Source organism: Thermococcus sp. (genome assembly GCF_026988555.1).
Taxonomy (GTDB): domain Archaea; phylum Methanobacteriota_B; class Thermococci; order Thermococcales; family Thermococcaceae; genus Thermococcus.
In genome coordinates, this window is record NZ_JALSLB010000013.1 from 1 (window position 1) to 57,087 (window position 57,087).

At 52.7% G+C, this 57,087-nt stretch carries 54 protein-coding genes and 3 pseudogenes (1 of these 57 only partly in view); 28 read left to right on the forward strand and 29 right to left on the reverse strand.

The window, feature by feature from the left end:
• Positions 1-268, reverse strand: a pseudogene (locus MVK60_RS01110) (hypothetical protein); the annotation flags it as partial.
• Positions 269-429: 161 nt separating this feature from the next.
• Between MVK60_RS01110 and MVK60_RS01115 the strand changes: the two are divergent.
• Positions 430-1,158 carry a hypothetical protein gene (locus tag MVK60_RS01115; protein WP_297435591.1) on the forward strand — a complete coding sequence of 243 codons (729 nt, stop codon included), beginning with the start codon at positions 430-432 and terminating at the stop codon, positions 1,156-1,158.
• Between the two features lie 50 nt (positions 1,159-1,208).
• Here the strand turns inward: MVK60_RS01115 and MVK60_RS01120 are convergent, their stop codons facing one another.
• The 6 genes from MVK60_RS01120 to MVK60_RS01145 all read right to left on the reverse strand — a co-directional run bounded on the left by MVK60_RS01120 (position 1,209) and on the right by MVK60_RS01145 (position 5,379).
• The gene (locus tag MVK60_RS01120) at positions 1,209-1,751 is read right to left on the reverse strand and encodes a CPBP family intramembrane glutamic endopeptidase (protein ID WP_297435593.1); all 543 of its coding nucleotides are present in this window, start codon (positions 1,749-1,751) and stop codon (positions 1,209-1,211) included.
• Positions 1,748-2,038, reverse strand: coding sequence for a transcriptional regulator (locus MVK60_RS01125; RefSeq protein ID WP_297435595.1), 291 nt, complete (start codon positions 2,036-2,038; stop codon positions 1,748-1,750). Before MVK60_RS01125 ends, MVK60_RS01120 begins: the two co-directional genes overlap by 4 nt.
• 1 nt (position 2,039) lies before the next feature.
• Entirely contained in the window at positions 2,040-2,621 is a 582-nt protein-coding gene (locus tag MVK60_RS01130) for a hypothetical protein (RefSeq protein WP_297435597.1), read from the reverse strand.
• A 63-nt stretch (positions 2,622-2,684) separates the two neighbouring features.
• Positions 2,685-2,882, reverse strand: a complete 198-nt coding sequence (locus tag MVK60_RS01135) for a TIGR04140 family protein (RefSeq protein WP_297435599.1) — start codon at positions 2,880-2,882, stop codon at positions 2,685-2,687.
• Positions 2,883-2,914: 32 nt separating this feature from the next.
• Entirely contained in the window at positions 2,915-4,306 is a 1,392-nt protein-coding gene (locus MVK60_RS01140; protein WP_297435601.1) for an ATP-binding protein, read from the reverse strand.
• Between the two features lie 101 nt (positions 4,307-4,407).
• Positions 4,408-5,379, reverse strand: a complete 972-nt coding sequence (locus tag MVK60_RS01145) for a TIGR00269 family protein (protein ID WP_297435603.1) — start codon at positions 5,377-5,379, stop codon at positions 4,408-4,410.
• A 67-nt stretch (positions 5,380-5,446) separates the two neighbouring features.
• Here MVK60_RS01145 and MVK60_RS01150 point away from each other — a divergent pair, with 67 nt between their 5' ends.
• Positions 5,447-6,184 carry a hypothetical protein gene (locus MVK60_RS01150; RefSeq protein WP_297435605.1) on the forward strand — a complete coding sequence of 246 codons (738 nt, stop codon included), beginning with the start codon at positions 5,447-5,449 and terminating at the stop codon, positions 6,182-6,184.
• Positions 6,185-6,215: 31 nt separating this feature from the next.
• Here MVK60_RS01150 and MVK60_RS01155 read toward each other — a convergent pair whose 3' ends face one another.
• The 4 genes from MVK60_RS01155 to MVK60_RS01170 are packed head-to-tail and all read right to left on the reverse strand — an operon-like array spanning position 6,216 to position 10,159.
• Positions 6,216-7,349, reverse strand: a complete 1,134-nt coding sequence (locus MVK60_RS01155; RefSeq protein WP_297435714.1) for a site-2 protease family protein — start codon at positions 7,347-7,349, stop codon at positions 6,216-6,218.
• Positions 7,350-7,398: 49 nt separating this feature from the next.
• Positions 7,399-8,286: a glycosyltransferase gene (locus MVK60_RS01160; RefSeq protein WP_297435607.1), complete on the reverse strand. Its 888-nt coding sequence runs from the start codon at positions 8,284-8,286 to the stop codon at positions 7,399-7,401.
• Positions 8,283-8,972, reverse strand: coding sequence for a 2-C-methyl-D-erythritol 4-phosphate cytidylyltransferase (locus MVK60_RS01165; RefSeq protein WP_297435609.1), 690 nt, complete (start codon positions 8,970-8,972; stop codon positions 8,283-8,285). The genes MVK60_RS01160 and MVK60_RS01165 overlap by 4 nt, the downstream gene beginning before the upstream one ends.
• 2 nt (positions 8,973-8,974) lie before the next feature.
• Positions 8,975-10,159 carry a CDP-glycerol glycerophosphotransferase family protein gene (locus tag MVK60_RS01170; protein ID WP_297435611.1) on the reverse strand — a complete coding sequence of 395 codons (1,185 nt, stop codon included), beginning with the start codon at positions 10,157-10,159 and terminating at the stop codon, positions 8,975-8,977.
• A 60-nt stretch (positions 10,160-10,219) separates the two neighbouring features.
• On the opposite strand from MVK60_RS01170, the gene MVK60_RS01175 reads away from it, so the two are divergent.
• A complete protein-coding gene (locus MVK60_RS01175; RefSeq protein WP_297435613.1) occupies positions 10,220-11,179 on the forward strand; it encodes a glycosyltransferase family A protein in 960 nt (319 codons plus the stop codon).
• A 7-nt stretch (positions 11,180-11,186) separates the two neighbouring features.
• Positions 11,187-12,248, forward strand: a complete 1,062-nt coding sequence (locus MVK60_RS01180) for a glycosyltransferase family 4 protein (protein WP_297435615.1) — start codon at positions 11,187-11,189, stop codon at positions 12,246-12,248.
• On the opposite strand, the gene MVK60_RS01185 is transcribed toward MVK60_RS01180, so the two are convergent.
• A complete protein-coding gene (locus tag MVK60_RS01185) occupies positions 12,215-13,000 on the reverse strand; it encodes a glycosyltransferase (protein ID WP_297435617.1) in 786 nt (261 codons plus the stop codon). The two genes, MVK60_RS01180 and MVK60_RS01185, sit on opposite strands and share 34 nt — an antisense overlap.
• Before the next feature lie 574 nt (positions 13,001-13,574).
• Positions 13,575-14,813 (reverse strand): flippase, encoded by a 1,239-nt coding sequence (locus tag MVK60_RS01190; RefSeq protein WP_297435619.1) that lies wholly within the window; start codon positions 14,811-14,813, stop codon positions 13,575-13,577.
• A gap of 136 nt (positions 14,814-14,949) precedes the next feature.
• On the opposite strand from MVK60_RS01190, the gene MVK60_RS01195 reads away from it, so the two are divergent.
• Both MVK60_RS01195 and MVK60_RS01200 read left to right on the forward strand, forming a co-directional pair.
• Positions 14,950-15,546, forward strand: coding sequence for a TasA family protein (locus MVK60_RS01195; RefSeq protein ID WP_297435623.1), 597 nt, complete (start codon positions 14,950-14,952; stop codon positions 15,544-15,546).
• A gap of 295 nt (positions 15,547-15,841) precedes the next feature.
• Positions 15,842-16,702: a cation diffusion facilitator family transporter gene (locus MVK60_RS01200; RefSeq protein WP_297435626.1), complete on the forward strand. Its 861-nt coding sequence runs from the start codon at positions 15,842-15,844 to the stop codon at positions 16,700-16,702.
• Here MVK60_RS01200 and mfnA read toward each other — a convergent pair.
• From mfnA to MVK60_RS01215, 3 genes are read right to left on the reverse strand one after another with little or no spacing between them, the layout of a single operon-like run.
• Positions 16,683-17,840, reverse strand: coding sequence for a tyrosine decarboxylase MfnA (mfnA, locus tag MVK60_RS01205; protein ID WP_297435628.1), 1,158 nt, complete (start codon positions 17,838-17,840; stop codon positions 16,683-16,685). The two genes, MVK60_RS01200 and mfnA, sit on opposite strands and share 20 nt — an antisense overlap.
• Before the next feature lie 36 nt (positions 17,841-17,876).
• Positions 17,877-19,052 carry a cation:proton antiporter gene (locus tag MVK60_RS01210; protein WP_297435630.1) on the reverse strand — a complete coding sequence of 392 codons (1,176 nt, stop codon included), beginning with the start codon at positions 19,050-19,052 and terminating at the stop codon, positions 17,877-17,879.
• A gap of 1 nt (position 19,053) precedes the next feature.
• Positions 19,054-19,302: a DUF131 domain-containing protein gene (locus MVK60_RS01215; RefSeq protein WP_297435632.1), complete on the reverse strand. Its 249-nt coding sequence runs from the start codon at positions 19,300-19,302 to the stop codon at positions 19,054-19,056.
• Between the two features lie 86 nt (positions 19,303-19,388).
• Between MVK60_RS01215 and MVK60_RS01220 the strand changes: the two genes are divergently transcribed.
• Positions 19,389-20,081, forward strand: coding sequence for an HAD family hydrolase (locus tag MVK60_RS01220; protein ID WP_297435634.1), 693 nt, complete (start codon positions 19,389-19,391; stop codon positions 20,079-20,081).
• Complete coding sequence (locus MVK60_RS01225) at positions 20,059-20,685, forward strand: diacylglycerol/polyprenol kinase family protein (protein ID WP_297435636.1); 627 nt, start codon at positions 20,059-20,061, stop codon at positions 20,683-20,685. The genes MVK60_RS01220 and MVK60_RS01225 overlap by 23 nt, the downstream gene beginning before the upstream one ends.
• A gap of 37 nt (positions 20,686-20,722) precedes the next feature.
• Here the strand turns inward: MVK60_RS01225 and MVK60_RS01230 are convergent, their stop codons facing one another.
• The gene (locus MVK60_RS01230) at positions 20,723-23,527 is read right to left on the reverse strand and encodes a CARDB domain-containing protein (protein ID WP_297435639.1); all 2,805 of its coding nucleotides are present in this window, start codon (positions 23,525-23,527) and stop codon (positions 20,723-20,725) included.
• A gap of 109 nt (positions 23,528-23,636) precedes the next feature.
• Here MVK60_RS01230 and MVK60_RS01235 point away from each other — a divergent pair, with 109 nt between their 5' ends.
• Positions 23,637-25,598 (forward strand): alpha-amylase/4-alpha-glucanotransferase domain-containing protein, encoded by a 1,962-nt coding sequence (locus MVK60_RS01235; protein WP_297435641.1) that lies wholly within the window; start codon positions 23,637-23,639, stop codon positions 25,596-25,598.
• Between the two features lie 29 nt (positions 25,599-25,627).
• On the opposite strand, the gene MVK60_RS01240 is transcribed toward MVK60_RS01235, so the two are convergent.
• The 3 genes from MVK60_RS01240 to MVK60_RS01250 form a co-directional block, all read right to left on the reverse strand.
• Complete coding sequence (locus MVK60_RS01240) at positions 25,628-26,191, reverse strand: DUF257 family protein (RefSeq protein ID WP_297435643.1); 564 nt, start codon at positions 26,189-26,191, stop codon at positions 25,628-25,630.
• Between the two features lie 191 nt (positions 26,192-26,382).
• Positions 26,383-28,620: a 6-pyruvoyl-tetrahydropterin synthase-related protein gene (locus MVK60_RS01245; protein WP_297435645.1), complete on the reverse strand. Its 2,238-nt coding sequence runs from the start codon at positions 28,618-28,620 to the stop codon at positions 26,383-26,385.
• Positions 28,617-29,039, reverse strand: coding sequence for a hypothetical protein (locus tag MVK60_RS01250; protein WP_297435648.1), 423 nt, complete (start codon positions 29,037-29,039; stop codon positions 28,617-28,619). Before MVK60_RS01250 ends, MVK60_RS01245 begins: the two co-directional genes overlap by 4 nt.
• A 43-nt stretch (positions 29,040-29,082) precedes the next feature.
• On the opposite strand from MVK60_RS01250, the gene MVK60_RS01255 reads away from it, so the two are divergent.
• Complete coding sequence (locus MVK60_RS01255) at positions 29,083-30,423, forward strand: glycosyltransferase (protein ID WP_297435650.1); 1,341 nt, start codon at positions 29,083-29,085, stop codon at positions 30,421-30,423.
• On the opposite strand, the gene MVK60_RS01260 is transcribed toward MVK60_RS01255, so the two are convergent.
• From MVK60_RS01260 to MVK60_RS01270, 3 genes are all read right to left on the reverse strand, one after another.
• Positions 30,416-30,910: a hypothetical protein gene (locus tag MVK60_RS01260; protein ID WP_297435653.1), complete on the reverse strand. Its 495-nt coding sequence runs from the start codon at positions 30,908-30,910 to the stop codon at positions 30,416-30,418. The two genes, MVK60_RS01255 and MVK60_RS01260, sit on opposite strands and share 8 nt — an antisense overlap.
• Positions 30,907-31,821 carry a TIGR00269 family protein gene (locus MVK60_RS01265; RefSeq protein WP_297435716.1) on the reverse strand — a complete coding sequence of 305 codons (915 nt, stop codon included), beginning with the start codon at positions 31,819-31,821 and terminating at the stop codon, positions 30,907-30,909. The genes MVK60_RS01260 and MVK60_RS01265 overlap by 4 nt, the downstream gene beginning before the upstream one ends.
• Before the next feature lie 178 nt (positions 31,822-31,999).
• Positions 32,000-33,475: an NAD(P)/FAD-dependent oxidoreductase gene (locus MVK60_RS01270; RefSeq protein WP_297435655.1), complete on the reverse strand. Its 1,476-nt coding sequence runs from the start codon at positions 33,473-33,475 to the stop codon at positions 32,000-32,002.
• A gap of 184 nt (positions 33,476-33,659) precedes the next feature.
• On the opposite strand from MVK60_RS01270, the gene MVK60_RS01275 reads away from it, so the two are divergent.
• The 4 genes from MVK60_RS01275 to hisS all read left to right on the forward strand — a co-directional run bounded on the left by MVK60_RS01275 (position 33,660) and on the right by hisS (position 37,446).
• Positions 33,660-34,202, forward strand: a complete 543-nt coding sequence (locus tag MVK60_RS01275; RefSeq protein WP_297435657.1) for a CBS domain-containing protein — start codon at positions 33,660-33,662, stop codon at positions 34,200-34,202.
• A gap of 27 nt (positions 34,203-34,229) precedes the next feature.
• Positions 34,230-35,372 (forward strand): cation:proton antiporter, encoded by a 1,143-nt coding sequence (locus tag MVK60_RS01280; protein WP_297435718.1) that lies wholly within the window; start codon positions 34,230-34,232, stop codon positions 35,370-35,372.
• Positions 35,373-35,445: 73 nt separating this feature from the next.
• Positions 35,446-36,060, forward strand: a complete 615-nt coding sequence (locus MVK60_RS01285) for a MarC family protein (RefSeq protein WP_297435659.1) — start codon at positions 35,446-35,448, stop codon at positions 36,058-36,060.
• 72 nt (positions 36,061-36,132) lie between these two features.
• Complete coding sequence (hisS, locus tag MVK60_RS01290; RefSeq protein ID WP_297435662.1) at positions 36,133-37,446, forward strand: histidine--tRNA ligase; 1,314 nt, start codon at positions 36,133-36,135, stop codon at positions 37,444-37,446.
• A 285-nt stretch (positions 37,447-37,731) separates the two neighbouring features.
• Here hisS and MVK60_RS01295 read toward each other — a convergent pair whose 3' ends face one another.
• The 3 genes and pseudogenes from MVK60_RS01295 to MVK60_RS01305 form a co-directional block, all read right to left on the reverse strand.
• Positions 37,732-38,286 carry a hypothetical protein gene (locus MVK60_RS01295; RefSeq protein WP_297435664.1) on the reverse strand — a complete coding sequence of 185 codons (555 nt, stop codon included), beginning with the start codon at positions 38,284-38,286 and terminating at the stop codon, positions 37,732-37,734.
• 92 nt (positions 38,287-38,378) lie between these two features.
• Positions 38,379-39,761, reverse strand: a complete 1,383-nt coding sequence (locus tag MVK60_RS01300) for an acetyl ornithine aminotransferase family protein (RefSeq protein ID WP_297435720.1) — start codon at positions 39,759-39,761, stop codon at positions 38,379-38,381.
• A gap of 39 nt (positions 39,762-39,800) precedes the next feature.
• Positions 39,801-41,333, reverse strand: a pseudogene (locus MVK60_RS01305) (alanine/glycine:cation symporter family protein).
• 268 nt (positions 41,334-41,601) lie between these two features.
• Between MVK60_RS01305 and MVK60_RS01310 the strand changes: the two are divergent.
• Genes MVK60_RS01310 through MVK60_RS01320 form a run of 3 tightly spaced genes read left to right on the forward strand, consistent with a single transcriptional unit; the run spans position 41,602 to position 45,083 of the window.
• Complete coding sequence (locus MVK60_RS01310) at positions 41,602-41,898, forward strand: hypothetical protein (RefSeq protein WP_297435666.1); 297 nt, start codon at positions 41,602-41,604, stop codon at positions 41,896-41,898.
• A gap of 54 nt (positions 41,899-41,952) precedes the next feature.
• Positions 41,953-44,682 (forward strand): alanine--tRNA ligase, encoded by a 2,730-nt coding sequence (alaS, locus tag MVK60_RS01315; protein WP_297435668.1) that lies wholly within the window; start codon positions 41,953-41,955, stop codon positions 44,680-44,682.
• A 35-nt stretch (positions 44,683-44,717) separates the two neighbouring features.
• The gene (locus MVK60_RS01320) at positions 44,718-45,083 is read left to right on the forward strand and encodes a hypothetical protein (RefSeq protein WP_297435670.1); all 366 of its coding nucleotides are present in this window, start codon (positions 44,718-44,720) and stop codon (positions 45,081-45,083) included.
• On the opposite strand, the gene MVK60_RS01325 is transcribed toward MVK60_RS01320, so the two are convergent.
• Positions 45,058-45,810, reverse strand: coding sequence for a Nif3-like dinuclear metal center hexameric protein (locus tag MVK60_RS01325; protein WP_297435673.1), 753 nt, complete (start codon positions 45,808-45,810; stop codon positions 45,058-45,060). The genes MVK60_RS01320 and MVK60_RS01325 overlap by 26 nt on opposite strands.
• Positions 45,811-45,909: 99 nt before the next feature.
• On the opposite strand from MVK60_RS01325, the pseudogene MVK60_RS01330 reads away from it, so the two are divergent.
• From MVK60_RS01330 to MVK60_RS01340, 3 genes and pseudogenes are all read left to right on the forward strand, one after another.
• A pseudogene (locus MVK60_RS01330) lies at positions 45,910-47,684 on the forward strand (tRNA uridine(34) 5-carboxymethylaminomethyl modification radical SAM/GNAT enzyme Elp3).
• 9 nt (positions 47,685-47,693) lie between these two features.
• Positions 47,694-48,209 carry a YkgJ family cysteine cluster protein gene (locus tag MVK60_RS01335; protein WP_297435675.1) on the forward strand — a complete coding sequence of 172 codons (516 nt, stop codon included), beginning with the start codon at positions 47,694-47,696 and terminating at the stop codon, positions 48,207-48,209.
• 30 nt (positions 48,210-48,239) lie between these two features.
• The gene (locus MVK60_RS01340; protein ID WP_297435677.1) at positions 48,240-48,746 is read left to right on the forward strand and encodes a hypothetical protein; all 507 of its coding nucleotides are present in this window, start codon (positions 48,240-48,242) and stop codon (positions 48,744-48,746) included.
• A gap of 43 nt (positions 48,747-48,789) precedes the next feature.
• Here the strand turns inward: MVK60_RS01340 and speD are convergent, their stop codons facing one another.
• Together speD and MVK60_RS01350 are read right to left on the reverse strand one after the other, a co-directional pair.
• Positions 48,790-49,206, reverse strand: a complete 417-nt coding sequence (gene speD, locus MVK60_RS01345; RefSeq protein ID WP_297435722.1) for an adenosylmethionine decarboxylase — start codon at positions 49,204-49,206, stop codon at positions 48,790-48,792.
• 28 nt (positions 49,207-49,234) lie between these two features.
• On the reverse strand, positions 49,235-49,453 hold the full coding sequence (locus tag MVK60_RS01350) for a hypothetical protein (protein ID WP_297435679.1): 219 nt from the start codon (positions 49,451-49,453) through the stop codon (positions 49,235-49,237).
• Between the two features lie 76 nt (positions 49,454-49,529).
• Here MVK60_RS01350 and MVK60_RS01355 point away from each other — a divergent pair, with 76 nt between their 5' ends.
• From MVK60_RS01355 to MVK60_RS01390, 8 genes are all read left to right on the forward strand, one after another.
• The gene (locus MVK60_RS01355; RefSeq protein ID WP_297435681.1) at positions 49,530-50,450 is read left to right on the forward strand and encodes a protein translocase subunit SecF; all 921 of its coding nucleotides are present in this window, start codon (positions 49,530-49,532) and stop codon (positions 50,448-50,450) included.
• The gene (locus tag MVK60_RS01360; RefSeq protein WP_297435683.1) at positions 50,447-51,994 is read left to right on the forward strand and encodes a preprotein translocase subunit SecD; all 1,548 of its coding nucleotides are present in this window, start codon (positions 50,447-50,449) and stop codon (positions 51,992-51,994) included. The genes MVK60_RS01355 and MVK60_RS01360 overlap by 4 nt, the downstream gene beginning before the upstream one ends.
• Positions 51,994-52,689, forward strand: coding sequence for a TrkA family potassium uptake protein (locus MVK60_RS01365; RefSeq protein ID WP_297435685.1), 696 nt, complete (start codon positions 51,994-51,996; stop codon positions 52,687-52,689). The genes MVK60_RS01360 and MVK60_RS01365 overlap by 1 nt, the downstream gene beginning before the upstream one ends.
• Before the next feature lie 146 nt (positions 52,690-52,835).
• Positions 52,836-53,147, forward strand: a complete 312-nt coding sequence (locus tag MVK60_RS01370; protein WP_297435686.1) for a V-type ATP synthase subunit H — start codon at positions 52,836-52,838, stop codon at positions 53,145-53,147.
• Position 53,148: 1 nt separating this feature from the next.
• A complete protein-coding gene (locus MVK60_RS01375; protein WP_297435688.1) occupies positions 53,149-55,152 on the forward strand; it encodes a V-type ATP synthase subunit I in 2,004 nt (667 codons plus the stop codon).
• Positions 55,153-55,167: 15 nt separating this feature from the next.
• Complete coding sequence (locus MVK60_RS01380; RefSeq protein ID WP_297071077.1) at positions 55,168-55,653, forward strand: V-type ATP synthase subunit K; 486 nt, start codon at positions 55,168-55,170, stop codon at positions 55,651-55,653.
• Between the two features lie 37 nt (positions 55,654-55,690).
• Complete coding sequence (locus tag MVK60_RS01385; RefSeq protein ID WP_297435690.1) at positions 55,691-56,302, forward strand: V-type ATP synthase subunit E; 612 nt, start codon at positions 55,691-55,693, stop codon at positions 56,300-56,302.
• 5 nt (positions 56,303-56,307) lie between these two features.
• Positions 56,308-57,087, forward strand: the 5' portion of a protein-coding gene (locus tag MVK60_RS01390) for a V-type ATP synthase subunit C (protein ID WP_297435692.1). Its footprint extends 321 nt past the window's final position; only the first 780 of its 1,101 coding nucleotides appear in the window; its start codon is at positions 56,308-56,310; its stop codon lies beyond the right edge, outside the window.

The window sequence follows — 57,087 nt, forward strand, 5'->3', positions numbered from 1 at the left end:
GGGAGTTGGGGTAGAACGTCGAGTAAAGCCCTTTGAGCCGGTTCCAGATCTTAATAGTTAAAGGAACCGCTAAAACTATCGCAACCATCCAGTACCCAAGTGAGACGGGTCCCCTCAGCGTGACCAAACCGTTCAACAGGTAATAAAACGCCATGACAGAGAGCCAGAGCGCGAAGTTCATCGCACTGTACATTTTCTCGGCAGCTATCAACTTGCCTTCCACCCTCTCAAGGACGTCTTTAAGTTCCTTCACATCCTCCATACCCATCACCGTTCCAATTTGGGGGGCTCCCCTATTTATGTGGTTGAGTTTCTCTGGATTTCAGAGCAAAACCGCAACCTTCTCCTGGAATTTAACCATTGGGTATCCAAATCACCTGGGATAAAGTTAAATATCATTGGATATATTAGGATTTCTGGTGAGGAACTGTGGAAGTTCTGACAACGGGTATTCCTACTCTCGATGATGCCATCGGTGGAGGTCTGCTGGAGGACAGCAACCTCCTGATAATCTACGATACGTACTCCTATGGATGGACCCTGGCCTTTGAAGTGCTCCGGAATCGGATGAAGCTGGGGGACTTCGGTGTTGTACTGGACTCCGTGATGCCCCTCTCCCACCTCAAGATGGAGCTTAACGCCATCAACTTCGATGTTGAAAAGGAGGGTAAGGAGGGAAATCTGGCCATCATGGATGTGTTCTCCTCTTTCTATGGAATAACCTACCCCGGTCTGGATTTCGTTTATACCGATACCAGCATAGACTCCTCCACATTCCTTCCAAAGTACACCGGTATGTACAGGCGCATTTTAAGCGAGAGGATACTGGATAGGAGGCCCATAGGAATCGATTCTACCATAGACGGCCTCGCGTTCCTCCTGGGAGAAGAAGCCTTCGTGAGGGTCTTCCAGAACATAATCGCCCTCAAGGAGAAAGCCCGGGTAACGGAGAATAGGAAGAGGCCCCTCAACATACTCCTGCTGAACAGGGGGAGGGCCTCCGAGAGTCTGATGGCGTGGATCTCTCTGTACAGCCAGTACGTCATAGAGTTCTCCTCGTCGAGTTTGGGTGTGGAGAGGATGTTCATACGAAAGTCCCCGCTTCCAGATTTTGCCCCGAAGGTGCTAATGGGTCATCCTCTTCTCTCCTGCTTTTAAGACGGTCAATCCTGCGAGATTCGCCGAGGAGTGCAAAACGAAAGCCGGGATTATGCCCCAAGGGCGAAGAGGTATCCGGCGACGGAGCCAAGGATGAAGGCTCCGGCTGTTACAACGACTCTTTTCCGTTCGCTTTTCCCGTAGGCTGCCCAGTGAGGGAGCGCGAATAACATGGCCGAGAAGATTATCGCATCCCAAAAGTGGCCGTAACTCAGGAGGTATCCTTCAACTAAAGCCCTGGTGAGTGCTTCTTCGCCCAGCGGGGCGAGGAGGAGCAGGAGGAGGAGTCTTTCCATCCCTCCTGGCATGAACTCCTCCATTGGGACTGAAGGGCTTCCCTCGAGCAGGTTTATCACGAAAGAGGCCCCAAAGCCGAGGATGAACGCGGGGGGATATATTCGGTGTTCCAGACGAATCCAAACCTTTCCGATCCTCCGAGGAGCTCCCATAACGGCGAACGACAGGGGAAACATCGTTAGCTGCATCACAAAGCCCGCTTTTTTCGGGCTCCCCCTGGAGGTGAGGGATGCTATGATGGAAGAGGGCACGAAAATTAACAGCCATAGGAGCAAGGCAACGGCGAACTCAATCATTCAATGACCCCCCGAAGGATCTCCAAAACCTTCCCCAGCTCTTCAACACCCGCATCCGTTATCTCGATAAACTTCCTCGGCCTTCTGCCGAAGCCGTAGTAGGTTCTCACGATTCCGGCCTCTTCAAGCGCTTTGAGATGGAACTCAAGGTTTCCGGCGGTGAGCTTTAGAGCCTTTCTCAGACTGGTGAATGTCGCTTTCTCCCTTGACAGGAGGTAGAGGGCTATTGCCAGCCTCGTCGGATTGCCGAGTGGCGACTTCGAAAGCTTGGCCAGTTCATCGAGCATCTCACTCCCTCATCGCTTTTCTCAGGCTACAGTATGCAGCAAACCCAAAAGCCACCGAAAGGACGAGTGTGGTGTAAGCTCCCTTTGTTATGGGAACCATCCGGTATGGAATGCTGGAGAGCAGTATTACGGCTCCAACCATGGCGTTTTCCTGCCATCTCTCTTTGAACAGGACTCCCAGGACGGCGAGAGCTGTCATCCCGGCTCCTATCGACAAGAGAGGCATGAGCCATTGGTCCTTGACATTCAGCCCGATGGCGAGTATAGCGATGGGCCAGACGATTAGCTGCGCGAGGAGGTATTTTACCTTCACTCCCCTTTTTCTTCCCAGGGCGGTTTCTATTCTGATCACATTCCTCAACGCTCTGCTCTCTTCCACAACAAAGAGCAGTATCCCAGCGGCGGAGAGGAGAACCAAACCTGAGCCCACAGACATTCCGGTATAGGCTGAAACGACGGATGAAACCACGTATATCACGGGAAAAGCAACCGCCCAGTAGAGGTAGACGATTGAGCGGTAGGCTTTCCTCGCGAAGTTGAGCTGTTTTTCAACCGCCTTTAACGCTTCACTCAGCTCCTCCATGTTCCCACCCAAGAAAAGTTGGGGTCAAAGCTTAAATACCCGGCTGGAAGTTTGTTTTCCAGACTAACCCCCGGCCCTTGCTAGTCTAAGTTTTTCCATGAAGCGCTCGATTTCCTCTGGAGAGCCTTCAATTAAGACCCTGCCAAGGGGTATGCCGTTCCTCTCAACTTTTCCGAGGAGGGTCAGTCTCACGTTAGCCCCGCTCTTCTCGCTGATTTCTTCGAGCTCGTTGAGGGAAATCGGCGTTTCAACAATCCTCAAGGAGGAACCTCCAGAGTGTTCAAAAGAAGATGTTAGAGCATCAGTAAAAGGAGCTCCCTCGGCAGGAACCATACTTCGCCCTTCTTTTTCAAAGGACCATTGTGTACCACAACACCGCAGGTTAATCCCGTCTTCTTCATGGTCTTGACAACCTGACGGACGCTCTTTCTCCCCCAACCGACCTCAACCACAACTCCTGTAGTGTGCCCCTTCAGGATAAAGTCCGCACCGCCTTTTTGGGCATCGTAGTGAAGCCCCAATTTCTTTTCCTTGGCAAGCAGGTGAAGATAAAGCGCTACGGCATCCTCAAGAAGCATGCCGAGTGTTTTTGAATCCCTTTCAAAGAGTCCAAACTCGTAAAGCACTGCACTCCTGAGCATTGGTGCCAGAAACTTATACTTCGGAGTCTTTCGAGCGACTTTGCCCAAAGAACCGTAGGCCCTTACCGGGAAGATGACTTCGAGGTCCTCAAGCTTCTCAATCATCTTTTCTACAGTCGCCTTGGCAAGCCCCAAAGTTGAGCTCAAGTCATCGTATGCTAAGCTTTCGCCGGAGGCGAGAAGAAGTAACAGACCAAGAACCTTTTCCCGTGTCGTCTCAGAAAGCCCTTCTCTCACTAAATCAACTTCAACAATCTTTCTCAGTATCTCATAAGCATCTTCAAGCGGATTCCCGGAAGTTAGGTAAATGGGTAGCGAGCCTTGAATGAGGTAATCCTCAACGTCTCTTTCAGTGAACTTTAGCAGTACTCCCCCAAGCTTCTCCTGGATTCCGGAGAAATCACAATTGAGAAATGCGCGCTTTAGAGCCATACTAAGCTCCCCGGGAATTCTTATCCCCTTTTTCAGAAGCAGGTACTCGGTGAAGGTAAGAGGTGGCACCCTGAGCTTCTTGGCCCTTCTCATCAAGTCGGGGTCAAGCTTAAGGGGGAGTGAGGAAGATCCGGTAACCACAATCATGAGATTGCTCGCGGAGTCATGGAGGTCTTTCACCGTAGTCCCAAAGTTCTCATCATAATGGGCTTCGTCGATGAACAGGAAGGTTGGCTGGCTGAGCTCTTCGATTCTTTCGCCGAGGAGACGCTCGTAGGCCTGAAGGAAGTCGTTCAGACTTATCCCCAACGGACGAAGCTTGTCGAGGGAGACGTAAACGAGTCTCTCCCTTGGGATTTGGGGGAGAAGTTTGAAATACATCTGGGCAAGCATGGTGGTCTTTCCAACACCACGAAGACCGTAAAGAACCAAAAGTTTGTTCTCCCGGATTTTAAGGAATAACTCGACTTCCTCTTTAAGGTCCGTGAGGGGTTTCCTCTCAGGTCTTTTTTCTCCAGTTGGGGTAAATACATACTTTCTAAGCCTTGCCTCAGCCGTGTCAATGGTTCTTCTCACAATGCTTTCCACGAGTCTTTCCTCCACAGCCCTCACCCAAGCGTAGTCTATTACAATGGGATAAAAAGCTATCGTTTTATACTATCTATTTGATATTAAATACAAGGGGAGCTGGGCTTTATTTCTCTAAACCTTTGTCACCCAACCCTGAAAGTCAGCCCTTTCTCCCTGGCCTTCCTCTCCACCTGAAGTCTAAAGGCACATGCCTTGCATATCTCCCCCGTCGTCGGCTGGCCGCATATCTTACAGCGGTTCAGCTCACTCGTCTTTTTGGTGTAGGTCTTGGCTATCAGCGGGAAGAGCTTGTCGTAGCTCCTGAGAATCTGGTATTTGGTGCCGGGGTGTTTTTCTTCCATCTCGTTGAGCCAGTCACGGATTTCGGCACGGAACGCCTCAACGGCATAGGGGCACTCACTCAGGTCAACCTCTATGTTGTTCAGAACCGCGTAGAGAACTATCTCCTTCTCGGGAATCTCACGGAGGGGCTTTATCCTGGGGACAAGCTCCGGATGAATTTCCTCGTAGTATGGACCCGTCCTGCCCAGTCGGGCTATGTCCCCGCGGAGGATGTTCATTATGAACATCTGGACCTCGTCATCTAAGTTGTGGCCCACCGCTAACTTGTCCGCTCCGACGTCTTTAGCCGCGTAGTTCAGAAGCCACCGCCTCCAGACGCCGCAGTAGGAGCAGGCACCCACTCTTTCCCCCTTCTCGAAGCTCCCCATTATCTTGACGGTCTCATCCAGCGTGAAGCCGATGTATTCCTTGAAGGAGTAGATACGATGCTCTATTCCGAGTTTTTTCGCGTTCTTCCTTGCTATCTCAACGCTGGGAGGCCTGTAACCGGCTATGCCTTCGTCTATCGTTATAGCAACCAGCTCGAAGGGGAACTTCTCGCGGAGCTTCGCCAGGAGGTGCATCAGAACTACGCTGTCCTTTCCCCCGGAGACCCCGATGGCTATCCTCTCGCCTCTCTTGATTAGACGGTACTTCTTCACGGTCTCCTTGAACTTCTTCTCGACCATCTCGTTGAAGTGCTTCCTGCAGTAGTACCTCCCCGTGTAACGTGCATGGTAGACCGCCGGCCTCCCGCAAACAGAACACTCCATGGGCTCACCGAGTGAATGGAAGGGGCACCCTTTAAAAAGGTTGGTTCCTACCGGGCCCGGTGAGAGCATGAACGTTGTTATAAAAACGGGTATTAAGAATCTTGACGAGATGCTGGGAGGAGGGATGCTGGACGACAGCGTGGTCCTTATCATCTACGACACCTACTCATTGGGCTGGTCCCTCGCGATTGAGCTCTTCAAGAGTTTCCTTGGGAGGGACTGCTTCGGTGTCGTCACGAGCTACTCCCTTCCCCTGAGCATGCTTGAGAAATACGCGGATATGCTGGGTTTTGATATTGAGGGGCAGGGGGAGATGAGCAACCTTGTGGTTCTGGACATCTTCGGCGCGGTTAACGGCATACCCCCAACCCGGCCGTTCGTTCGGTCTCCGGGGAGTGTTGACTCCAGCACGTTCCTCCCTAAGGTTTCCGCGCTTTACTATGAAATCCTCCGCGATGCAGGCAACAGAAAGCCTATTGGGCTCACGGTGGCACTGGACGGCTTTGCGACCATGTTTGGGGAGGACTCCGCTATGAAGCTGTTCCAGAGGAACATCGCGATGAAGGAGATGGCCAGGGCATCGGAGGACAGACCGAGGCCGATAAATCTTATGCTCCTAAATAAGGATCGTGTTTCCAAGAGGTTCCTCTCCTGGATATCCCACTACTCGGAGCACATAATCGAATTCGAACCAACGGACGTCCCGGGGAGGGAGAACCTTCTCGTTCGGAAGTCGCTGCTCCCAGATTTTGAACCGGGGATAGCGGAGTTCATGTTCTCTAGGGGAAAGGTGAAGGTGGTGTAGGAACGGCCACCCCCTGAAGGGTGACATGGGGTCACCTTATCAGGTTTACGAGGGCGGGCCAGAGATTCAGGGCCAGCAGTGCCAGTCCGGTTCCTATCGTGAAGTACCTGAGGGGATTTGCCACGCTCTTCGGCAGGTACTCCTTCAGCACGTCGTCCAGCATCCTGCCCCCGTCCAGTGGAACCAGCGGGAAGAGGTTCATGAGCCCTATCCCGAGGTTCAGCACGTATATCCAGTACAGCGTGAAGAAGAGCGGCAGGACTATCCCCTTATGGCCGACCCTGGAGACGACGTTCTGTGCCGGGTATATCCCTATGTAACCCCTCTGAGGATCCTGAGGATGAGCTCCCAGCTTCAGTCTGACGTTGAGCTTCTCTCCGTTTCTTAGGACCGTGAGCGTGAGCTCCTGTCCTGGCTTTGTTTTGTTCATGAACTTTATGAACTGGGTCAGGTCGTTTATGCTCTGACCATCCATTGCCACTATGACGTCACCCTTGTGAAGAACACCGTAGGCCGGCCCGTTTTCCAAGACCCCTGAGACGGCTATTCCAGCCGGCTGAAGGAGTGGGCTCACGGCCAGATTGATTATCATCAGTGTTATGAGTGCGGTTACTACGTTCGCCATTGATCCGGCGCCATAAACGCGCAGACGGGTTCTCAGGCGTGCCTTCTGGAGTTCCTCCTCGTCGGGTTCCACGAAGGCGCCGGGTATGACCGCAAGCAGGACGAGACCTACGGACTTGAGCGGCAAACCGTCAGCCCTCGCAACCACCCCGTGGCTCAACTCGTGGACCACCATGACAACTATGAGGGCGATGAGTCCGTACCAGAGCGGGATGGTCACCCCCGGGATCACCAACTGCACACCCTGGGCGGCCCCTCTCGTCCTCAGCGCCGACATCGCCGTTCTGAAAAGCATGTAGAATACGTAGCTCATCCCTCCAAACCCCACCACTATGCCGATGTCCCCGTAGACCTTCCAGAGTTTCCTGGCCTTCTGCGCCGTTCCATCAATGAAGCCGAGGAGCCGTTTGGTACGCCACATAGCGATGAACATGTCTACGTTTATGCCCTCTTCCCTCTCTTCCCTCCTTCCGAAGAGGACGTAAAGAACGCTCCAAAATATGATAATACCCGCTATGACTGTGATCAGTGTAATGCTCATACCCTGCACCGGATGTTTTTATCCTCGGGGGGTTTAAAAAGTAATCGGGTTACAGCCTTCCCAGGAACTTCATGATATAAATCTTGGTTCTAACATCCGCCATTGATATTATAATGTCATGAAGATTGCTTTTCATAAGCGGGTTCAGGGAGAATGCTCTCAGTATGTTTTGAATACCTGACTTTTTTTTTCCCCCAAACATCTCTAGGAGTCCTATCTGAAGGAGGTGGTAGCTCAGTATCCGGGGGTCATGGTTTATCTCTGCATGTGACTCTATCATCCTATACCTACCATCTAAATATCTTCCGAAGGAGAACTGGCCGGAGTGTATGGAGTAGTCAACTAGGGGTTCACCTATAGTGCCGAAAAGGCATGTTCTCGACATTCTCAGCCACATGTCCCAGTCCTCGCAGGTTATGAAATCTTCCCGAAAAGTGCCGGATCTCTTAAAACACTCCCGTCTGACCATTATCGTGGACGTCCCTGTAATGTTGTCCTTGAGTAGGTAAGGGTAAACATATCCACTGGCAATGGGCCGTTTTGAACCCAGAACTTTTTTATTCCTCAGATAATAGTAGTTAAAAGCTGTGTAAACAAGGCCGTACTTCCTCCCTAGATTCTGGAAGAGTTCAATCTGTGCCTCCAGTTTTGGGGCTTTCCATGCATCATCATCGTCAAGAAAAGCTATTAACTCTCCACGTGCCTTCTTAACACCAAGATTTCTTGCGTTGGCTATACCCCTTCCCTTCTGAGGTATGTAACGGAGTCTGCCATCCCCGTAAGAGCGCACAAGCTCCTTAGTCGAGTCATTCTTAGCACCGTCTATCACTAAAATCTCAAACTCGTCAAACGTTTGGTTTAAAACGCTCTTTATAGCCCGTCTGAGCAGGACGTCCCGGTTGTAGGTGGGTACAATCACTGATACTCTGGGCCTCACCCTCTCTCCTCCAGGATCCTTATCAAAGCCTTTGCTATTTTCACATCCTCTCTGAACGTTATCTTCAGGTTGAAGCAGTTGCAGTGCAGTGCGTGGACGTCAAAACCGGCCTTAATCGCGAGAAGGATGTCATGTGGAATTTCGTTCAGGTAGCCCCCACTGACGGCCGTTTCAAGGGTTTCCTTTAGGGCTCTATATCTATACCCCGTGGGGGATTCGCCCATAACGTACTTGGAGCGATCGTGTATCTCATACACCCTTCCGTTTTTCAGTTCTATTAGGTTCCCCGTTATTGGATTAACAGTAGTTACAACGTTTTTCCTCTCTAATAGCTTTTCCATCCTTTCGAAAACCCAGGGGGGTGTGAACGGACGAACGGCATCATGAACGATAACCTTCCTTTCACCCTCCGATATCTTCAGGAAACCCCTATACATGGATTCATTCCGTGTTGTTCCACCTTCGGTTACTGTAGAGATCTTTGGAAAACTCTCCATAAGCTTTTTTCCCGTTTTCATAAATCCTGGATTTGATACCAGAACGATGTTATCTATAGAATCGACTTCTGAGACGTTTTCCAGAGTATACTCAATAATCATTTTCTCCTCTATCTTGAAATACTGCTTTGGTAACCCCAAATTAGCTCTTTTTCCTATACCTCCCGCCAGTAGGATTAGAGTTGTCATTTCTATTCACCCTTTATCAGGTGCCGGTAAACCCTTTCCGATGAATGAGGATCAGCCCCAACTTCGTACAGGAGGCTCTTAACTGTTTTCCTCCATTCCATGTCCTTGGTGGGCTCCTCCAGATAGGCTTTAAGAGACTGAATCAGTTCGTCTATCGTTTCTGATTTCTTTCCAGGGGCGAAGAAGTTGTATGGAAGGAGAAAGCCACTTTTTCTCTCCAGTTCTTTTCTATCGGGCAGGTAGAATACGATTGGTCTCTCGGTTAAAATATAATCCTCGAAGATACTTGAGTAGTCGGTTATTAGCATATCAAAGGCCCCCATTATGTCGTTTATTGTTAGCAGTCTCTCCTGGAGAGGTTGGTCCCCAAGGAGGATCATGTTTTTCGTATTGACGATTGAATCTGCTATGGCTTTGCTCACGAGCTTGTGGGGTTTGATTACCAGAAGGAGGTTTTCCCTCCCGAGGAAATTGGTAAGCTTCTTGGAGAGTAGGGTTCTTACGACGTTTACACTCGCCCTATGATCTTTTAAATAGCTCGTATACCTGTAAGTGGGCGCGTAAAGAATTAGCCTATCAAAGGATTCAATGTCCAGACCAAGGATATCGGAGAGAAGGTCCCTTGATTTTTTGAGATTTGCAAACAGGCCATCGTTTCGTGGCTGTCCGAGAAGTTTGAACTTCCGGGGGTTTACCATGAACTGCCTTACAAAAGCTCCAACTACGAGCTCGGAGGTCGTTACAAAATAGCTTGTCCACCTGTCCATGTAGAGATAGAGATCCTTAACCCCAATGGGATGTTCATAACCGGTCTTTTTTCCGGGTAAGCCATGCCAGAGCTGGATTACCTTCTGGCCAGAGTGGGGTGTTACTGGCAGTACATCACTTGTAACGACGAATCTTGCCCTTATTAGTTCGTTCGGACCTTTTGCCGAGAACAGCGAGACGGTCCTTGCATCGTATTCCTTTGTAAGTTTTTCGAGTCCTGGGGGGTTATCATCTTTTAGAAGCCAGACAAGATCGTAGCCATAGTTTTGTGAGGCTATAAACCTGAAGAGGGCCAGGGAATTGTCAGAAATGTCTGGAGTCGAGTAGAAGACTATCTTTGATTCGTCTTTAGGGAGATGGTTTACAATGGAGAGGATCTTTGAGGCTATAAGCTGTTTTTTGAGCTTGTTCATGTTCATCACTAAAATGCTATGGAATAAACTTTTAAGGGTTTTTAGATTTCTATTAGCGGGATCAGCATGGTTAAGGTTTCGGTTATTGTACCGGTGTATAATACAAGAAACTATATCCATAGGCTACTTGCTTCCCTTGAAAGTCAGACTTACAGGAATTTCGAGGCTATTTTTGTAGATGATTCATCCGATGATACATATGAGATTTTGAAAAAATTTGAAAACACTTATCCTGATCAGGTTCATGTTGAAAAAGGCATCAAAAAAGGTCCAGGAATTGCACGTAATATTGGTCTTGAAATAGCTTCTGGTAGGTACGTGGCATTTATTGATTCGGACGATTGGTGGAGTGAAAATTTTTTGGAACGTACTATGGAACATATGAGAGCCCACGATGGAGTTTACACTGGCTATTGTGATGTCCTTGAGAGTGGAAAAAAGGTCTATATCAAACCGAAAGTAGTGGGTCACGCTGACTGGAAACCTGTTTTGGAAATGAAAGTTAGGTTTGGCATAGGGAACACCCTAATGAAAAGCTCCCTAATTGAGAATTATGGTATAAGGTTTCCCGATGGGATTGGGGTCAGTGAGGATTCCTACTTTCTCTTGGCTTACCTCTCCGTCATAAAAAGGCCTCTATTTGGATTAGAAGAGTGTATGTTCTACCATCTTGCTCGAACGTCCTCACTCTCTCGAACCTCCTTCAGTCTTCAAGAGGGAATCGATAAAATTGATCAGACCATTGAGAGCTATAGAAGATTAAGGGAGTTCGTTTTTCAGAACTCCCCCTGTCCTGAGGAATTTTGGAAGTTTATTGAGAGTGGACATTTACCAAGGTCTATTCTAACATACATAACATCAGTTTCGGATTCCATTGGGAGAAAATATGGCAGAAAACTAATTAGGCAGTATTGGGGATACATTAAAAAGTTTAGACCAGCTCGTAGTTACATGTCCATGCTTACTTTGTTGTGGTTAGTTGATCCTTTTGTTCCTGTCAGGTTATTATTGAAAAAAATTTGGTGAGAGTACTATGAAGGTTCTCGTTCACAATATAAATCAAGGAGGGGGCGTTACTGTTGTTATGGAGAAAGTTTGCAGCGTTCTTCAGGAACTCAAAAAAGAATTTGACTTTGAGGTTTGGTGCTCCATAAGAGGGCATCAAAGGATATCCACTTTTGAGTGTTGTGATAAAGTCATGACGTACCGATATTCCTCAAGACTTGACAGGCTATTTGGGTATAGCTACACTTTTTTAAAAAACGTGCTCCTAAAGAAAAAGATTGAGAAAGATTTTGATTTGGTTTTCACTCATACCCCTTTATGGGTAAACTCAAATGTAATCTACATTGATGGAAGAGATTGGGATAAATTTTATAAACAACACCTAAACATTTTTGGGAAAATTATCCAATATCTACCTCAAAGATATGTAAAAATGTCTGTTAGAAATTCAACTATTTTCTTGTTAAACTCGGCTGCAAGAGAATTTTACGTGAGAAACTTCCCCCGTTCAATTTATGGGAATCCAAATGGGATCGATTGGAGTAACTGGATAAACAGAGAAAAGCAGTTTGATTTTATATACGTTGGAAGATTTAGTTATGAAAAGAACCCCGAAATAGTATTCAAGGCCTTTTTGGGCACCAAATACTGTGGAATAATGATCGGGGAAGATAAAAATACCCTTATTAGGAATATAATAGTTAAGAAATTTATGCCCCGAAAAATGGTCTTTGAATACATTTCTCAATCAAAAATTGGTATTTTGCCATCAAGACATGAAGTTTTTCCTATTACTATTCTCGAATACCTTTCATTTGGTTTACCTGTTATTGTTAGTGATTCGATAGATTCAGAAATAGTGGAATATTGCATAACGTTCAAGTGTTGTGACGAAGCTGATTTATATAATACTTTTGAACATGTCTATGAAAACTATGAATACTATGTAAAAAAATATAGAAAAATACGAAAAATAGTACTAGAGAAGTACGATTGGGATAAGATACTTGAAGGAAACATAAGAAAAGCTCTTTTATCTTATATAGTTAGCCAATCTCACAAGGATGTTCCCAGGCGAATACAAATGTGACTCTGGGCATAATTTGTAAATCCAATATCTCCATAGTGGTAGTATATTTGACTGTACCATAGTAATCTTAGGGTGTTTTTAATTTGTGCATTTTTATTCATTTTAGGGAACCATTTATTCATAAATTTTGTTAATCCGTAAAATACCTTTTTATAATCACTTGACAGAGTGGGTCCAGAGTATATGGATACAATGCTGTTAACACCACGAACTATATATTGTTCTGAAATTCTTAACCAATAGTCCCAGTCTTCACCGATATAGAGACTCTCGTCAAATCCTCCGATAGATTCGAAAACCTCTTTTCGTATGATGACAGTTGAAGTTCCTATGAAATTATCCCTCAACAGGTTTTCAAAAACGTTGCCTTCTATTATTTTCGGCGGGATTATCTTTCCATTGCCCATATGTTTGTACTTCCCATAAACAAGCCCAACATCGGGAGATTTCTTGAAAATCTTTAATTGTTCTTCAAGTTTATTTGGCAACCACACATCATCGTCGTCCAAGAATGCGATATACTTTCCTCCGGAAATTTTCATTCCAGTGTTTCTGGCTGTGCTGACGCCTTTCCTAGCTTCGTAGACTTCATTTATTCTGGGGTCTTCTAGGTCAAGTTTTGTTTCTTTATAATTCTTTACAATGATTATCTCAAAATCTTGGAAAGTCTGATTTAAAACACTAAGAATAGCACGCTTTAACAGGTGTTCCCTTCCCAGAAGTGTTGGGATTATTACTGAAACCATGGCCATAGTTTTCCCACCATTACTCAATTTTTAAATTAGACATTTAAAAATATGGTATCTGCTATCCATCTTGCTCTTTTTAGTTGTATCTCTTGATAATACTTTATATTCTTTTCTAGGATCCTGATATTTCTTGAGTTTCTCAAAATCTTCTTTTCTGATTGTGGGTGCGCAGACACCAAAATAACTTTGAATACAATTGAAAATAGTTGAGGTCAGATATCCATATAACCTATTTCTACAGACAGTTTCCCAAAATATTGATAATTTTCTATTATATCTCAAATCAAACGGTGCATTGTTAAAAAAACTCGGGTTACGAACCCCAACCCCCCACAATATAAATTTTCTTCTCTCTGAAATGCTCCATCTGTTAGCTTCTCGTGAGAACCATAGGGGCAATACTGTTCCTCCTCCAAAAAAGAAATGTTGGTACACTTCTTGATATTACACTCATAATATGGAACAAATCATACGTTAGCATCAATGTATCCAAACAGACTTTTTACACTTAAATATATTAGATCGTCACCAATGTTTTCTTTGTTTATATATCCATGGTATCGTATGATCATAATTATCATCCCCTCCTTTTATCTGATTCATGCCAAACGGCTAATGTTAATATTCCCTGACTCACCACCGTCGCCACCGCCGCACCGGTGGCCCCGTAGTGGAGTATGAGAATGTAGTTAAGGACTACGTTGAGCAGGGCCGTAAAGCCGGTTATCTTGGTAAAGGTAAGCTCCCTTCCTGTGGCGTTCATGTAGCTCCCGAAGAGCGAGTTCAGGAACATGAAGGGGATTGCAAAGGCCAGAATCCTGAGCACGGGGACGCTCTCCTTGAACTTCTCTCCGAATACGAAGAAGATTCCGAGCTTTGCGAAAAGGTAGTATCCTGCAGTGCCGGCAAGGCCAAGTAGGAGTAAAACCTGAAGGCTCTTCTTGAACAGAACCTCGAGGGTTTTTTGATCCTCCCTGTGCAGCCTCGCCATCGAGGGCATGGTTGTGCTCACAACTATGTTCGGAATAAATAGCGAAACCTCAATTAGCGTATAAGCCGCCCTGTAAATGCCTGTTTCGTAGTCCCCCCTGAGAAGGTTCAGCATGACCATGTCCGTGCGGTAGTAGATGAGCGTGAAGAGCCCGATGAGCCAGAAGGGGTAGGACTTCCTGAGCAGTTCTCCCCAAACCGAAGGCCTGAACTTTACTTCGAGCTTCCCGGGGATGAATTTGCGCCCCCACCTTATCCTGAGAAGTTCCCTTATTGTGTACCCGACCAGAAGAACCGCCACGAACGGGGAGAGCTCTTTGAAATACCACAGGGCCCCCCCACCAACGAAGAAGGCCCAGAACCTCTCGACGGTTCTCGCTATGGCCTCGTACTTGGTGACCTCGTGGCCGTACATTATCCGAACGAACAGATAGGATATCCATGTTAGCATCGCCTCTCCGCCGGTCAGGATAATGAGAAACTTCATCCATTCCGGTTTGGGGAGGAAAAGGGTTATCCCTCCGATTATGAGAAAGTTCACCAATGCAAGCAATATCTTGAAGCCTAGGACGTCTGGGAGCAGTTCTTTAAGTTTGCCCTTGTCCCTTGCTATTTCCCTCATGAGGTAAAATCCAACGCCGAGGTCAGAGAAAACGCCCAGAAGGCCAACGTAGTAGAAGATGAATGAGTACTGGCCGAGCCCGTCCGGGCCGAGGGTCCTGCTCAGGAGGACGATTATGCCGTATGCAAAGAGCTTGGAGACTACCTCTGCCCCGAACAGCCAGCCGGCGTTTTTGATTAGTTTAAACTTCAGGCTCTCCGTCATCGGTGATTTTACGGGTTGAGGGCTTAAAAACACTGTGGGTTTTTTATCGTCCGGGTTATTTTTAACAACTATTTAACGGAAAACCTTATAAACCTGGAAGTTGTTTCTTCTGTGAGTACTTTATGGGGTGGTGTCAATGAAACGTGCTATGGTTGTTGGAATCCTGGCGGTCCTGATCTTTGCCGCCGGCGCCAAGTTTGGAGTTTCGTACTTCAGCGACGTGGCAAAATCGAGCGGAAATGAGATATCGACCGGGGACTTTGACGTGGGGATAAGCCGCGATGGTAGCAGGTACTACGACGACTACCGGCTCTTCTCCTTTGACAATATGAAGCCAGGTGAGAGCAGGACCTTCACGTTCTACATTAAAAACCGGGGAGACTATCCGATATCGTCCATCGAACTGCTCTTCAACGTTACTGACCTGGAACGGGGCAAGATGAGTAAAGCTGAGGCTTTGGTCGATAACACACCCGACGTGGGCGAGCTCAGCAGATACCTGATTGTTAAGGATTTCAGGGTCTCCGCCGGGGACGGTGACATTGTCCTGAACCGCTACATCGGTAAATCTCTGAGGGAGATTAACTCCACCCCTCTTGACATATTCAACGGTTCACTCCCCGAGAACGGCGTGCTCAGGGTCTCCGTCACGGTTCAGCTCTCGCCCTCGGCCGGTAACGACTGCCTGACAGACGTCTCCAACGTCGACATGATCATCACCGCAAGGCAGTGATGCAAAAGTCCTTAAGGCCTCCAGCCAACTTAACCCCGCGATGATGATTGATGGGCGACCCGAGGGATGAGGAAGGTAAGGTGATCGCTGAGCATACATTTTTAACGTTCCCTTCCCACTTTTCTTGGGATGATGATTTCAGCCTTGCCTGAGGCTCGTGATGATGGAGTGACGGACTGACCGCTCACTTTTTTATTATCCTAGACATGATTAGAAAACCTAATAAAGTTAGAGCATGGAGACAGAGGGGAATGCTTAAATATTCTGTGCATAAGCACAAAATTGGGGTGATACCGTGGACGAGGTGTACAGACCGATATGGCTCAGTATAATTGGCAACATCCTTCTGGCCCTTATGAAGCTGGCAGTGGGTTTTCTGTACTCCAGTATAGCCCTCATCTCGGATGGGGTTCACTCGCTGAGTGACGTTCTCACGAGCGTTATCGGCTATTTTGGGATAAGGATCTCGTCGAAGCCGGCGGACGAAAACCATCCCTTCGGTCACTCGCGTTTTGAACCGCTGGTGGCCTTCCTCATTGCGGAGGCCCTTCTGGTGGTCGCCTACGAGATCGGCCGGGACGCCTTTTTTCGGGTTCACCACGAGGTCCCCCTTGTGGTGAACGGCCTCATGCTCGGCGTCACCGTCGTGTCCATCCTGACCAAGGAGGGTATGTTCCGCTATTCGGCTCACGTGGGGGGAAAGCTCAACAACCAGATCCTGATCGCAGATGCGTACCACCACAGGAGTGACGCCCTGAGTAGCGTCGCGGTCCTTATCGGGCTGGTCGCCCAGAGGCTGGGATTTCCGTACGGCGATTCCCTTGCCGGCTTCCTTGTCGCGCTGATGCTCGCCAAGATCGCCCTTGACATGATCCTGGAGAACGTGGGCTACCTGACCGGTAGGGCCCCGCCCACCGAGGTATGCGAAAGGATAAAGAATACCGCGCTGGCAGTTTCGGGGGTCGTGGGGGTTCACGATCTGAGGGCTCACTACGTCGGAAACAGGCTCCACGTTGAGCTCCACGTGGAGGTCTCACCGGAGCTGAGTCTGAAAGAAGCGCACGACATCGGTGAGGAAGTCCGGGAGAGGCTGGAGGCCCTTTCAGAGGTGGAAGCGGCTTTTGTGCACGTTGACATCAGAGGCGTGACGAAGTGATATCCTCAAGATCCTCCAAGAACTCCTCCAGGTGCTCCCTCCTCACATGGGGCATCATGACGATTCTGATGTAGCCACGATGGGCGCTTATACCCCATCCGCGCTTTTTGAGCTCTTCCTCGACCTTCTCCAGGTTCCGGGTTCCGAAGGATACTATGTTCAGAACGGGCTCGCGAATCAAATAAACATCGGGAATTTTCTTCAGCTCATCCGCGAACCACCTGCTCAGCTTCATGGTCCTCCTCACGACCTCCCTGTAACCGCTGAAACCGAGGTGTTTCATCATGGCCCACACGGCGAGGGCGTTTGCACCGGGTCTAGTTCCGGTTATGGTGGCCTGCCATACCTTGCCGCCCGCCAGGTAAGGTGCCGGTACGCTTATCGCTTCGACGAACCTCTTCTCCCGGAAGATTATCCCTCCCGCGGGGATGGGGACCATACCCATCTTGTGGGGATCTATGGTCACGCTCTTGACGCCCTTGAGCCTGAAGTCAAACTCAGGGAGCTCGTAGCCCAAAGCCTTTGCAAAGGGTATGACGAACCCGCCGAAGGCCGCATCCACGTGAAGTGGCAGCCCGTAGTCCAGGGCCAAGTCACTCAGGGCGGGGATGTCGTCAACAACACCGAGGCCGGTCGTCCCGGCTATCCCGACGATTCCGATGGTGTTTCCGGTGATCTTGTCCTCGATGTCCCTCACGTCCACGGAGTAGTCCTTTCTGAGCTTTGCCCACACGAGTTTAACCCCCAGCATCTCCCCCGCCTTCAGAAACGAGAAGTGGGCACTCTTTGGAAGAATCAGCTCCGGCTCTTCCACGCCCGCCAGGTTGCGGAAGGCCCTGACCGCCAGGATGTTCGCCTCGGTTCCGCCCGAGACGATGTTCCCGTACCCTTTATCCAGCCCAAGAAGGTTTGAGAGCATCTCAACGGCCTCCCCCTCGACGGTTTGGCTTCCAACGTGGAGGCCCGGGTCACCCAGATTCCTGTCCAGATACTCCCACAAGACCTTCCGGGCGAGGAGGTGGGGGTATGTGCACATAGACCCCAGGATCTTCCCGGAGTTAAAGGTTAGATCCAGGGCCGTCTTCTTCCTGAGCTCGTTTAGAACTTCCTCCTCCTCCATGCCTTCGTTGGGAAACATCCTCTCACCAGCCGGTTCATGTTTGGTCCTTTGAATTTAAGCTTTTGCCCACCTGAGGTACCTCTTGAAGAACAGGGGTGTCGTCAGCGCGGTGAGCATCGATACGGCCACTACGCTCGCGAAGAGGGCCTGGTCGATTATACCAGCGCTCAGTCCCAACGTCAGTATGGCCATATCCAGGCTTCCACGCCCCCCCATGCCTATTCCGATCGCCGTTGCATCCTTCCAGCTCATGCCGGAGAGCTTGGCGCCGAGACCGCAGCCGAACAGCTTTCCGAGGACCGCGCCCGTGTAGAGCGTCAGGATCAGAAGAAGCTTTATATCCCTCCTGGGGGGGTTGAACATCAGCCCCACGTAGATGAAGAACAGGGGGATAAAGAACTCGGTGAGAACCACCTGGAGGTCCTCTATCAGCTCGTTGAGCTTTATTCTGGTCACAACCATGGGGTCCTTCCTCTCGCGGAGGCGGCTTATTGTCAGACCGGCTAGGTAAGCCCCGATTATCTGGTTAAGGCCCACCTGCTCGGCCGCTATTGCCAGGGTGAACGTGAGGATGAGGGTGAAGGTGAAGAAGACGTTGAGGTTCCTCACCACGGAGTAGAACCAGCGGGAGCGCTTGAAAACGTACTCCGACAGCATCAGGGTCACCGTGATGAAGAGGGCTATCTTGACCGTCAGCGATCCAAGGGTGAGAACCGTAAGGCCGCCCCGCGTCATGCCGGTTATTATACCGATGAGGTACACCGCGATGATGTCGTCCACGAACGCCGCACCTATGAGTATGGAGGAGACCTCCCTCTTCGTCCTTTCCTTCAGCAGCACTCCACTTGTGACCTCTATCGCCGTATTGCCAATGGTCGCCCCGACGAAGACCGCCGCCGCCAGACCGTTTCCGAAGAAATCCACAGTGAGGAACCCGAAGACGAAGGAGAAGGCCACCCCAAGGGCCGCGACAACTATCGCCTTTTTGGTGTTCTGGGCTATCGCCGAGAAGTTGCTGGTGAGCCCCATGTAGAGCATCATCATTATGAGGCCGAAGCCGGCCAGAACCTTGAGTTCTTCACTTGGCTGGACGATCCCGAGGATAAAGGGACCCAGGAGGATTCCCGTGAGGACGTGGGCTATTATGGGATGCACCTCGATCTTCTCGAACGCCCACTCGGTGCTTTTTGCCACGACGAGAAGTATGGCGAGGGCCATCAGGTAGTACACCTCATCCCCTCCTCGCCAGTAGGATGCCCGCGATCCACAGAACCATCAGGAGCACCGCCAGGATCATCGCCAGCGTTGCCCCGCGCCCCGTCCCGAAGACTATGGGCACTGGGCCGATCATTATCACTCCCCCGCCTTCGACGTCGCTTTCTCCACCTGATGCGCTGAGCAGGATTCCAATGAATACCATCAGGAAACCGAGCAATATCATTCCCATGCCGAGCCCTATGAGGAGTATCCCCTTCTCCATACGATAAGGAGTTCTCCCCCTCCTTTTAAAGCTTAACCCGGCCCGGCGACCCAAAGGATTAAAACCGTCCCCTCCCAGTGATTAACATGCTGGTCCTGATAGACCTCGACGACACCCTTTGCAACACCTGGGAGGCCGGAAAGTACACGATACTCAGGCTGATCCCGCACCTGCTCAGAAAACGGAAGTTCAGGGCTTTTCTGTACATACTGAGCGCCCGCTACCGTGAGCTTGAGCAGTCGCGGGAGCTCCACATGATGGACCTTGATAAGATCCTTGAAAGGCTCATGGAGAAGGTCTACGGCAGGGTGTCCGGGGAGGAGCTCGAGGACATCACGAATCTCGTGGACAGGGTTTTCTTCTCCAACCTCCATCTGTTCCCCGATGCGTTGCTCTTCCTGGAGAGGCTCAAGCGTATGGGTGCCAGGCTGGTTTTGATAACGGACTCCTCAACGTACTGGCAGAGGAAGAAGCTCGAGTACCTTGGGATAAAGGACTACTTCGACGCGCTCATAATCAGCGGGGAGACGGGTCACAGCAAGCTCGAACCCCATAACTTCAGACTGGCGCTTGAGAGGTTCCCCAGGGAAAGACGGGTCTACGTGGTGGGCGACAGGGACGATACCGACATGAGGAGAGGGAAGGAGATCGGGGCGGTTACCATACTCGTTAACAGGGGGTACTTCAGTGGCAGGAGACCGAAGTACGCTGATTACGTTGTGAAAAACCTTCTGGAAGCGCTGGAGGTGATGGAACGTGACGATAAAGGTGGAGCTTAAGCGCAAGGCCCTTCACATGATGGGTCTACTGGTTCCGCTCTCCTACCTGCTCTTTGGGACGGACCTCACGCTGGCGCTCATAGGTTTTACGTTCTTCTCTTTCGTCGCCCTTGAGCCCTTCAGGATAATAGAATCCTTCAGGGACAAAATAAAGCGTAGACTCCGCCTCTATGTAAAACCCGATGTCATGGAGAGCGTTGAGCGAATTGAGAGGTTCGCGGACGAGATAGCCCGCGAGCACGAGCATCACCGTGTTGCGGCCCATATATACTTCGCGGCTGCCACCTTCATAAACCTCTACTTCTTCCCGCCGGCTATCGCGATGGGTGCGGTGACCGTCGCCACCCTGGGAGATGCAATGGCGGCAATCGTCGGCAAATCCGTAGGCAGGCACCGCTTCAGCAACGGCAAAAGCCTCGAAGGGAGTCTCGCCTACTTCATCTCGGGTGTCGCCATATTATGGCCCCTCCTGGGCCTTCCCCTTGCTGTCGTGGGTTCCCTCGCTGGTATGGTTGCGGAGTTCTACAACTTCCCGCCGGATGATAACTTCTCCAATCAGCTTACGGTCTCACTGGCCCTCTACATGGTGTCGACCATTATCTGATGCAGAAAAGGGGACTTGAAAAAGAAAGGAGAAGTTTTCAGGAGATCACAACCTTGGCGAAGTTGCTCACGGTATCGGCGTCCGTCCACTCGTCGCCGGGGGCCTTGTCGTGGACACATGGATCATCCGGGAGTATGTCGACCGCCGAGTCCCCGGTGCCCTGTCCCGTTATGTAGGCCGTGATGTAGAGCTCCTTCGGCTTCCCTCCCAGCGCCTTCCATGGAATGGCTATCTCCAGGGTCTGGAGACCGTTGCTGGCCCCTCCGGTGTAGGCGTAGAAGCCGACCCACTTGAGATCCTGGTACACCCATCCGGTTCCGTTCCACAGGGCGAGCTGTGCGGTGGTTATGTTGTTGGTCCCCTTGCTCCCAAAGAACTCCCCGTTCCAGAAGAAGTACAGCTGTGCGTCGATTCCCCGCTTGAAGCTCATCTTCTTGCCCCAGCTGTCCTGGGGTCCGGTGTACCCTCCGGGTTTGTAGTCGAGCGAAATTCCGTAGGCCACCCTCCAGGATGCTTTGTTGCTCGTTGTGATGGCTATGTACAGGAACTGGCTGTCGTAGTCAACGTAGAGGGCCTTGAGGTTTGCACCCTTCTGTCCGAAGCCCGTGGTGTCCTCGGCGACTGGCTTTACGTTCCAGTCACTCAAATTGCCGTCTATCTTCTTCGTTAGGTTCTTGGCCAGTTCCTCCATCTCCAGCTGCTTCTGGAGCTCCCCGCTCTGGGCCGTTGCGAGCATTCCTTTCAGCTCCTTAACGACCTCCCTGAGTCCGGTGTATGCCCTGTATATCTCGAGCGATGCTCCAAACGCGTAGTTCGGCATGTCTATCGTGGTTCTACCCTCATCGTAGAGCTTGAGCAGTTCAGCAACTTGGGACTGGGCTTTATCCAGCCTCTCCTTCATGTTCTCGGTCAGGGGCATGTTCGAGAGCTCCTTCATGAGGTTCGTGTAGCTGGCGTAGCTCCTCTGGAAGTCCCTGATCCCGTAAAACTTGTTTATCATGACGAAGGTGTTCTGGTACGCTATGAGTCGCTGGACCTTCACGTTGACCAACGATGCTCCCTCTATAACGTTGTTCATGGTTATGTGGATGTAATAGTCGGGGACGTTGTCACTGAGCTCCATAGCCGTTGTTGGTTCTGTGGTTATCAGGTCAACTATATCGCTAATGTCGTCGTTCGCGAAGGGGTTGCCGAAGTTCCAGACCGCGTCACCGTAGCTAAATCCGGTGGCCACCTGGAAGTTGAAGCCCTTTGCCCCTCCGAAAACGCTCACTGGTATTCTGACCTCAATAGTGTTCTTGTTAAGGTTGATGCCCACGAGGGCGCCGCTCACGTTCATGATGTTCCCGTCCGGATCGACGAAGTAGAGCAGGGACCTCTTGGTGTTGCCCGCTGAAGTGATCGCCTCCCTCTGGCCGACGTACTGGTCGCTGCACAGGTTGATAACCATCTGGATGTCCCACTGGATGACGCTGTTCGTGTCCATCTCCCCTGCAAACCAGTTGGCTCCTCCCTTCTTATAGTCTATGGGGACAGCTATGAAAGTGGCCCCGTTGTCGCCTATTTTTATGTTGCTCATGTTGGCGAACTCGAAGAGGAAGTAGACGTACCTGTCGTCCTTGGTTACCCCGACCTCGGTGAGGTCAGCGTGGGAGGAAGTCCCGCCTGGAAGGTACTGATCTTTATCGTGTCTCTGGTCACCAACGGCGTCCGTCCAGAGCGCGATTCCGTTCTCAACCTTGAGGGTGTTGGGGTTTCCCGGAGTTATGTCCCAGTCACTGGGGTTGCCGTCCACGTCTATGTTACCAACCCAGATGACGCTGACGTTCATGGAGAACTCGTTGTTGTTCTCGTTGGCCTCAGGGATGAGGTTGTACGGGTCAACAACGGCCTTGATGACGTGGATTCCCGTCGTGTTGGGTGTCCAGTTGAAGGTGAACCACTTGCTCCCTCCCGCGGTCAGGTTCGTTGTCCAGTTGGTGTACGTCTGGTTGTCAATGTACACAACGACCTCTGCACCGCTGACTGCCAGGGAGCCCTCATTTTTGACGGTTACGTTGAACGTGCCCGTCCTGTGCAGTCCCACCGCTCCCGGACCGCTTAGGGTTACGGTGAGGTCGGGCATTAGGAACCACTCGGCGGCTAGCATGTTTGTGAAGGTGTCGGTGTCGCTCCATTCGTTTCCGATGTTGGAGTAGTCTATTGCCGGGTCGACGGGGAGGCTGTCGACTGCACTCCCGCTACCCCCCGTAACCCACGCCATCACCGCGAACTTGGGGTGCTTTCCTCCAAGGGCGCTCCATGGGATAGCTATCTCAAGGGTTCGCAGCCCCGTGGAGGTGTTTCCTGTGTATGCAAAGGTTCCTCCGACACCGTTTATACTGTTGTAGTTCCATCCGCTTCCGGTCCATGAGTTGAAGTTGTCCGTTCCCATTCCGGAACTCCCGCTCCACCAGAAGTAGATTTCGTAATCGGGGGCGTACCCATTTCCAAACCCTATATTCCTTCCCCATGAGTCCGAGGGATTGCTTCCACCGGTGTAGCCCTTCCCACTCCCTGGATCCACGTCTATTGCAAAGCCATACGCGACGTCCCAGCTTGCGGTGTTGTTGGTTTTGAGTGCGATGTAAAGGTAGTTATCGTCCCATGAGACGTACAGCTTGTCCAGGTTAGCACCGGCGAGCCCATTGTTCCGTCCAACAGCAACTAAATCAGAACTTGTCCAGTCATTGAGACTTCCATCTACGATTTTCTGCCCATACGCGGCACCAACGAGCCTCGTGGCTGGGACAAGGCTTAACAAGACTAAAAACACGGTCAAAAATGCTATTCCCTTCCGCATTTTATTCACCCCAGGTGATACCTGTTCACCATTGATGATACCTGTGCATAAAATATTTATATATCTTTTCCAATATCACTCACAGTGATAACAACGTGGAGGGGAAGGAATGCTGAATTTTGTGTTTGGTATCCACAACCATCAACCCCTGGGGAACTTCGGATGGGTCTTTGAGAGCGCTTATGAGAGGTCATACAACCCTTTTATGGAAACCCTTGAGATGTACCCCAACATGAAGGCCGCGGTTCACTACTCAGGCCCCCTTCTTGAGTGGATAGCGGAGAACAGGCCCGAGCACATAGACCTACTCCGCTCCCTCGTGGGGAAGGGACAGCTTGAGGTGGTCGTCGCCGGCTTTTACGAGCCGGTTCTGGCGGCCATCCCAAAGGAGGACAGGATAGCGCAGATAAACCTCCTGAAGGAATTTGCAAAGAAGCTGGGTTACGACGCGAGGGGGGTGTGGCTAACCGAGAGGGTGTGGCAGCCAGAGCTCGTCAAAAGCCTCCGTGCTGCCGGGATAGATTACGTTATCGTCGATGACTATCACTTCATGAGTGCTGGCCTGAGCAAGGAGGAACTCTATTGGCCGTACTACACGGAGGATGGCGGCGAGGTGATATCGGTCTTCCCCATAGACGAAAAGCTCCGCTACCTAATCCCGTTCAGACCCGTTGAGAAAACGGTTGAGTACCTCCACTCCCTAGACAACGGTGATGAGGGTAAGCTCGTCGTGTTCCACGACGACGGTGAAAAGTTCGGCGTCTGGCCCGGAACCTACGAGTGGGTTCACGAAAAAGGCTGGCTGAGGGAGTTCTTTGACAGGATTTCAAGTGATGAGAGGATTAATCTGACGCTTTATTCCGAGTACCTCTCCCGCTTTAGGCCGCGCGGTCTTGTCTATCTTCCGATAGCCTCGTACTTCGAGATGAGTGAGTGGTCCCTCCCGGCAAAGCAGGCAAAGCTCTTCGTGGAGTTCGTTGAGAGGCTTAAGGATGGAAACAAGTTCGAGCGCTACCGCGTCTTCGTCCGCGGCGGCATCTGGAAGAACTTCTTCTTCAAGTACCCGGAGAGCAACTACATGCACAAGAGGATGCTCATGGTGAGCAAACTCGTTCGAGAGAACCCTGAGGCGAGGGGGTTCATCTTAAAGGCCCAGTGCAACGATGCCTACTGGCATGGCGTCTTCGGAGGGGTTTACCTCCCGCACCTTAGGAGGGCTGTGTGGGAGAACATCATAAAAGCCAATTCCAGAGTTTCCACTGGAAGCTTCATTAGGGACGTAGACTTCGACGGCCGCGACGAGGTGTTCATCGAGGACGAGAGCTTCTACGCCGTTTTTAAGCCCTCCTACGGTGGTGCACTCTTCGAGCTCAGCTCTAAGAAAAAGGCCGTCAACTACAACGACGTGCTCGCGAGGCGCTGGGAGCACTACTACGAGATTCCCGGGGCCGCGACACCGGAAGAGGGAGGAGGGGAAGGCATGGCAAGCATACACGAGGTCGGGAAACGGATTCCTGAGGAGATACGGCGCGAGCTCGCCTACGATGACCACCTGAGGGCCATCCTTCAGGACCACTTCCTTGACCCGGAGACGACCCTTGACGAGTACCGCCTCAACAGGCACATCGAGCTTGGGGACTTCGTGACGGGTGCCTACGACTACGGCCTTTTTGAGGGTGGCGTCACACTTGAGAGGGACGGAATCGTCTCCGGAAGGCCGGCGAGGGTGGAGAAGACCTTCCACCTGACGGAGAATGGTTTCGTCGTTGACTACGCTGTGAGGAGCGAGTCGGTGGCCCTCTTCGGAGTCGAGCTCAATCTTGCCGTCCACAGCGTCATGGAGGAGCCGGGGGAGTTCGAGGCTGGGGAGTTCGAGGTGAACGACCCCTACGGCATCGGAAGGGCGGCGGTGGAGCTCGACAAAAAGGCGAGGGTGTGGAAGTACCCGATAAAGACCCTCAGCCAGAGCGAAGCCGGCTGGGACTTCATCCAGCAGGGGGTCAGTTACACCGTCCTGTTCCCCGTTGAGGGCGAGTTGAGGTTCAGGCTGAGGTTTGGGGAGCTCCAGTAAGTCCCCCCAGCTCAGCGTTCTCCTCTTTTTCAGACCCTTATAAGAACGTCCTCAAGCTCCCGGTTCAGGGACTTCACTATGTGGAACTCGGTCAGCTTCCCGGACTTTGACGTCCTGATGACGGTCGTCGCTATGTCCTCCAGGAGTTTGATGATGAACTCCTTACTCGGCGGGAGGATGTTTTTCTTCAGCAGGTAGATCCCGAGTCTGTTTGGTTTTCCAACGTAGCCAGCCAGCTGGTCCACTATCAGCTGAACCCCGCGGGGAGATATGTCCGATACAACGAAGAGCTTCTCCATACCCACGACAACCACCAAGATCTTCTGGTTGGGGTTGCTTATTATCGGTGCGTACACCTCCTTGAATTTTCTTGACAGTATTGTGGGCTCGGAGATCTCCCCTATGTGGGCCAGCACGTTCCCCCTCTTCTTTACCCCCCCGATCTTTATGACATCAACGCTGTTTAACAGTGAAGGATCCAGGCCCATGAGCTCCGCCTTGGAAACCAGGGTGGAGTACGAGTCAAGCACGTCGATTATGAGGATCTTGAACCCTTCCGACTGCCCCCAGGTGAGGGTGTGGTACACCCCCATGCTTATGTCGCCCTCTCAATCCTCTCGAAAAGAACAGTCTCCCCTGGTTCTATCGATTCCCACATTTTTACGATGACCACATCTCGAAGCCCCATTTTACCCCACCTTAGGTGGATATTTTGACATGAACCTTTAAATCAGTTGCGCCGACGGTGATGGCGGGGAAGTAAAAAACATCGTGGTAGCTTCCCTTATGGACCATTGAAGCCCGAGATCCTCCTCCTTGGGAGGAACTCCGCCAGGGCGTACAGGAGCATTATAATCCAGGCGAGGAGTGAGTAGTGACGGAGCCTCATGAATGGGTCCCTAAAGGCCCCCACTACCTTTGAACTCCCATCAACCTCCAGTAGTGTCAGCCCCGTTCTGTCGTCCCTTATAACATCGGTGGGCCTCCCGTCTACCCTAACAGTCCAGTATGGGAAATACGCCTCGGAGACACGAATCAGGGTGGGTCCACCGGTCTTAATTCCAAACGAGTACCATCCCTCACCCCGTTTAACATTTTCAACCTTCAGCCGTTTCCCGTCAGCGATCAGCCCCTTCAAGATCCTGACCTCGTACATTGAGCCTGTGTAGGTGATGTGGTAGAGGAAGTTCCCGCCGAGGACGTAGAGCCACCCCCTCCCGATTTTCCTCACCCCAATCAACGTCCAATTCCCCATCTTTATCAAGGACGTGACGTTCCTGAAAACAGGCCCGTACCATGGAGAGCTTTCGTACTCGAAGGGGGCGAAGCGGGAGACGTTGTAGATGAGGGAGCTCAGCTTGGAGAGGGATATGGGCATCATGATGGATTCCACACCGAATAGGCTTTCCGGTGTTGATGGGATCCAGATTAATGTCCCTCCGTTCTTGATGAATGCCAGCAGTTCCTCCGCGGTTCTGTTGTCGGGGTTACCGGAGTATATGATATTCTCCACGCCTTTAAGGTTTCTGGGGAGCTCTTTAACGTAAGCGTAGTCAAGTGGGAGGTCGTAGAACTTTCCGGTCATTACGGTTGAGACCTGCTGGACGAAGCTCACGTTGGATGCGTAAACGGTGTAGCCACCAACCTTGGCGATCTCCCGATAGCCCGGTTGCTCGGCATCTACGAGGAACCTGACATCGTAGGCCCTCAGGTAAAAGCTTGCGTTTTTACCCTTTGACAGGAGGTACCAGATACGATCCATCTCCCTATCGACTGGGTTCCCCTCGTGGTACCAACCGTTGAGGGTGTCCTTTCCTGAGAGAGCGGGGAGATAGCTGCAAGTGGCATCTGCCTCGGCGATGAGAACCCGGTAGTTGTCTCCCGGCTGTTCTCTGAGGTACCAAGCCAGTTCAAGGCTCTCCTTCGGGATGGGGTTTATCGGTTTTGCCCACCCAATGAATGGTACGGTCAGGAGGAGTACCATTATTATCGCGGCGATGGATTTCCTACTCCTCCTGGTTCCGGTTAAGGCATCCGCTGCCATCAGGGGTATGAGGAGAACCGTCATGTCAAGCCATCTATAAGGGGGTATCAGGCTGAATGGGAGGACCGAGTACAACCGGGACGTTGGCGAGTAGCAGCCGAGGCTCAGGTAAACTAAGATGCCGATTAGGGTCAGCTTTCTGATGTCCAGAACTCCCCTTCTCCGGCTAATGAGCAAAATAAAAATGATGAGGATAATGGGGAGCAGTATCTCCGGCGTTAAAACCTTTTCTGGAGCCAAGCTGTAGGATTCAAACAGCCAGGGGGTTTCTTTCATCCTCCAAAAATCTGCCCAGTGCATATCATACAGGAACGGGACATACCAGAAGGCGGTGAGAAAAACCACCGCCCCTCCGACGCGGAGGGAGTTTCCAATCGCGTGAGCGCTCTTCAGGTCGTCCCAGTGGAGAACCAGCGCTACCAGGATGAGGGGCACGAGTATCGAATGGTGGGTTAACGAGACGAACGAGATCATCAGGGCTGAGAGCACTAGGTACCGCTCCCGGTATTCTGCTAGGTACAGGACACCCAGAAGGAAGAGGGGGGCCAGGTTAATTGCGTTCGCCCTTGGGAAGTTTCCTTCCACGTAAGCGACCCCAAGACGCCAGGGAAAGAGCAGAAACATCAGAGGGGCAACGTAGAATTCCCTCCTGAGTCTTCTGAGGTAGACGTGCAGGCCAAGGGCCCCCAGAAAAGACGTCAGCATGAGGGTCACCGCATAGCCCCTTAAATCGCCCCCGAAAAGTTTTCCGAGAATTCCCGCCATGATGTACGAAGCGGGGGGATAGAAGTGCAGGAAAGGAAAACCGGCGTACCACTCCTCAATCCAGGGTTTCCACCCCTCCGTCATCAACTCGTGGACCTTAAAGAGGTGCCCAAGACTGTCTCCACTTAGACCGGGTGGGGTAGGGGCAAGGAAAAGGGGGAGGAACTCGACCACCGAGAGAGCTAGAAGGAGGATTATGTAGTTCCGCCTCACCAACCATCCCCCATTAAGTCTATGAGCTCAGCGATCCCCTGAATGTTGGCTGAAAATATCCAGTTGGATCCATCCCAGCCGAGCCAAAGGCTTTCTCCGGCTCTCTGCACCTCAAGCCTCCCCACGGGGAGCTTTATGAACGCCTCTCCTGCCACTCCCCTTCCCGGTAGCGTTCCAATAAATAGGGCTCTCCCAAGGTAGTCGGTCAGGGACAGTATCCTTCGCATTATACCAACGGCCGCCTTTTCTTCAAACCATATAAAGACTTCACCTGTTCTGTACTCATGTACGAGCCTGCACTTTCCTCCATCTATACTGAACTCCGTCAAATATCGTTCCTGCCCATCAGTGCCTCCCCCTATGAACTCCTGTGAGAACTTCCCGGGATGGGATGCTCCAATTATCTTCATCCCTGCCATTTTAACCGGGGGATATTTATACCCTCTAATTAAAACACTTATGATGAGACCGTCACTCAGGTTCCAGTCGGTGCTCTACCTGTACCTCCTGTTGCTCATGGGGCTTTCAGCACTGATCCCAGCTTCTTACATCTTGGAGTTAGTTCTGGTGTTCCTCTTTTTCATGGTTTCATCCGGGATGGTCTTCTACTCCCTCCTCATCTTGGCCACCCTTCGTGGCTACCCCTTTTCGCCGATTGATGTCCCAGCAGGATTCTTTGAACCGACAGTATACGTCCTCGTACCCGCCCGCAATGAGGAGGGAGTAATAGAGAGAACAGCTAGGGCAGTCTTGAACCAGGATTACTCCAACCTGAAGCTGTTTCTCATCAACGATAACTCCACGGATGGAACCCTTGAGGTTATGCGGATCTTTCAATCCACTCACCCCGACAGGGTCGTCGTGGTCAACGTCCCACCTCACAGGGGGAGGAGCAAGCCCGGTGCACTGAACTACACTCTTGAACTCATAGAGAGCGCATTCAAACGGCCGGACTACGTTTTCATTCTCGATGCCGACTATCTTCTGTCGCCGGGGGCAGTAAGGACACTCATTGGAATAATAGAAAACGCACCAAGCTATGTTATAGGCATTCAGGGCAACGTTAGACCCAGGAACTGGAACAGGAACTTTATAACCCGCTTCATAACCCTTGAGAGGCTCGTTGGTTTCAATGTTGCTATAGAGGGTGACCTGAAGCTCAACGAGAACGGCAAGTACGGCGGAACCGTGGCCCTGCTCAGGTTCTCTCACCTTATCCGTCTTGGGAAGTTTAACGAGGATTCCGTGACCGAGGATACTGAGCTGTGGGCAAGAGGCCTTATAGAAGGCTACCGTTTTATCTACTACCATGGTGTAATTGGATGGGAGGAGGCGGTTGAGACACTGAGGGACTACATAAAGCAGCGCTCTCGCTGGGCCCAGGGGCACCTGCAGGTGATGCTCGACTACTACTGGCCGGTTTTGAGGAGCTGCTCCAGCCTCGTAGAAGCATTCATAGAGCACTTCTACATGATAAGCTACCTTGTTCCGGTTTTCTGGTTTCTCTCGGTCGTTCTCAACGGCTATCTCGTTCTATCCGGAGGTGTCCCTCTGGCTCTCGCTAGGCCAAGACTCTTCTTAGTGGCCTCGGTACTGGCTTTTCTGGTTTTCTGGTTTTCGGTTGCCTACTCCAACTGGCTGGAAAGACGCAGATTTGGTTTTGGAGTACAATGGTGGTTTGTTCTGGCTTACCCCGTATACTTTCTCGTCTTCGTGCTGGCCGGGGTCGTGTACACAATGAGGGGTCTCCTTCGTCTCTTGGTCGGGAAGCTCCACTGGGAGAAAACGAGGAGGTTTACTTAAATGGATCCTTGAGGGAGAGCCTGTCCACTTGGCCGTTCAGAACCTCGTCGTAGAGCAGTGAGGCAGTTTTAAGGTTCTCCACCAATCCCATGAGGACGTGCTCGAAGATCCCCTTCAGGATAAGAAGAATGGCCAGGACGGCGTAGTCCCCCTTTAGAATGTCCGCTATCACGAAAACGAGACCGACCAACACGTGAAGGATCGCGTATCCCCCCAGAGGGGGTGAGTACGTACTGAAGAAGCGCCAGTACGACGTGAACCTCAGGTGCTTCAGCTCCTCCCTGAGTTCTCCGTACATAAGCGTGGACGTTGTGAAAAACGCGACCGCCGTCAGATAGATGAGAGCAGGGATTAAACTGCCCCTCCTAGTCATTAGGACTGTTAGAATGAGCGAGAGTCCGCCCCCTGCCCACAGAAATGCGGTGTAAGCTTTCATCATAGCGAAGAACCTTCTTCGAATGGGGGGAAAAGTCGTCATGGGCTTCATCTGATCACCCTGAAATCAAGCGCTTTCTCCATGCGCCAGAACCTGCAGAACGAACATACCTCCCCGCTCGACGGCATCCCGCAGACCTCGCACTCCCTCAGCTCCTTTTCCTGGAGCTCGGCCTCGAAGAGGACCTTCTTCCTCAGGTAGCCCTTCACGAAGTTTATCTTGGTTCCGGGCCTCTTCTCCTCCATATCGTTGAGTATGCCCTTGTATTCTATGGTCGGGGCCCCGACGGCGTGAGGGCATTCCTCGATGTGGTACTCTATGCCGTTCGCCAGGGCGTACGCCACAACTTCCCTCTCAGTCAGCTCGTAGAGTGGCTTTACCTTCTTCACGAGCTTTCCGTTGAACTGGCTTGGCGTTACCGGCCCCTGCTTTGCCAGGTACTGCGTGTTCCAGTTCATCAGGTTGGCAAAGATGAAGCTCGCCTCGTCGTCGAGGTTGTGGCCGGTAGCTACCGCGTCGAAGCCGTTGTCGTAGGCGAACTTGTTGAAGATGTAGCGCTTGGTCAAACCGCAGTAAGAGCAGGTTGGCCTTCTCGTCCTCACCTCGCCGATGCCCTTCCCGAGGAGCTCCCTGACGCGGACGATGTGGAGTGGAACTCCCAAAGCCCCGCACTGCCTCTCCGCGTACTCCTCGCTCTTCTCCGAATACTCTCCGATGCCCAAGTTGATGTGGAGGCACTCGATGTCGTAGCCGAGTTTCTTGAGCACAAAGGCTGTAACGGCCGAGTCTTTTCCCCCACTCACCACGACCAGAATCCTCTCGCCCGGTTTTATCAGCTTGTAGCGCTCTATCGTGCGCTTGACCTTCCTCTCGAAGTACTCGATGAAGTGCTCCTCGCAGAGGTACATCTTCGGGTAGTGGAGTTTTATAAACGCCGGCCTCTCGCAGAACCTGCACCTCATGGACATTTCTCTCACCCCCACAGCCCTTGCTTACGCATGTTGGGACTTTTGCCTCAACACGTCGGGGCTTTGTTCCCAACGAGCGCTGGTGGAAACCGTTTAGCTCTTGAACTCGCATCCTTCCGATGGGGTGTCTCTTTATTTGCTTTAAAAGGAAAATGAGATGACGGTTAAAAACTTACTCCCCGAGCGATTCTATAACGTGCCTCCAGTTACCTGGCTTTCTGAAATCCTTCTCCGTGTAGATGCCCTCCTTCTTAAGTATTCCCCTCGCTGCTAGAAGTCCGGTGGCGGCCGCGTTCACTATGTCCCTGCTCAAACCTGCACCGTCGCCGGCAGCGAAGATTCCCTCGATGCTCGTCTCGAGGTTCCCGTCCACCTCGACCTTCATGGCGTAGTACTTGATCTCGGGTGCATAGAGCAGGGTGTGGTCGCTCGCGACGCCCGGAAGAACGCGGTCGAGCTTCTCCAAACCCTCGATGATGTTGGTCACGACTCGGTGGGGCAGGGCCATTGCTATATCTCCCGGTGTAACGTATCTAAGCGTCGGCTCGACGTCGCTCCTTCTTATCCTAGCCCAGGTGCTTCTCCTTCCTCTCCTGAGGTCGCCGAGGCGCTGGATTAATGGCCTTCCCCCGCCTATCGTCGTCGCGAGCTGTGCTATGCTCTTCCCGTAGGCCGTGGTGTCTTCAACCGGCTCAGTCAGCTCGATCCTCGTCAGGAAGGCGAAGTTGGTGTTGTTGCTCTTCTTCTCGTGCATTGAGTGGCCGTTCACCCCGACGTAGCCGTCATAGCGCTCCTCAACCACGAAACCGTTTGGGTTGGTGCAGAAGGTTCTCACGAAGTCGTCGTAGGTGTCGGTGTAGATGTGGAACTTGGGGTCGTGGTTTATGCTCGTTATCGGCTCCATCACTATCACCGGAACCTCGACGCGGACGCCGACATCAATCGGCCCGTGACGGGCTTTAAGCCCTATCCTCCCAGCTACGTCGTGGAACCAGTCTGCCCCTCCCCTTCCTGGGGCGACTATGATGTAGCGGGCGTTGATTGTGAGGACCCCCTCCCCCCTCTTCACCTTCACCCGGTCCGGTCCGAACTCCAGGGCCTTCGTCCAGAGGAGGAACTTGACACCCTTGCTTTCGAGATGCCTTTTTATGTCACCTATGACCTCCGGCGTCCTGTCCGAACCTATATGGCGCTGGATTATGGGGATGAACTTGACTCCTGCCTGCGCCGTCCTCTGCTCCCAGTACCTCACCTGCCCCTGTCTCCCCTTGAAGATGTTCTTTGGTGCTCTGTGCCTGAGAAAAATTTGATCGACCTCCCAGACGAGTTGCCAGGCGTAGTTCTCATCGTCCGTCAGTTCGGTCAGATCGCCACCGATGTCAGGACGAAGGTTTATCGTGCCATCGCTTAGTCCCCCGGCACCGCCGACACCACTCATTATGTGGCAGGGCCGGCACCCGATGCAGTGCCCAAGTTCGTACATCGGGCAGATTCTCTGCTCGATCTCCCCGCCTTCATCTATCACCAGAACACTAAAATCGCTCCTTTCCACGAGTTCGTATGCTGCAAAGAGGCCAGCAGGGCCTGCACCAATAATGACAACGTCGTAGGTTTTTTCCTCATTCGATCCGTGTCCGTTGGAAACCATATTTCCCTTGCCAACTTTTATGGTCTGTCATTTAAAAAGTTTTTGGCAAATTTCTGGTAAACCATAGGAACTGCTGGCAAGAGATTGACCTTAACAAGTCAATATCCGCTGGAGTTGGATGTCGTGTTCTGTACCCCGAAATCCTTAAACGTACCTAAGGCCCATATACTGTACAGGAGGGGTAATGGAGGGGAGATATGCTGTGGCCAAATCCAACAAAGTTAGGATGCTCCACACGAAGAAACGTCTTCTTCAGCTCCGAAAGCGGGAGGAGCTGAGTCACAACATCCGTTACATAGCCAAGGTTCCGGTTCGCATCGTTATGAACCGGGACGTCCTGAAGCTCCATCCCTCTGACTCCCTTTCCAAGCTCGTCCACGAGCTGAGGGGTGAACGGAGCTGTGCCGTCGTTGTCGATGAGGGGAACCGCCTTAAGGGATTCGTTACGATGAAGGACCTGCTTCATTTCTTTCAGCCTCCCAAGAGGTACTCCATAGTCGGTATCAGCATGTTTAAGCAGTACTCGCTGAACCGTGCGTCCCGTGTCGAGGATATAATGGTGAAGCGCCCCATCACGATCTCCATCGAGGAGGGCCTCGGCAAGGCGATAGGCCTTATGATAGAGACAGGAAAGCACCATCTGCCCGTTGTGGACGACGAGGGTAGGGTCCAGGGTATAGTGGAGGTCAGGGACATAATCAGGCTGGTGCGCATTGTATCCTCCTGATGCTTCAGTGAACTGGGGATGGAGGCGGTGGATGTCTTCCTTGAGCTGGCGTTGATACTGGTAATTGCAAAGCTGTTCGGGTACTTAACGGTTCGTCTTGGATTTCCTGCGGCACTCGGCCAGCTGGTTGGCGGGATCATCGTGGGACCATCACTGCTGGATCTGGTGGCTTACGACGAGGGCGTCAAGCTTCTGGCCGACCTCGGGGTCGTCATGTTGCTCTTTCTAGCCGGCCTTGAGACGGATATAGAAGAGTTCAAGCACGTTGGCGTTCCTGCATTTATAGTGGCGTCCATGGGCGTTCTTGTGCCCTTTGTGCTTGGGTATCTTGTTGCCATGGCGTGGGGCTATTCTGATGTCCAGTCTCTATTCCTGGGAGGTGTTTTAACGGCGACCAGCGTTGGTCTGACCACCAGCATCCTTATGGAGATGAAAAAGCTCCGTACCCGCGTTGGAACGACGATTCTGGCTGCCGCCGTCGTTGACGACATCCTGGGAATCGTCGTGCTCACCATCCTCGTTGGGGTAAATACTCGGGGAAGCGTTTACGCCAGGGACCTCCTGATAATTCTTTCTGAAGTTGGGATTTATTTTATCCTGGGCCTTCTTGTGGGGCATCCCGCCGTTAAACGTGCCCTAAAGGCCTCTGAGAAGATAACCCTCCCTGAAACGGTCACCGCGATGGCCATAGCGATAATGCTCATATTCGCGTACCTGGCGGAGCGTTTTCAGATAGCGGGCATAACCGGTGCCTACCTCGCCGGTATACTGGTGGCTGGAACGGATGAGGCCAAAAAGGTCACGAACAAGACGATGACGATTGGGTACTCCCTCTTCATTCCGATATTCCTCGTCAGCATAGGTGTTGAGAGCAACGTGAGGGTTCTGGCCCATGCCGGCAGCTTTGCTCTGGTCTACGCACTGCTCGCTGTGGCTGGCAAGGTCTTTGGCTGTGGTTTCGGGGCTTTCGTTTCAAAGTTCAAACCCGTTGAGTCTTTTCAGGTCGGTATCGGGATGATCCCGCGGATGGAGATCGCCCTCATCATGGCAAACGTTGCGCTCGACGAGGGCGTCTTCACAAGCGGTCTGTTCTCCATCCCCGTCACCATGGTTCTGGTGACCACCATAGTAACGCCGTTCCTTTTGAAGTGGGCGTTTTCCAGGGAATGACGCAGGAACCTGGGGGCTCCTACCGCGTGTGAGCCCCGCATAGGTTTATAAGCTCCCCTCCCTAGGTCCAGACATGCCGGATGTAAACGGGCTTCTGAGTGCCGCCCTCTTAATGCTCATAATGATAGATCCGAGCGACAAGATACTGCTGGTGAGCTTCCTTCGTGAGGACTTCAGGATAGAGGACATAAGAGCACTCATCCTGCGTGCCAATCTCATAGGGTTCCTCTTGCTGGCGAGCTTCGCGGTTGCCGGTCAGATAATCCTTCAGGAGATATTTCACATCGATATAAACGCCCTCCGCGTCGCCGGAGGCTTTGTTCTCTTCAAAATAGGTCTGGAGGCTCTGGAAAGCGGGGGAATGTTCACCCTCAAGAGGGAGAAGAACATCCTCGCTCTGGCGGCGGTTCCGGTCGCCATGCCCCTCATAGCAGGCCCTGCTGCGATAACCGCGGTGATAACCCTGACCGCGGAGCAGGGATACCTGGTTTCCCTATCGGCGACGGCCTTGGCGATAGGTCTTGTGGCACTCTCGATGTTCGTGGCGCTCTACCTCATGAAATCTGTCAACAGAACCTTCCTCAGTGTCACGATAAGGATAATAGGCCTGTTCATAATGGCGATTGGGGCGCAGATGATGGTGCAGGGTGTAGTCGGCATCTACCTCCTCATGACATCCGCCGGTTAGTTGCCACATCGCCAATTCCGGCTGGGCTAAACTTTTAACCCCTTCCACTTTCCCAGGAAAGGAGGGCTGAAAATGAAAGTTAAACTTGAGAGGGTTAAGGGAACGCGAGATTTGCTCCCCGAGGAAATGGCCAGGAGGAGATGGGTATTTGAGAGAATCCGCGAGGTCTTCGAACGCTATAACTTTCACGAGGTTCTCACTCCGACCTTTGAGTACACAACCCTCTTCCAGCTGAGGAGCGGCGAGGAAGTTGTCGAACAGCTCTACGCCTTCGACGACAAGGGCGGGCGGAACCTCTCGCTCAGACCCGATATGACGTCCAGCGTCGCGAGGCTCTACGTGAACGGCTTCCAGAACGCTCCGAAGCCCGTTAAATGGTACTACCTGGCCAACATGTTCCGCTATGAGGAACCGCAGAGCGGCCGTTACCGCGAGTTCTGGCAGGCAGGAGTGGAGCTTATAGGAAGCGATAAAGTTGAGGCGGACGCGGAGGTCATAGCGCTCTTCGTTGAGAGCTACCTCGCGACGGGCCTTGCGGACTTCACCGTGAACATAGGCGACCGCGTTCTCCTCGATGAGTTCGCAAAGATGCTTGGCGTTGAGGACGACGTGGGCCTGATGAGGCTCATAGACAAGAAGGACAAGATGAGCAGGGAGGACTTCGTTGGGGCATTGAATGAGTTTGGGCTTGACGATGATGGAGTTGAGAAGGTTCTCTCGCTGATCGAGATCAAGGGGAAGCCGGATGAGGCCCTTCCAAAGGCGGAGGAGCTTTTCACGAGCGAGAAAGCTGGGGATGAAATCAAGAGGCTTTACGGGTTAATTGATCTCTTGGAGGCATACGGCGTGAAAGAGAAGATCCTCATAGACCTCGGCATAGCGAGGGGCTTCGACTACTACACGAGCATAGTCTTCGAGGCCATCGCTCCCAACGACATCGGCATTGGCTCAATAGGCGGTGGCGGAAGGTACGACAACCTAATAGGGGTCTTCGGTGGAAAACCAACTCCCGCGACCGGCTTTGCTATAGGCGTCGAGAGGCTGATTCCAATCCTCGAGTGGGAGGGCCTCGTCCCCGAGCCGAAGCTGAGACCGGATGTCTACGTAATTCCGATCGGAAAGGAGCCGGAGCTCAAAAGGACCGCCGTAGAGATAACCTCTTCCCTCAGAAGGGCCCGAGTTAAGGCCGATTACGAGCTGACCGGAAGGAAGCTGAGGAAGGCCCTCGACTACGCTGGAAAGCTTGGCGTCCCCTACGTCGTCCTCGTTGGGGAGAGGGACCTGGCGGATGGCAAGGTGACGGTAAGGGACATGGAGAGCGGCGAGCAGAGAGCTGTGGAAAAGGGGAGGGTTGTTGGAGTTCTCTCCGAGTCTTTGAGGGTCTGACTACCTTTTCACCTCCAACTTGAACTCCTTCGCCTTCTTTCTCACCCTCCACTCCTCGAAGCGGCGGACGAAGGGGCAACGGGAGCGCCACCTGAGATACGCGTTCCTCAACCATTTCACGTGATCACCCCGATCCCAAATGGTCATCGCTGACCGTCTGGATCCTCTGACCTCCTGCTGAAAAAGATGTCGCCTGGATCCTCTGACCTCCTGCTGAAAAAGATGTCGCCTGGCTGCTTGAGGGAACAGACCAATGCCAAAAAAGAGAAAATATGGGGTTAATGATTAATCGACCCAGTGGTGGTTCTCGTAAACCGCAACATCCGGCCCACTGATCGGGTACGCCGTGACCACCTCATAGTACACGTACCCGCTGTAGTACTCCTTCTCCAGGACGACCTTCATCTCACTTATTCCATAGTCACTGTACTGGTAGTAGGGTAGGCGATAAGTTATGACCGCCTTTGAACCGTCGAAGTAAACGTTACCGTATTCTATGGTTTCCTCTATTAAATAGACGATGTCGTAGCCGTCCATGGTCTCCGGTAGTTCCCTTCCATCGATGTACTGTCCCAGGGGGTAGAAGGTGGTCTTCTCTTTGTAGTCCATTTCGTAACCCAGAACGTGTCTGTACCAGATGTGCTCCTGGGCCCAGTCTGGAAAGTAGACGCCGTGCCCGTAGAAAGTTGCGTCGAAGTAGTACGTGGCGGCGTACGTGAACTGCCCGTAGTCCGTGCTCAGGGATGCCGCCCCTACCCCCGGAAGATGGGAGATAGAAAGCACCATCAGCCCGAGGAACAGGGAAACAATGTATTTTATCCTGCTTCTCATGGATAGCACCGTACATCATAGTCCTCTGATTCTTAAAGGTTTCGCCGGATCCAGCGATGGTGTCGGAGGATGTAGGGCGCCCGGAGGGAACGACTGGGATTTCAGTGCCACGTCACAACCCTGTGGGTGACCCTTCCAGCCAGCGCGTCCTTCAGGGCGGTTTCCATGACTTCCAGGCCCCTCTCCGCGAGTTCCTTTGTTATAACGAGCGGCGGCGTTATCCTGATGACGTTCCCGAACATCCCATAGCTCGGTAGGATGAGGCCCAGCTCGAAGGCGCGCCAGCATATCTTTCCTGTCAGCTCCGGGTCCGGCTTTCCGTCAGGCTTGACTATCTCTGCCCCTATCATCAACCCCCTTCCGCGGACGTCGCCTATTACATCGTAATCCTCCTGCATCTCCCTCAGGCGTTTCTGGATGAATTCTCCAACCTTCAGAGCGTTTTCAAGGAGGTTTTCCTCTTCTATTATCTTCAGTGTAGCATAGGCGGCGGCAGAAACAACAGGGTTTGCCGCCGGCGTGAGGAGTGCCGAGCCGCTCGTAAGCCCTTCCATCAGTTTTCCTCTCCCGATGACGCCGCTGAGCCCCATGCCGCTGGCCACGCCCTTTCCAAAAGCCAGCAGGTCCGGTTTAATCCCGAACCACTCGCTCGCGAACCACTTTCCGGTTCTTCCGATTCCGGTCTGCACCTCGTCCATGGCCAGAAGGATTCCATGCTCGTCAAGGAGACCCTTCAGCCCGATGAAGAAGTTTTCGGGGGGCACGACTATTCCCGCATCCCCCTGTATCGGTTCGGCTATGAGAACGGCCGTCTCATCTGGGGGAACCACATGGGCAAAGAGGTAACTCTTAAGGTAGTCGAGGAAGCGGTTTATCAGCTCGTCGGGCTCTTCGTAGCCGTCTACCCCCCAGACGTTCCGGTAGGGGTTGGGATAGGGCACCCAGACTACGTTTGGGACGAGCGGTGAGAATCCCCTCTTCTGGGAGCTCTGAAATGCCGCTATCGATGTTGCCCCATAGGTCTGCCCGTGGTAGGCGCCTATGAAGGCTATTATCCGGGGCCTTCTTGTGGCGAAGCGGACCACTTTCATGGTCACATCCAGTGCATCGCTTCCGCTCAGGCCAAAGAGGACTTTTGGGCTATCGACCGGGGCCTTCCCAGCTAGGATCTCCGCCACCTCTATGGCCCGCTCGCTGTAAGTGTAACCCATCATTGAGTGCTGTATCCTTCCGACCTGGTCCTGTACCTCCTTCACAAGCCTTGGATGGGCGTAACCGGTGGAAGCGGCGGCGGCCCCGGCCAGAAAGTCGATGAACGCGTTACCATCCACGTCCTCAATGATAGCCCCATGTCCCTTTTCCGGAACGAGCGGGAAGAGCTTCACCCCCAGACCCGGGGAGACGACACGTCTTTCTCTCTCTATAAGCTCCCGAGCCTTTGGGCCGGGAGGTTCAACGATTATTTTTGGATAATCAGAAATCATTCTCATCGCCTCGGACGCATAAAAATGAAAAACGAAAGGTTATGGGTTGGCGGCTATAAACTCTCTCGTGAACTTCTTGATCACAGGGTACAACAGCACCAGTCCGAGCAGGTTTGGTATCGCCATCAGACCGTTCATCATGTCCGAGAACGTCCAAACGCTCTCCAGACCACCAACTGCGCCTATATAGATGAAGATAACCCAGAAGATGTTGTAGCCCAGGTGAAGCTTCGGGTATATCTTCGCGAACTTCTCCGGGTCCCTCGTGATCCACTTGGTCAGGTACATTATGTTCTGTCTTCCATAGTAGTTCCACGTTATAACCGTCGAATACGCGAAGAATATGACACCAATGACGACCATCACCGCACCAACGTGTCCGAACGCCCTTGAAAATGCATCCTGTGTCAGGGCGGTGCTCGTCTTCCCTGATGTCCAGGCCCCCGTGGCGACTATCGAGATCCCGGTCAGCGAACAGATTATGAGGGTATCGATCAGCGGACCAAGCATTGTGACGTGACCTTGTCTTGACGGGTTGTCCGTTCTGGCGGCTGAGTGTGCCATTGTTGCGGTTCCGAGACCAGCCTCGTTCGAGAACAGGCCCCTGGCAACACCCCATCTTATGACAGTTCCTATGGCGCCACCGGCAACGGCCTTTCCCGTGAATGCGTCCTTGAATATCAGCCCTATGGCGTGGGGTAGCTGACCTGCGAACTTGATCCATACCCATATGGCGAATATGAAGTACACCACCGCCATGAAGGGAACGAAGTACCCAGTGAACTCACCGATTCTCTTGATCCCCCCTATGGTGACCAGGAACGTTAGTATCGCAAACGCGATTCCTGTCACCCAGAACGGCACGTGGAACGCCACCTTCATACCCAGGGCCAGGGAGTTTGACTGTGTCATGTTTCCAATTCCAAAGGCAGCAATAGCAGCAAAGGTCGAGAACAGTATTGCGAGGACCTTTCCCAGCGATGGCATGGCGTGCCCCTTACGAGGTAGTACGCCAACACCAGGAACAGGATCGTTATGATCCATGCCCCGATCATTGCCCCGCCGCTGAGCCTCATGGCATCCATTCCAACGAACGCCGCGAATATCAGCACGAATATCGTGGCCAAGTACCGCGCCCCTGCGGGTATCTTTATCTCCGCGAGGCCCTTCTCCAGGGCGTTGAACGTGCCGCCTATCATGGTTCCATCGGGGAGCTTGTCCCTGAACGCAACACCCAGGAGCCCCTCGTGGCCATACCGAACAGGGCGGTCATCCACATCCAAAACAGAGCACCAGGACCGCCATGGTAGATGGCCGTTGCCACACCGGCTATGTTACCTATCCCAACGGTTCCAGAGAGGGTTGCCATCAACGCCTAGAACGGGCTGATGTCGCCCTCGCCTCGTCTCTTTCTTCCTTACCAAAAGTGTACCTAAGGGCCCAGCCAAGGCGAGTGACCTGGATTCCCCTGAGCAGGATAGTCAAAAAAATCCCCGTGCCCAGAAGCAGGATCATTATTGGGGGACCCCAGACCAGCCCGTCCAGCCAGTTAATAAAGCTCATCACTCCCATGTACACACCCCCTTCCGGTCCAGGTTCGCTGCGATACTGAACGACAAAAAAATGGTTTATTGATGTGGTGCTGTACCTTTATAAAGTGGCATTATATACTCCAAAATATTTAAACCTTTGGTTGATATAATAGTGATTTTACCCGTATAATCTTGCTATATATCCATACCCGGAGGGATAAGCATAAAAACCTCGAAGGGGACTACCTGAGGGATGATGAGTCTGGAGCCCCCTGATCTGTGAAGAAAAGTCTACGGGGCTGACCGCCGTGATAAAGAACCGCCTTTGCAGGGAGTACCTCATGGAGATAGACAGGCTTGAGCGTTCGATGGTTGAGCTGGAAGAGCAGATAACCGAACTCAAGATGCAACTACAGCTTAAGGTAGATGAGGCCAACAGGCTCGCCATAGAGAACACAAGCCTGAGGCACAGGATCGAGATGATGGAGCGGCGCGAGAAACGGCTGGCTGAGTTCCTCCGGAAGTTGAAGATCCCCTTGATATACATCGACGAGGAGAGCTTTGAGGATGTTGACGTCGACCTCGGTCCAGATTCGAGGGAATGAGAAAACCTTAATAGCCCAACTTCCTTTTCTACTTCAGTTTAAGAGGTGAGGCTAATGAGCATGGACATGACCACGAGGATGTTTAAGGAAGAGGGGTGGATAAGGAAGCAGTGCCCCAAGTGTGGCAAGTTCTTCTGGACGCTCGATCCCGACAGGAAGACCTGCGGTGACCCGCCGTGTGATGAGTACTCATTCATAGGAAAGCCGGGAATACCGAGGAAGTACACCTTGGAGGAGATGCGTGAGAAGTTCCTGAGCTTCTTCGAGAAGCACGGCCACGGGAGGGTGAAGCGCTTCCCGGTTCTTCCCCGCTGGCGCGATGATGTTCTCCTCGTTGGAGCCTCCATCATGGATTTCCAGCCGTGGGTCATCAGCGGCGAGGCCGACCCGCCGGCCAATCCCCTCACGATAAGCCAGCCCTCGATAAGGTTCACCGACATAGACAACGTCGGAATCACGGGCAGACACTTCACGATATTCGAGATGATGGCGCACCACGCCTTCAACTACCCGGAGAAGCCGATTTACTGGATGGACGAGACGGTTGAGCTCGCCTTCGAGTTCTTCACGAAAGAACTCAAGATGAAACCGGAGGACATAACCTTCAAGGAGAACCCCTGGGCCGGTGGAGGAAACGCCGGGCCGGCCTTCGAGGTGCTCTACCGTGGTCTTGAGGTTGCCACGCTCGTCTTCATGCAGTACAAGAAGGCCCCCGAGAACGCCGACCCAAGCCAGGTCGTCGAGATAAAGGGTGACTACTACGTCCCGATGGAGACGAGGGTTGTCGATACCGGCTACGGCCTTGAGAGGCTCGTCTGGATGAGCCACGGTACTCCAACGGCCTACGACGCCGTCCTCGGCTACGTCGTCGAGCCCCTGAAGCGGATGGCGGGAATAGAGGAGATCGACGGGAGAATCCTTATGGAGAACTCCAGATTAGCGGGTATGTTCGACATCGAGGACATGGGAGACCTGAGGTACCTCCGCGAGCAGGTGGCGGGGAAGGTTGGCATAAGCATCGCGGAGCTTGAAACGGCTGTGAGACCCTATGAATTGATCTACGCGGTAGCAGACCACACTAAGACCCTGACGTTCATGCTGGCCGACGGCGTTATCCCCTCCAACGTCAAGGCAGGTTACCTGGCAAGGCTCCTCATAAGGAAGAGCATAAGACACCTCCGCGAGCTCGGTCTGGAAATACCGCTGGCTGAAATTGTCGCCATGCACATCAAGGAGCTCTCGCCGACATATCCCGAGTTCAAGGAGATGGAAGATGTCATCCTGGATATAATAAACGTCGAGGAGAAGCGTTACCAGGAAACGCTCAGGCGTGGAAGCGACCTCGTGAAGAGGGAAATAGTGAAACTCAAGAAGGCAGGGAAGGAGGAAATCCCCCTCGAAAAGCTGATACTCTTCTATGAGAGCCATGGCCTAACTCCAGAGATAGTGGCCGAAGTGGCGCGAAAGGAAGGTATCAAGGTTGAGATCCCGGACAACTTCTACACCTTAATTGCGGAGAAAGCAGGGAAGGCTGAGAAGAAGGCGGCTGGCGAATACGCCGTTGACTTCGAGCTCGTCAAGGGACTGCCGAACACGAGGACGCTCTACTACGAGGACCCCTTCATGAAGGAGTTTAACGCGGAAGTTCTCAAAGTTATAGACGACTGGGTAATCTTGGATAGGACTGCCTTTTACCCCGAGGGCGGTGGCCAGCCCTACGACCTCGGCGAGCTGGACGGTGTGAGGGTTCTGGACGTCCAGAAGGTTGGAAAGGTAATCCTCCACCGCGTTGATAACTCCGAAGGCTTCAAGGAAGGTCAGACCGTCCACGGGAAGATCGACTGGGACAGGAGAATCCAGCACATGCGCCACCACACCGGAACCCACGTCCTCATGGGGGCCCTCGTAAGGGTTCTCGGAAAGCACGTCTGGCAGGCTGGAAGCCAGCTCCATAGCGACTGGGCAAGGCTTGACATAAGCCATTACAAGCGCATAACCGAGGAGGAGCTCAGAGAAATCGAGCGCCTCGCGAATCGCGTCGTCATGGAGAACAGAAAGGTAACCTGGGAGTGGCTGCCGAGAACCGAGGCTGAGATGAAGTACGGCTTCAGGCTTTACCAGGGCGGTGTCGTCCCCGGAAGGGTCATCAGGGTGCTCAACATCAAGGACTGGGACGTCCAGGCCTGCGGTGGAACGCATCTACCTAACACCGGGCTCATAGGCCCTATTAAGATTCTCAGGACCGAGCGCATACAGGACGGTGTCGAGAGGATAATCTTTGCGGCGGGAGAGGCCGCGGTTGACTGGATGCAGGAGACTGAGAGACTTCTCAAGAGAACCGCCGAAATCTTCCGCGTTCCTCCGGAGAATGTTCCTGAAACCGCCGAGAGGTTCTTCAACGAGTGGAAGGAGGCAAGAAAGGAGGTCGAGAAGCTCAGAAAGGAGCTGGCGAAGCTACTCGTCTACGAGCTTGAGGGCAAAGCTGAGAAAATCGGCGAGGTGGAGTTCATAGGGGCCCTCGTTGAGGGCGCGATGGACGATCTCCGCGAGGCCACCAACAAGCTCAGAAAGGTGAACAGAGTGGTTGTCCTCATCAGCAGGGAGGGCCACTTCGTCGTTGCCGTTGGTGATGACCTCGACCTTAAAGCTGGCGAGCTGGCCAGAGTAATAACCTCCGTTGCAGGCGGTGGTGGCGGCGGAAGGGAGGAGCTCGCCCAGGGCAGGATAAAGAACCCGCTGAAGGCGGAGGATGCGATAGAGGAGGTTAAGAAGAGGCTTGGCTGAGCTTTTTTACTCTTCTCTTGATTCAATCCCCTGAGGTGTCCTCAATCAAGGTCAAAACCTTAACCCGGGAAATAGCCTCCTTGGCGGGAGAGCTTGGACTCAAAGCCGTTCCCGAGTACAGAACGCCCGACGGCACGAGGATAGACGTGGCGATTCTGAATGACGGACAAAAGCTCCTCGCCATCGAGCTTGAGGCTTCCTTCAAGTGGTTCCCCCAGAGGGTCCTCTACGACGTAGTTAAAGCCCATCGCGCCGGCTTCCCAGAGCTGTGGGTAATCACGCCCTTCAGGACCAGTCCCGGCTGGGTAGAGGGCTATGCCAAAGAGGTCGGGCTCAAATTGGAAATAAAAAGTGATAAATCCCTAATCGACAAACTCAGAGCCCGGTTGGCTCGTCTATGAAGAAAACGTTCACCCCAAACTTTTCTTTCACGACCTCCATCAGTGCCTTAACTCCGAGTGTCTCGGTCTTGTAGTGGCCAGCAACGAGAACGCTCTGGGGCAGGTCGATGGCCGTTAGATAATCCGCGTGGGTGAACTCTCCAGTTATAAGGAGGTCGATGTCCTTTCTGTGGGCTTCTTCCAAAGCGAAAGCCCCTGCCCCACTTATTGCCCCAACGGTTTTAATTTTGCGCTTCCCGAACTCGTAGGTTTTAACGGTTGTATCGAGCTTTTCAGCTATTACCTGGGCGACTTTCTCTATCGGTTGCGGCTCCTCGAACTCTCCATAGAAGCCTATGCTTAAGCCTCTGTAGTCTCCAAAGGGTCCCTTTGGCTCGAGTCCTAGGAGCTTCAAAAGCCCGACGTTGTTTCCTACCTCTGGGTGGGCGTCGAGGGGCAAGTGGGCAGCGTAGAGGTTTATTCCACCCTCCATGAGGGCCTTCAGCCGTTTGTAGTGTATCCCGGTGATGTATCCAAGGCCGCCCCATATCATGCCGTGGTGGACCATCAGCATGTCGGCTTTTCCCTTAACGGCCCGCTCTATGGTTCTCAGCGTTGTATCAACCGCAAAGGCAACCCTCTCAACTTTCCCCCTCCCCTCCACCTGGAGGCCGTTGCTCGATTTGTCGGGAAAAGCCGAGATGTTGAGATACTCGTCGAGAAAGGCAACGAGCTCGTCGCGGTTCATTCTCTCACCCCATATTCATTTGGTGAATTATTCACTAACTGAATATGTCCGGCAAACCCTTTTAAAACCGAGCCTCAACTCCAGCCGAGAGGTGTTGAGATGGGTGAGGGTGAGTTTAGGAAGGCCGTTGAGGAGCTCGCGAGGGCCGTCATGAAGGGCGAGATAAAGAGCCGTGAGGAGCTCAACAGGTACAAGATAGCCGTATCCAGGAAGTATCATCTCTCAAAGATTCCCGGTAACTCGGACATCCTCAAGGCCATCCCTGAGGAGAGAAGGGAAGAGTTCAGGGAACTGCTCAAAAGGAAGCCCGCTCGTACAATAAGCGGCGTGGCAGTCGTGGCTATGATGACCAAGCCCTTCCCGTGCCCACACGGGCGTTGCATATACTGCCCCGGCGGGCCGAGCGTTGGCTCTCCGCAGAGCTACACTGGGAGGGAGCCCTCAGCTTTGAGGGCCGTTCAGAGCGCCTATCATCCCTACATCATCATGATGCGTCGCCTTAAACAGCTCACCGACATAGGGCACGACGTCGACAAGGTCGAGGTCATCATCCAGGGAGGTACTTTTCCAGCGGTTGATCTCGACTACCAGGAGTGGTTCGTTAAAGAGGCATTCAAAGCGATGAACGACTTCCTGCACTTCAGGGATATAAAAAACCTCGATGAGAAGCTCGTCAGGCTAATTGTTAAGGGAGATGAGTCCGTCTTTGATGAGGACCCGAAGTTTAAGGAAGCATGGGAGAAAACCCACTCAAAGCCCTACTACTACCTCGAAGACGAGCAGAGGAAGAACGAGAGGGCCAAGGTCAGGATGGTCGGCTTGACCATCGAAACCCGTCCGGACTGGGCCTTTGAGAGGCAAATAGACAGAATGCTGAAGCTCGGAACAACGAGGGTCGAGCTCGGCGTCCAGACGATATTCAACTTCATCCACGAGCGGACTAAAAGGGGTCACGGCGTTGAGGAAATCGTTAAGGCCACCCAGCTCCTCCGCGACGCTGGCCTTAAAATCAACTACCACATAATGCCCGGTTTACCTGGTAGTAACTTCGAGCGCGACCTCTACACTTTTCAGGCTATCTTCGAGGATCCCCGCTTCAGACCGGACATGTTGAAGGTGTACCCCACCTTAGTTACCGCCGATGCACCGCTCTATCGCTGGTGGAAGGAGGGTAAATACCGGCCATACCACACGGAAGAAGTCGTTGAGCTTCTGGTTGAGGCATACAGGCTCTTTCCCAAGTGGGTTCGCGTTATGAGGATTCAGCGCGATATTCCAGTTCAGCTCATCGTTGACGGCGTCAAGCACTCCAATTTGGGTCAGTTGGTCTTCAACGAGCTGGTTAAGAGGGGCATAAAACCGAGGGAGATTCGCTTTAGGGAAGTCGGTCACATGATGGAGAAGTTTGGAATCCAGCCCGAAACCGAGCACATCAAACTGCTCCGTGAAGACTACGATGCATCGGGCGGAAGGGAGATATTCCTCAGCTTTGAGGACACAAAGAACGACATCCTCATCGGCTTCCTCCGCCTCAGAATTCCGAGCGAAGAGGCCCACCGGAGGGAGATAAACTGCTGTCCCTCAGCCATAGTCAGGGAGCTCCACGTTTACGGCCCGCTCGTGCCAATAGGTGGAAAGCCGAAGTACGAGTGGCAGCACCGGGGCTACGGCAGGGAGCTGTTGGTGGAGGCCGAGAGGATAGCGAGAGAGGAGTTCGACGTCAGGAAAATACTTGTTATCAGCGGTGTCGGCGTGAGGGCTTATTACCGGAAGTTCGGCTACCGTAAAAACGGCCCCTATGTGGCAAAGAGGCTCGATAGGGGCTACGCGGACCTTGAGAAGGAGTCCACTTCAATGGACACCTGAACACGTGAGGTGACCCCATGCGCTTCAAACCCAGGCCCTTCCGGGAACCGGTGTCCTTCAGGTGTCTCTACTGCCTCGACTGCTGCAGAGGGAGGCACGTGTATCTGACGCTGAAGGACATTGAGGAGATAGCGAAGACCGGCCATGACCCCCAGGATTTCGTAACGTTCTCGGTTGAGGGAAATAGGATACGCTTCGTTCTCAGCGTTAGGGAGTGGGATTTGGGCTGCATTTTCCACGACCCGGAGACCGGGAGGTGTCGGGTACACGACGCCAACCCCATAATCTGCCGTATCTATCCATTCATGGTCTCCCGCAAGCCCCTCGGCGTTGAGGGAGAAAAGCCGTTTCACTACAAAGGCCAAGAACTGTGGCTCTATTACGATGAGGGCTGCCCGGGAATAAACGCGGAGGGGTCGGACACGACGATAACTCCTGAGGAGATAGCGGAGCTCGGCCTTGGGTTCGAGATGGAGTTCGAGCGTACTGATATGGACGGCTTTGTGAAGTTGCTCGATGGGCTTGACGACTAACCTTTTAAGCTCGGTACCGGGGCTGGAATCATGGAGCGAGAACTTCGCTATCGGCGTGCCTCATCCTGGGAGTACGATCTAATCCTCCGCGAGACAGAGAAGTACGGCGAGCTTAGGCACAGCTTTTTTGCCGTGATTGAGGGGAAGTTCCGCGACGTTTACGCCGTGAACGAAGCTGTCTGGGAGAAGGTAGAAAACCTCAAGCTTAAGCCCTACGCCTACGGGACCTTCGTGGGCACGATAAAGGTGGATAAAAACCTGGTCGAGAAGTTCTATCCCAACGTTGAGTTCTTCTACTTCGTTGAAATCGACAGGAACTACGCCGTTCTAACGCCGAAGGCGGGCTTCCTCTTCACCACCGGAAAGGACGTGCCGAGGAGCGGCGTGAGAAAATACAGCTGGCAGGGGACGAAGAAATTAGTAATCTACGATGAGAACGGGATAATCCTCGGCATAGGGCGGATAAACCCCAAAAGTGGGAAAAAGTTCATTCTGAACGTTACTGACATCGGTGAGCCAATACGGCGGAAGCGCTGATTGAATAGTGCTGGATAAAGGGGTAGAAAAGTTGGGTAACCTTTTAGCCTTTTCCGTTTCTTCTGAGGGCCTCTTCCCAGGTCATTATCATATGTGTATATGTGTCGTCGTCCTCGTATATGCCGCGCTTTATCTCGGAGACGTGGGCGTACTTCGCCTTTATTTTATCCAGGATGTAATCAACGGCGGTCTCCGGATCGGGCCGCGTACCGCAGGTGTATACGTCTATTGCGGCGTAGCCCTCCTCCGGCCAGGTGTGGATTGAGAGGTGGCTCTCTGCGACGACCACCATCCCGCTGACACCGGTAGGGGAGAATCTGAAGAAGTGGGTCATCTTAACCTCCATCTTACCGACCTTGGCCGCCTCTAGGAAGACCTCTCTAAGCTTTTTAGCGTCAGCCAGTATCTCAGGATCGCAGCCGGCGGCCTCAACAACGTAGTGAAATCCGATCGTCCCTATCTCGCCCATGGTTCTCACCCCTGTCCCACTATATCGTTCCCTTTTTAAAGTTAAGCCCGGAAGCTAAGAGCTGTGGTGCGGTCTTTTTAGTGTTAAGCGGTTTTAATCTGCCTGTGAATACATAAAGCTGGCATTTAGCCACGGTTTTTATCATGGGCTGCCGAGCGTTAGCTAGGACATTTTTCCAGCGTTTCTGTCCTCCTTTACTTTTATTCAAGGTTGCGATTTCCTGTACGTCCCTGAACATCCAGAACCATTAATCTTAAAACTCATGGGTCATACTAACGACAAGTTTTGCAAAAAGTCTCGGAAGGGGTGAAAGAATGGCGAAGTCTAAAACCAAAAAGGCGCCTCAGCCCTCCGCGGGTGAGGCTGTTCGACTGAAGAAGCGGGAGAAGCTCAGGTTCCTCTCTAAGATGGGGTATAAAAAAATGATACTTTATCCACTGGCAGTTTTTGTTATTGCCGTCCTTATCCTGGCGGTTCACTTCCCAACCCTTGGAATAGACCTTAAGGGTGGAGTTGTGGTAACCGCAACGGGGATAACCGCAAACCCCGACAATCTGGCCAAGTACATCCACGACCAGACCGGTGTAAACGTGAACGTTGAAAGCTTCACGGGACTTGGAGGCAGCGGTGTAAGGGTGTACGCCCCGGCCGGCACCGACCCGGGGGTGATCATCAGCGCACTGGAAAAGAGGTACCCAAACGCCCAGTACCAGCACAGCGATGTCTCGGCAACCTTTGGTAAACTTGCGCAGAAGCAGGGCATCAAGGCCATAGTTCTGGCGTTTATAGGAATGGCTGCGGTGGTTTTCCTGTTCTTCCGGAACCCGGTCTCATCAACGGCAATAGTATTCTCGGCCTTCTCAGATATGGTCATAGCGGTCGCCACGATGGGGCTGTTCGGAATACAGCTCACAACCGCAACCATAGCGGCCCTTCTGATGCTCATAGGTTATACTGTTGACAGCAACATCCTCCTCACAACGAGGGTTCTCCGCAGGAAGGAAACGGACGTGGAGAGCGCGTACCTTTCGGCGGTTTCAACCGGCTTCACCATGAGCACCACAACCCTGGTGGCCCTGATAGTCCTGCGACTTGTCTCGACATCGGAGGTCATCGACAACATAGCGGTGGTTCTCATCTTCGGTCTCCTCGCGGACTTCATGAACACGTGGATCTTCAACGCGGGCGTTCTCCAGTGGTACCTGGCCAGAAACACCGGAGGTGGTAGGGCATGAAACGCAGAACCAAGAAGCTTCTTCACAACTGGAGGATACTCCTGCTTATCATCGTGCTCGTGGGGGCGATAGCCACCCTTGCGGTTAGGCCCCTCACTTACGGTATAGACATAAGCGGTGGCGTTGCCATAGTGGCCCAGACCGAGCATCCCGTTGACAAGGGCACCATGGACACCGTTGTTCACTCACTGCAGAACAGACTCAACACCTTTGGACTGCGCGACATCAGCGTGGAAGCCCAGGGCGGTGGAGGCGGCAGCTATCAGATAGTGCTGGTGAAGGTCGCCAACGTCTCCAGTGAGGCTGAGGTGAAGGCCCTCAAGGACGTTATACAGAGCCAGGGTGTCTTCTACATGGAGTTTGATGGGACCGTCTTTGGAACGGGTAAGGACGTCGAGTACGTTGGGTATTACAAGCTGGAACCGGCTGGAAACGGCGTCCGCTGGAACGTACCGTTTAGGATATCAAAGAGCGCCGCCAGCAAGTTTGCAAAGCTCGCCAAGGGCAAGCCCAACTGGCCGGTGGACATGTACCTCGATCCCCCGGTCAACGCGCTCCTCGTGGTTCCCCAGAGCGTGTACAAACTCATGAACAGCTCGACCTTCAACTCCCAGGCGCCTCAGGCACCCACCCTCCTTCAGAGGATCTCCTCTGCGTTCAACACCACAACCATTGCCTACGCAAACCAGACTGCTGCGGAGATAGCCAAGCTCGCCAAGGGCAAGGATAAGGTTGTTCTCGTCGGCGTCGGCGAGAACTTGGTGAAACCCCTGAAGGCCATGAACATAACGACCAGGTACATTGAGCGCGGTGTCGGAGAGACCGACAATCAGCTCATCATCCGCACCCTGGGACTCTACGGCCCTTACGCGGTGGATCCCGATCTCGCCCAGGGGATTCCTCACCAGGACGTTCAGATCACGGGAACCGCCGCGAACAGGGTGGCCGCTGAGCAGGAGGCCAACACCGTCTACACCGTCCTTAAGAGCGGTTCGCTACCGGTTAAGCTCAACGTTATAGGAACCGAGTTCATATCACCCAGGTTGGGGGAGAACTTCAAGAAGCAGGCCGCCTATGCCGGATTGGGCGCCCTGATAGCCGTCCTTTTGGTGGTCTACCTCCACTACAGGAGATGGAAGATAGCCATTCCAATAGCATCCACAAGCCTCTTTGAGGTCACGATAATACTCGGTGTCGCAGCGCTCATCAAATGGAACCTTGACCTTCCGAGTATAGCAGGTATCATCGCGGCCATAGGTACGGGCGTTGACCAGCAGGTCGTTATAACGGACGAGCTCCTTGGTGGGATGGGCCAGAGCAGGATCAGCAGAAGGTCGAGTCTCCTGAAGAGGATGGGACGTGCGTTCTTCATCATCCTGGCCTCCGCAACGACCACCATAGTGGCTATGGCGTTCCTGCTGTTCTACTTCGTGGGAACGCTTAAGGGCTTTGCCTTCACCACGATACTTGGGGTGCTCATCGGGGTTCTCATAACGAGACCCGCGTACGCCGAGATAGCCAAATACCTGCTCGGTGAGGACTGATGTTCGTCGTGATAATGGGCGCCGGTAGGGTCGGCTACCTCGTGGCCAAGATGCTGGAGCAGGACGGCCACGACGTCACCATAGTTGAGATGGACAAGGAGAGGGCCAAGGAGCTCTCCCTCCTTGTCAACGGTCTGGTCATAGAGGGCGACGCAACCGACCCGAAGACCCTGGAGGAGGCCAACATAAAGCAGGCGGACGCTTTTGCGGCCTTGACTGGTAAGGATGACGCTAACCTGCTCGCCTGCATTCTTGCCAAGCATCTGAACCCCAACGTCAGAACGTCCCTCAGACTCGGAAACCCGAAGAACAAGCGCATATTCGAGGAGGTCGGCGACCTGAAGAAGTACTTTGACTTCGTCATAAGTCCCGAGGAGATAGCGGCTGAGTACATCAGCAGAAACATCGTCACCCCCGGCTTTGATAGGGTTCTGTTCCCTGGGGAAGGGGCGGAGATAGTGCGCTTCCACCTAACGGGGGACAACGAGGTGGCGGGCAAGCTTGTGAAGGACCTGAAACTTCCAAGGGACGCATTGATAGTCGCGGCCTACGATGAGAGGGGGAACCTGATAATCCCATCCGGTGACACGAAGCTCCCAGAGAGGGGGCAGATAATAATCTTTGCAAAGAACAACGTTCTGGACGATGTTAAGGGCCTTTTTGAAAAGAGAAAGTCTGAAAACGAAAAGACCTAGACCCATATCCTCTTTTTGTTTATCTACCCCTGCTCGGAACCATTCCATGCCCTGGTTGGGGGGTTTACCATAAACTATTTAAACCGGTTAGGGAAGCCAAAAGTGGCTTAAGGGTGCCTGTTTTCAATTTCATTGGGGGGCTGATCATGGAGGACGTCATCAAACAGATTGTTGAGGCCGAGAAAAAAGCAGAGGAACGTATTGAACGCGCCAAGGAGGACGCTAGGGAGATAGTTCTCAAGGCGAGAGAAGAGGCCAAGCTGATTGAAGAGAACATCCTTAAAGAAGCGGATGAGAAGGCCAGGTCCATTATTGAAACGGCCCGACATGAGGGGGAGGATGAGGCTAAAAAGATCATCACAGGGGGGGAGGAGGAGCTTGAAAAACTCAGGTCGAAGGCGATGGCCAACTTTGAGGCCGCTGTATATGAGGGAGTAGAGCTCATAAGAGGGGGCTGACATGTTCAGGCCGGAGGAGATGCTTAAACTCGAGATAATAACGCTCAACCGCTACAAGGACACCCTGCTGACCTACCTTCATGAGGAGGGTGTGGTCGAGATCCGTGAAGTGAACGTGGACATCGCCCAAAATGATTCGCCCAACGAGTTCCATAGGAAGGCCGCCTCGTACAGTATCACGATATCCCGGCTGGCTGATTTTCTTAAAGCCTACAAGAAAAGTGCCGGTGGAGGAATTAAGAGTTTCATATTTCCCCCAGAGCCCGTAAGGAAAACCTACAGATACGAGGGTATTGAGAAGCTTATAAAGGACGTTGAGGCGTTCCTGAGTATCGTTGAGCCAGAGATCAAGGCGGTTGAGGGGAAGATAACCTCCACCCAGACTGAGATAGAGCGCATAAAGGGAGACATGGCCGTACTTGAACTTCTCTCGTGGCTCGACCTTGACGTGTCATACCTCCGCTCAACTGATATGCTCGAAATAGTTGTTGGAACTGTGGATAAGAACAGGTTCAGGGCCCTCGTTGATGACGTCAAGGGGGCAACTGAGGGCCGCTTTACGGTGGTCTCCAAGGAGTTCAAGGACAAGGTTATGGTGGTTTTCCTCTTCTTGAAGGAGGACTACGAAAAGGCCAACCCCGTCCTGGCCAAGCACTCCCTTGAGAGGATAGAGGTTCCCGAAGGGAATGGGACACCGAAGGAGCTTCTAAAGGTCTATGAGGAAAAACTGGAGTCCAAGGAGAGAGAACTTGAGGCCGCCAGGAAGGATGCCGAGATGCTCGCGAAGCGGTACTACGAAGACGTTAGGTTCTACCAGGAACTTATGGAGAACGAGAGGGACAAGGCCTCGGTTCTTCCGATGCTCGCCAGGACCAACATGACGTTTGCAATGACGGGCTGGGCCCCAAGGAATAGGGTGAACTCTATAATTGAGGGCATCAGACGCGTCACCGAGGGGAAGGTCTACATCCATGTTAAGGATCCCTCCGAGGAGGAGCTGGACGAGATCCCGATAAAACTCAAGAACCCGAAGTGGGCCAGGCCGTTTGAGATGCTCACGGAGATGTACGGCGTTCCAAAATACAACGAGTTCGATCCCACCCCCATAATAGCATTTACCTATTCGTTCTTCTTCGGCTTCATGCTCACCGATTTCTTCTACGGTCTCATAGTGGGCGTGGTAGCGGCCCTGCTCGTTAAGGGGCACCGTAGGTTCAACGACGGCACGTACAAGTTCGCGTACACCCTGCTCATCAGCTCCCTCTTCACGATGGGCATGGGCGCCCTATTCGGCAGCTACTTCGGCAACGCTGGAGACGTGGTCCTCCAGTACATCACGGGAAACCCCAGCGCCCACTTCCCGCGTATAGCGGATGCCCTCCGGGACCCGATGTTCGTCCTGATCCTAGCGCTGGCCATAGGTCTCGCTCACCTATTCACAGGTTACACCCTTGGTTTCATCGTTCGCTGGAAGAACAAGGACAAGATGGGCGCCATACTCGAGCAGCTTCCCTGGATGATCATAATCCTCAGCATAGTGCTCTTCGCCACCAAGAACCCGGTACTTGCAATGCCGGCGAAGGGGCTGTTTGGGCTTGGTCTCATCCTCTTTGCGGTGGGCGAAATAGTCGCGAACGGTGGACTGGCTGGGCTGATGATAATCTCCGACTTCTTTGGCTTCGTTGGAACGTGGCTCAGCTACGCTAGGCTCATGGCCTTGGCCCTTGCGACGAGCGGTATAGCTATGGTCGTCAACGTCTTGGTGGCTATGGTCTGGGGCATAAAAATAAGCGCGGTTCCCCTAGGCATTGTGCTTGGCCTCATAGTGTTCATTGGAGGCCAGCTGTTTTCGACCGCCATAAACGCCCTTGGAGCTTTCGTTCACTCTCTCCGTTTGCAGTACGTTGAGTTCTTCGGAACGTTCTACTCCGGAGAAGGCAAACCCTTTGAGCCCTTCAGGGCGAAGAGGGAGGTTTCAAAACTGGAAGTTGAGGTTGAAGCTTAAGGAGGTGTTTGAAAGATGGATCCGATAGTTTACGTATCCCTTGGAGCGGCCCTTGCGGCCGGACTTGCCGGAGCAGCTTCGGCATTCGGTGTTGGTGTTGCAGGTGCAGCTGCAGCCGGAGTAGTCGCAGAGGACGAGAAGAACTTCAAAAATGCCCTTATCCTCGAGGGTCTGCCAATGACCCAGAGCATCTACGGGCTGATTACGCTGTTCCTGATACTCCTGAGTGCCGGTATTATCGGCGGCGGCTTCAAGTTCACCGCCAGCACCCCTGACAACATCGTCAAGAGTGCAATCCTCCTCGGTGCCGGTCTCACCGTTGGTCTCACCGGCCTTTCGGCCATCCCGCAGGGTGTCATAGCCAGCGCCGGTATCGGTGCCGTCGCCAAGAACCCGAAGACCTTCACCCAGGGCATCATCTTCGCGGCAATGGCTGAGACCATGGCCATCTTCGGTCTCGTCGGTGCACTGATAATGATAGCCACTGGAGTTGGCCTCTGAGCCCTCCAACTTTCTTTGTCTTGAAGGGGGAATGTAAATGGAAGGGGCAGAGCGTATAATCCAGGAGATAAACAGGGAAGCGGAGCAGAAAATCCAGTACCTACTCAGTGAGGCCCAGGAAGAAGCCAATAAGATCCTGGAGGAGGCAAAGAAAAGGGCCGAGGTCAGGGCCGAGTGGATACTCAGAAAGGCCCAGACAGGTGCCGAGATAGAGAAACAGCGTATAATAGCCGGCGCCAAGCTGGAGGTCCGGAAAAGGCGTCTTGCCCTTCAGGAGGAACTCATCCAGAAGGTTATCACAGCGCTCCACGATAGGCTTTCCCAACTTCCGGACGAGGAGTACTTTCCAATGCTCGTTGACCTAACCTCTGAAGCGGTTAACGAACTTGGAATGCCAAAGGCCCGCATCCTCTCCAACGAAAGGACCCTTAAGCTCCTTAAAGCCAGAAGGGACGAATTCGAAAGCGCGGTAGCTGATAAAGTCGGCAGGAATGTGAAAATGGACATCGGTGAGCCTATCAGCACCATTGGTGGTGTGCTGGTTGAGAGCGAGGACCGCAGCGTTAGGGTGGATAACACTTTCGAGGCGAGGATGGAAAGGTTTGAAAGTGATCTCAGGGCCCGTATCGCCAAGGCTCTATTCGGGTGAGGGTGATGGAAGCAGGGACGATAACCGGAATCCTTGACACGACACTTGCGCTCGTGTTTACCTGGGTAGCGTACAAAACGGGCTCCTACATATACAAGTACACCCCATACTCCTACCCCAACGCGAGGATAAACGCGATGGAGGCCAAACTCCTCACCGAGCAGAGGTTCAACGAACTCGCGGAGAGCCGGACCCTGAACAACTTCATCGTCAGTCTTGAGGACACCGACTACAGGGAGTACTTTACCGACGTCTCCGAATACAGCCTTGAAGAGGTTGAGAGGGGACTTGAAAGGGCCTTGGCCGGGACCTACGGGATGATGTTCGACATCCTGCCAAAGAGGGCTGGCCCCTTCTTCAGGCTCCTCTTGGAGGAGTGGGACGTCAGGAACATTGCCAGCGTTGTTAAGGCCAAGAGCCTCGGAGAACCCGCAGGTGACTACGTCATAGAGCTTGGAGGCATGGTTCCCAAGGTGAAGGCGATGGTCGAGGCCAAGAGCATGGAGGAGATGCTGGTCATCTTGGAGGGTTCCCCATACGAGGAACCTTACCAGAAGTTGCTACTTGGGGAGATCAGCCTCCAGGAATTTGAAACGGAGCTGTACAGAATGCACTACTCGAAGCTCTTGGACTACGCCCTCTCAAGAAAAGGGGAGGAGAGGGTGATCCTTGAGGAGTTCGTGAGGCTCAAGATAGACAAACTCAACATCCTGACCCTCCTGAGGGCAAAAGCGGCCCGTATGTCTGCCGAGGAAATAAGGCCCCTCCTCATAAACTGCGGGAGC

Bases quoted from the DNA above. Each gene is read 5' to 3' on its own strand.
- MVK60_RS01120 (WP_297435593.1), bottom strand. From the start codon at position 1,751: ATGATTGAGTTCGCCGTTGCCTTGCTCCTATGGCTGTTAATTTTCGTG.
- MVK60_RS01125 (WP_297435595.1), bottom strand. From the start codon at position 2,038: ATGCTCGATGAACTGGCCAAGCTTTCGAAGTCGCCACTCGGCAATCCG.
- MVK60_RS01130 (WP_297435597.1), bottom strand. From the start codon at position 2,621: ATGGAGGAGCTGAGTGAAGCGTTAAAGGCGGTTGAAAAACAGCTCAAC.
- MVK60_RS01145 (WP_297435603.1), bottom strand. From the start codon at position 5,379: ATGGAGTGTTCTGTTTGCGGGAGGCCGGCGGTCTACCATGCACGTTAC.
- MVK60_RS01150 (WP_297435605.1), top strand. From the start codon at position 5,447: ATGAACGTTGTTATAAAAACGGGTATTAAGAATCTTGACGAGATGCTG.
- MVK60_RS01155 (WP_297435714.1), bottom strand. From the start codon at position 7,349: ATGAGCATTACACTGATCACAGTCATAGCGGGTATTATCATATTTTGG.
- MVK60_RS01165 (WP_297435609.1), bottom strand. From the start codon at position 8,972: ATGACAACTCTAATCCTACTGGCGGGAGGTATAGGAAAAAGAGCTAAT.
- MVK60_RS01170 (WP_297435611.1), bottom strand. From the start codon at position 10,159: ATGAACATGAACAAGCTCAAAAAACAGCTTATAGCCTCAAAGATCCTC.
- MVK60_RS01175 (WP_297435613.1), top strand. From the start codon at position 10,220: ATGGTTAAGGTTTCGGTTATTGTACCGGTGTATAATACAAGAAACTAT.
- MVK60_RS01180 (WP_297435615.1), top strand. From the start codon at position 11,187: ATGAAGGTTCTCGTTCACAATATAAATCAAGGAGGGGGCGTTACTGTT.
- MVK60_RS01185 (WP_297435617.1), bottom strand. From the start codon at position 13,000: ATGGCCATGGTTTCAGTAATAATCCCAACACTTCTGGGAAGGGAACAC.
- MVK60_RS01190 (WP_297435619.1), bottom strand. From the start codon at position 14,813: ATGACGGAGAGCCTGAAGTTTAAACTAATCAAAAACGCCGGCTGGCTG.
- MVK60_RS01195 (WP_297435623.1), top strand. From the start codon at position 14,950: ATGAAACGTGCTATGGTTGTTGGAATCCTGGCGGTCCTGATCTTTGCC.
- mfnA (WP_297435628.1), bottom strand. From the start codon at position 17,840: ATGTTTCCCAACGAAGGCATGGAGGAGGAGGAAGTTCTAAACGAGCTC.
- MVK60_RS01215 (WP_297435632.1), bottom strand. From the start codon at position 19,302: ATGGAGAAGGGGATACTCCTCATAGGGCTCGGCATGGGAATGATATTG.
- MVK60_RS01220 (WP_297435634.1), top strand. From the start codon at position 19,389: ATGCTGGTCCTGATAGACCTCGACGACACCCTTTGCAACACCTGGGAG.
- MVK60_RS01230 (WP_297435639.1), bottom strand. From the start codon at position 23,527: ATGCGGAAGGGAATAGCATTTTTGACCGTGTTTTTAGTCTTGTTAAGC.
- MVK60_RS01235 (WP_297435641.1), top strand. From the start codon at position 23,637: ATGCTGAATTTTGTGTTTGGTATCCACAACCATCAACCCCTGGGGAAC.
- MVK60_RS01240 (WP_297435643.1), bottom strand. From the start codon at position 26,191: ATGGGGGTGTACCACACCCTCACCTGGGGGCAGTCGGAAGGGTTCAAG.
- MVK60_RS01250 (WP_297435648.1), bottom strand. From the start codon at position 29,039: ATGGCAGGGATGAAGATAATTGGAGCATCCCATCCCGGGAAGTTCTCA.
- MVK60_RS01255 (WP_297435650.1), top strand. From the start codon at position 29,083: ATGAGACCGTCACTCAGGTTCCAGTCGGTGCTCTACCTGTACCTCCTG.
- MVK60_RS01260 (WP_297435653.1), bottom strand. From the start codon at position 30,910: ATGAAGCCCATGACGACTTTTCCCCCCATTCGAAGAAGGTTCTTCGCT.
- MVK60_RS01265 (WP_297435716.1), bottom strand. From the start codon at position 31,821: ATGAGGTGCAGGTTCTGCGAGAGGCCGGCGTTTATAAAACTCCACTAC.
- MVK60_RS01270 (WP_297435655.1), bottom strand. From the start codon at position 33,475: ATGGTTTCCAACGGACACGGATCGAATGAGGAAAAAACCTACGACGTT.
- MVK60_RS01275 (WP_297435657.1), top strand. From the start codon at position 33,660: ATGGAGGGGAGATATGCTGTGGCCAAATCCAACAAAGTTAGGATGCTC.
- MVK60_RS01285 (WP_297435659.1), top strand. From the start codon at position 35,446: ATGCCGGATGTAAACGGGCTTCTGAGTGCCGCCCTCTTAATGCTCATA.
- hisS (WP_297435662.1), top strand. From the start codon at position 36,133: ATGAAAGTTAAACTTGAGAGGGTTAAGGGAACGCGAGATTTGCTCCCC.
- MVK60_RS01300 (WP_297435720.1), bottom strand. From the start codon at position 39,761: ATGATTTCTGATTATCCAAAAATAATCGTTGAACCTCCCGGCCCAAAG.
- alaS (WP_297435668.1), top strand. From the start codon at position 41,953: ATGAGCATGGACATGACCACGAGGATGTTTAAGGAAGAGGGGTGGATA.
- MVK60_RS01325 (WP_297435673.1), bottom strand. From the start codon at position 45,810: ATGAACCGCGACGAGCTCGTTGCCTTTCTCGACGAGTATCTCAACATC.
- MVK60_RS01335 (WP_297435675.1), top strand. From the start codon at position 47,694: ATGCGCTTCAAACCCAGGCCCTTCCGGGAACCGGTGTCCTTCAGGTGT.
- MVK60_RS01340 (WP_297435677.1), top strand. From the start codon at position 48,240: ATGGAGCGAGAACTTCGCTATCGGCGTGCCTCATCCTGGGAGTACGAT.
- MVK60_RS01350 (WP_297435679.1), bottom strand. From the start codon at position 49,453: ATGTTCAGGGACGTACAGGAAATCGCAACCTTGAATAAAAGTAAAGGA.
- MVK60_RS01355 (WP_297435681.1), top strand. From the start codon at position 49,530: ATGGCGAAGTCTAAAACCAAAAAGGCGCCTCAGCCCTCCGCGGGTGAG.
- MVK60_RS01360 (WP_297435683.1), top strand. From the start codon at position 50,447: ATGAAACGCAGAACCAAGAAGCTTCTTCACAACTGGAGGATACTCCTG.
- MVK60_RS01365 (WP_297435685.1), top strand. From the start codon at position 51,994: ATGTTCGTCGTGATAATGGGCGCCGGTAGGGTCGGCTACCTCGTGGCC.
- MVK60_RS01370 (WP_297435686.1), top strand. From the start codon at position 52,836: ATGGAGGACGTCATCAAACAGATTGTTGAGGCCGAGAAAAAAGCAGAG.
- MVK60_RS01375 (WP_297435688.1), top strand. From the start codon at position 53,149: ATGTTCAGGCCGGAGGAGATGCTTAAACTCGAGATAATAACGCTCAAC.
- MVK60_RS01380 (WP_297071077.1), top strand. From the start codon at position 55,168: ATGGATCCGATAGTTTACGTATCCCTTGGAGCGGCCCTTGCGGCCGGA.
- MVK60_RS01385 (WP_297435690.1), top strand. From the start codon at position 55,691: ATGGAAGGGGCAGAGCGTATAATCCAGGAGATAAACAGGGAAGCGGAG.